This window comes from Kribbella sp. NPDC055071 (assembly GCF_053608045.1).
Window position 1 is genome coordinate 563,338 of record NZ_JBSGUS010000001.1, and the last position, 55,985, is coordinate 619,322.

The 55,985-nt window shown below is 67.8% G+C and carries 56 protein-coding genes (2 of these 56 only partly in view); 30 read left to right on the top strand and 26 right to left on the bottom strand.

Annotation, left to right across the window (positions count from 1 at the left end; genetic code table 11):
* The 6 genes from ACWF4Z_RS02685 to ACWF4Z_RS02710 all read left to right on the top strand — a co-directional run.
* Positions 1-479, top strand: partial view of a carbohydrate ABC transporter permease gene (locus ACWF4Z_RS02685; protein ID WP_452241168.1) — the 3' portion only. Its footprint begins 400 nt before the window's first position; the window shows 479 of its 879 coding nt (coding positions 401-879); its start codon lies beyond the left edge, outside the window; its stop codon occupies positions 477-479.
* Positions 476-1,366: a carbohydrate ABC transporter permease gene (locus tag ACWF4Z_RS02690; protein WP_452241169.1), complete on the top strand. Its 891-nt coding sequence runs from the start codon at positions 476-478 to the stop codon at positions 1,364-1,366. Before ACWF4Z_RS02685 ends, ACWF4Z_RS02690 begins: the two co-directional genes overlap by 4 nt.
* The gene (locus ACWF4Z_RS02695; RefSeq protein ID WP_452241170.1) at positions 1,363-2,238 is read left to right on the top strand and encodes an NAD-dependent epimerase/dehydratase family protein; all 876 of its coding nucleotides are present in this window, start codon (positions 1,363-1,365) and stop codon (positions 2,236-2,238) included. Before ACWF4Z_RS02690 ends, ACWF4Z_RS02695 begins: the two co-directional genes overlap by 4 nt.
* Positions 2,239-2,241: 3 nt before the next feature.
* Positions 2,242-3,495, top strand: coding sequence for an enolase C-terminal domain-like protein (locus ACWF4Z_RS02700; protein ID WP_452241171.1), 1,254 nt, complete (start codon positions 2,242-2,244; stop codon positions 3,493-3,495).
* Between the two features lie 66 nt (positions 3,496-3,561).
* Positions 3,562-4,827 carry an ROK family transcriptional regulator gene (locus tag ACWF4Z_RS02705; protein ID WP_452241172.1) on the top strand — a complete coding sequence of 422 codons (1,266 nt, stop codon included), beginning with the start codon at positions 3,562-3,564 and terminating at the stop codon, positions 4,825-4,827.
* The gene (locus ACWF4Z_RS02710) at positions 4,824-5,381 is read left to right on the top strand and encodes a GNAT family N-acetyltransferase (protein WP_452241173.1); all 558 of its coding nucleotides are present in this window, start codon (positions 4,824-4,826) and stop codon (positions 5,379-5,381) included. Before ACWF4Z_RS02705 ends, ACWF4Z_RS02710 begins: the two co-directional genes overlap by 4 nt.
* Positions 5,382-5,440: 59 nt before the next feature.
* Here the strand turns inward: ACWF4Z_RS02710 and ACWF4Z_RS02715 are convergent, their stop codons facing one another.
* The 3 genes from ACWF4Z_RS02715 to ACWF4Z_RS02725 all read right to left on the bottom strand — a co-directional run bounded on the left by ACWF4Z_RS02715 (position 5,441) and on the right by ACWF4Z_RS02725 (position 11,782).
* Positions 5,441-6,532, bottom strand: coding sequence for a Gfo/Idh/MocA family protein (locus ACWF4Z_RS02715; RefSeq protein ID WP_452241174.1), 1,092 nt, complete (start codon positions 6,530-6,532; stop codon positions 5,441-5,443).
* A gap of 7 nt (positions 6,533-6,539) precedes the next feature.
* Positions 6,540-10,346 carry a discoidin domain-containing protein gene (locus ACWF4Z_RS02720; RefSeq protein WP_452241175.1) on the bottom strand — a complete coding sequence of 1,269 codons (3,807 nt, stop codon included), beginning with the start codon at positions 10,344-10,346 and terminating at the stop codon, positions 6,540-6,542.
* Positions 10,347-10,411: 65 nt separating this feature from the next.
* A complete protein-coding gene (locus tag ACWF4Z_RS02725; RefSeq protein WP_452241176.1) occupies positions 10,412-11,782 on the bottom strand; it encodes an MDR family MFS transporter in 1,371 nt (456 codons plus the stop codon).
* 96 nt (positions 11,783-11,878) lie between these two features.
* Between ACWF4Z_RS02725 and ACWF4Z_RS02730 the strand changes: the two genes are divergently transcribed.
* Complete coding sequence (locus tag ACWF4Z_RS02730) at positions 11,879-12,457, top strand: TetR/AcrR family transcriptional regulator (protein WP_452241177.1); 579 nt, start codon at positions 11,879-11,881, stop codon at positions 12,455-12,457.
* Here the strand turns inward: ACWF4Z_RS02730 and ACWF4Z_RS02735 are convergent.
* The gene (locus ACWF4Z_RS02735; protein WP_452241178.1) at positions 12,429-13,244 is read right to left on the bottom strand and encodes an SDR family oxidoreductase; all 816 of its coding nucleotides are present in this window, start codon (positions 13,242-13,244) and stop codon (positions 12,429-12,431) included. The two genes, ACWF4Z_RS02730 and ACWF4Z_RS02735, sit on opposite strands and share 29 nt — an antisense overlap.
* 56 nt (positions 13,245-13,300) lie before the next feature.
* Here ACWF4Z_RS02735 and ACWF4Z_RS02740 point away from each other — a divergent pair, with 56 nt between their 5' ends.
* A complete protein-coding gene (locus tag ACWF4Z_RS02740) occupies positions 13,301-13,684 on the top strand; it encodes a winged helix-turn-helix transcriptional regulator (protein ID WP_452241179.1) in 384 nt (127 codons plus the stop codon).
* A 192-nt stretch (positions 13,685-13,876) separates the two neighbouring features.
* On the opposite strand, the gene ACWF4Z_RS02745 is transcribed toward ACWF4Z_RS02740, so the two are convergent.
* The gene (locus ACWF4Z_RS02745; RefSeq protein ID WP_452241180.1) at positions 13,877-14,284 is read right to left on the bottom strand and encodes a hypothetical protein; all 408 of its coding nucleotides are present in this window, start codon (positions 14,282-14,284) and stop codon (positions 13,877-13,879) included.
* A gap of 242 nt (positions 14,285-14,526) precedes the next feature.
* Between ACWF4Z_RS02745 and ACWF4Z_RS02750 the strand changes: the two genes are divergently transcribed.
* Positions 14,527-15,528: an adenosine deaminase gene (locus ACWF4Z_RS02750; RefSeq protein ID WP_452241181.1), complete on the top strand. Its 1,002-nt coding sequence runs from the start codon at positions 14,527-14,529 to the stop codon at positions 15,526-15,528.
* On the opposite strand, the gene ACWF4Z_RS02755 is transcribed toward ACWF4Z_RS02750, so the two are convergent.
* Positions 15,516-16,631, bottom strand: coding sequence for a tyrosine-type recombinase/integrase (locus ACWF4Z_RS02755; protein ID WP_452241182.1), 1,116 nt, complete (start codon positions 16,629-16,631; stop codon positions 15,516-15,518). The genes ACWF4Z_RS02750 and ACWF4Z_RS02755 overlap by 13 nt on opposite strands.
* A gap of 126 nt (positions 16,632-16,757) precedes the next feature.
* On the opposite strand from ACWF4Z_RS02755, the gene ACWF4Z_RS02760 reads away from it, so the two are divergent.
* On the top strand, positions 16,758-17,897 hold the full coding sequence (locus ACWF4Z_RS02760) for a hypothetical protein (RefSeq protein ID WP_452241183.1): 1,140 nt from the start codon (positions 16,758-16,760) through the stop codon (positions 17,895-17,897).
* 11 nt (positions 17,898-17,908) lie between these two features.
* Here ACWF4Z_RS02760 and sepH read toward each other — a convergent pair whose 3' ends face one another.
* Positions 17,909-19,174: a septation protein SepH gene (sepH, locus tag ACWF4Z_RS02765; protein ID WP_452241184.1), complete on the bottom strand. Its 1,266-nt coding sequence runs from the start codon at positions 19,172-19,174 to the stop codon at positions 17,909-17,911.
* A 188-nt stretch (positions 19,175-19,362) separates the two neighbouring features.
* Positions 19,363-21,813, bottom strand: a complete 2,451-nt coding sequence (pepN, locus tag ACWF4Z_RS02770) for an aminopeptidase N (RefSeq protein ID WP_452241185.1) — start codon at positions 21,811-21,813, stop codon at positions 19,363-19,365.
* Positions 21,814-21,847: 34 nt separating this feature from the next.
* Between pepN and ACWF4Z_RS02775 the strand changes: the two genes are divergently transcribed.
* The 3 genes from ACWF4Z_RS02775 (at position 21,848) to ACWF4Z_RS02785 (ending at position 24,277) form a co-directional block, all read left to right on the top strand.
* Entirely contained in the window at positions 21,848-22,792 is a 945-nt protein-coding gene (locus ACWF4Z_RS02775; protein WP_452241186.1) for an aldo/keto reductase, read from the top strand.
* A complete protein-coding gene (locus ACWF4Z_RS02780; protein WP_452241187.1) occupies positions 22,789-23,550 on the top strand; it encodes a YaaA family protein in 762 nt (253 codons plus the stop codon). The genes ACWF4Z_RS02775 and ACWF4Z_RS02780 overlap by 4 nt, the downstream gene beginning before the upstream one ends.
* A 97-nt stretch (positions 23,551-23,647) precedes the next feature.
* Positions 23,648-24,277: a GmrSD restriction endonuclease domain-containing protein gene (locus ACWF4Z_RS02785; protein ID WP_452241188.1), complete on the top strand. Its 630-nt coding sequence runs from the start codon at positions 23,648-23,650 to the stop codon at positions 24,275-24,277.
* Here ACWF4Z_RS02785 and ACWF4Z_RS02790 read toward each other — a convergent pair whose 3' ends face one another.
* A complete protein-coding gene (locus ACWF4Z_RS02790) occupies positions 24,278-25,225 on the bottom strand; it encodes a LuxR C-terminal-related transcriptional regulator (RefSeq protein ID WP_452241189.1) in 948 nt (315 codons plus the stop codon). It abuts the gene before it with no gap.
* 271 nt (positions 25,226-25,496) lie between these two features.
* Here ACWF4Z_RS02790 and ACWF4Z_RS02795 point away from each other — a divergent pair, with 271 nt between their 5' ends.
* A complete protein-coding gene (locus ACWF4Z_RS02795; protein ID WP_452241190.1) occupies positions 25,497-26,912 on the top strand; it encodes an APC family permease in 1,416 nt (471 codons plus the stop codon).
* On the opposite strand, the gene ACWF4Z_RS02800 is transcribed toward ACWF4Z_RS02795, so the two are convergent.
* Positions 26,854-28,053, bottom strand: coding sequence for a Cmx/CmrA family chloramphenicol efflux MFS transporter (locus tag ACWF4Z_RS02800; RefSeq protein ID WP_452241191.1), 1,200 nt, complete (start codon positions 28,051-28,053; stop codon positions 26,854-26,856). The genes ACWF4Z_RS02795 and ACWF4Z_RS02800 overlap by 59 nt on opposite strands.
* 108 nt (positions 28,054-28,161) lie before the next feature.
* Between ACWF4Z_RS02800 and ACWF4Z_RS02805 the strand changes: the two genes are divergently transcribed.
* The gene (locus ACWF4Z_RS02805; protein ID WP_452241192.1) at positions 28,162-28,785 is read left to right on the top strand and encodes a rhomboid family intramembrane serine protease; all 624 of its coding nucleotides are present in this window, start codon (positions 28,162-28,164) and stop codon (positions 28,783-28,785) included.
* Here ACWF4Z_RS02805 and ACWF4Z_RS02810 read toward each other — a convergent pair.
* On the bottom strand, positions 28,778-29,758 hold the full coding sequence (locus ACWF4Z_RS02810) for a threonine/serine dehydratase (protein ID WP_452241193.1): 981 nt from the start codon (positions 29,756-29,758) through the stop codon (positions 28,778-28,780). The two genes, ACWF4Z_RS02805 and ACWF4Z_RS02810, sit on opposite strands and share 8 nt — an antisense overlap.
* Positions 29,759-29,808: 50 nt before the next feature.
* On the opposite strand from ACWF4Z_RS02810, the gene ACWF4Z_RS02815 reads away from it, so the two are divergent.
* The 3 genes from ACWF4Z_RS02815 to ACWF4Z_RS02825 are packed head-to-tail and all read left to right on the top strand — an operon-like array spanning position 29,809 to position 32,865.
* Positions 29,809-31,692, top strand: coding sequence for a propionyl-CoA synthetase (locus tag ACWF4Z_RS02815; RefSeq protein WP_452241194.1), 1,884 nt, complete (start codon positions 29,809-29,811; stop codon positions 31,690-31,692).
* A gap of 52 nt (positions 31,693-31,744) precedes the next feature.
* Positions 31,745-32,395, top strand: a complete 651-nt coding sequence (locus tag ACWF4Z_RS02820) for an SDR family oxidoreductase (protein WP_452241195.1) — start codon at positions 31,745-31,747, stop codon at positions 32,393-32,395.
* A gap of 44 nt (positions 32,396-32,439) precedes the next feature.
* Complete coding sequence (locus ACWF4Z_RS02825; protein WP_452241196.1) at positions 32,440-32,865, top strand: OsmC family protein; 426 nt, start codon at positions 32,440-32,442, stop codon at positions 32,863-32,865.
* Here ACWF4Z_RS02825 and ACWF4Z_RS02830 read toward each other — a convergent pair.
* Positions 32,855-33,637, bottom strand: a complete 783-nt coding sequence (locus ACWF4Z_RS02830; protein ID WP_452241197.1) for an SDR family oxidoreductase — start codon at positions 33,635-33,637, stop codon at positions 32,855-32,857. The genes ACWF4Z_RS02825 and ACWF4Z_RS02830 overlap by 11 nt on opposite strands.
* Positions 33,634-34,476, bottom strand: coding sequence for a hypothetical protein (locus ACWF4Z_RS02835; RefSeq protein ID WP_452241198.1), 843 nt, complete (start codon positions 34,474-34,476; stop codon positions 33,634-33,636). The genes ACWF4Z_RS02830 and ACWF4Z_RS02835 overlap by 4 nt, the downstream gene beginning before the upstream one ends.
* A gap of 101 nt (positions 34,477-34,577) precedes the next feature.
* Here ACWF4Z_RS02835 and ACWF4Z_RS02840 point away from each other — a divergent pair, with 101 nt between their 5' ends.
* Positions 34,578-35,003, top strand: coding sequence for a nucleoside deaminase (locus ACWF4Z_RS02840; protein ID WP_452241199.1), 426 nt, complete (start codon positions 34,578-34,580; stop codon positions 35,001-35,003).
* A gap of 43 nt (positions 35,004-35,046) precedes the next feature.
* On the opposite strand, the gene ACWF4Z_RS02845 is transcribed toward ACWF4Z_RS02840, so the two are convergent.
* Positions 35,047-35,958: an LppU/SCO3897 family protein gene (locus ACWF4Z_RS02845; protein ID WP_452241200.1), complete on the bottom strand. Its 912-nt coding sequence runs from the start codon at positions 35,956-35,958 to the stop codon at positions 35,047-35,049.
* A gap of 53 nt (positions 35,959-36,011) precedes the next feature.
* Complete coding sequence (locus tag ACWF4Z_RS02850; protein ID WP_452241201.1) at positions 36,012-36,977, bottom strand: helix-turn-helix transcriptional regulator; 966 nt, start codon at positions 36,975-36,977, stop codon at positions 36,012-36,014.
* Positions 36,978-37,067: 90 nt separating this feature from the next.
* Between ACWF4Z_RS02850 and ACWF4Z_RS02855 the strand changes: the two genes are divergently transcribed.
* The 3 genes from ACWF4Z_RS02855 to ACWF4Z_RS02865 are packed head-to-tail and all read left to right on the top strand — an operon-like array spanning position 37,068 to position 38,924.
* A complete protein-coding gene (locus ACWF4Z_RS02855; RefSeq protein WP_452241202.1) occupies positions 37,068-38,018 on the top strand; it encodes a helix-turn-helix transcriptional regulator in 951 nt (316 codons plus the stop codon).
* Positions 38,011-38,313 (top strand): DUF1905 domain-containing protein, encoded by a 303-nt coding sequence (locus tag ACWF4Z_RS02860; RefSeq protein ID WP_452241203.1) that lies wholly within the window; start codon positions 38,011-38,013, stop codon positions 38,311-38,313. The genes ACWF4Z_RS02855 and ACWF4Z_RS02860 overlap by 8 nt, the downstream gene beginning before the upstream one ends.
* Positions 38,314-38,369: 56 nt before the next feature.
* The gene (locus ACWF4Z_RS02865; protein ID WP_452241204.1) at positions 38,370-38,924 is read left to right on the top strand and encodes an isochorismatase family protein; all 555 of its coding nucleotides are present in this window, start codon (positions 38,370-38,372) and stop codon (positions 38,922-38,924) included.
* 20 nt (positions 38,925-38,944) lie between these two features.
* Here ACWF4Z_RS02865 and ACWF4Z_RS02870 read toward each other — a convergent pair whose 3' ends face one another.
* Positions 38,945-39,874: an aldo/keto reductase gene (locus tag ACWF4Z_RS02870; protein WP_452241205.1), complete on the bottom strand. Its 930-nt coding sequence runs from the start codon at positions 39,872-39,874 to the stop codon at positions 38,945-38,947.
* Positions 39,875-39,969: 95 nt separating this feature from the next.
* On the opposite strand from ACWF4Z_RS02870, the gene ACWF4Z_RS02875 reads away from it, so the two are divergent.
* A complete protein-coding gene (locus ACWF4Z_RS02875) occupies positions 39,970-40,728 on the top strand; it encodes an SAM-dependent methyltransferase (protein ID WP_452241206.1) in 759 nt (252 codons plus the stop codon).
* On the opposite strand, the gene ACWF4Z_RS02880 is transcribed toward ACWF4Z_RS02875, so the two are convergent.
* The 5 genes from ACWF4Z_RS02880 to ACWF4Z_RS02900 form a co-directional block, all read right to left on the bottom strand.
* A complete protein-coding gene (locus tag ACWF4Z_RS02880; RefSeq protein ID WP_452241207.1) occupies positions 40,702-41,286 on the bottom strand; it encodes a phosphotransferase-like protein in 585 nt (194 codons plus the stop codon). The genes ACWF4Z_RS02875 and ACWF4Z_RS02880 overlap by 27 nt on opposite strands.
* 4 nt (positions 41,287-41,290) lie before the next feature.
* Positions 41,291-41,749 (bottom strand): NUDIX domain-containing protein, encoded by a 459-nt coding sequence (locus ACWF4Z_RS02885; protein ID WP_452241208.1) that lies wholly within the window; start codon positions 41,747-41,749, stop codon positions 41,291-41,293.
* Between the two features lie 57 nt (positions 41,750-41,806).
* Positions 41,807-43,039 carry an RNA polymerase sigma factor gene (locus ACWF4Z_RS02890; RefSeq protein WP_452241209.1) on the bottom strand — a complete coding sequence of 411 codons (1,233 nt, stop codon included), beginning with the start codon at positions 43,037-43,039 and terminating at the stop codon, positions 41,807-41,809.
* A complete protein-coding gene (locus ACWF4Z_RS02895) occupies positions 43,036-43,365 on the bottom strand; it encodes a YciI family protein (protein WP_452241210.1) in 330 nt (109 codons plus the stop codon). The genes ACWF4Z_RS02890 and ACWF4Z_RS02895 overlap by 4 nt, the downstream gene beginning before the upstream one ends.
* Positions 43,366-43,489: 124 nt before the next feature.
* Complete coding sequence (locus ACWF4Z_RS02900; RefSeq protein WP_452241211.1) at positions 43,490-44,941, bottom strand: amidase; 1,452 nt, start codon at positions 44,939-44,941, stop codon at positions 43,490-43,492.
* A gap of 94 nt (positions 44,942-45,035) precedes the next feature.
* Between ACWF4Z_RS02900 and ACWF4Z_RS02905 the strand changes: the two genes are divergently transcribed.
* Positions 45,036-45,635, top strand: coding sequence for a hypothetical protein (locus ACWF4Z_RS02905; protein ID WP_452241212.1), 600 nt, complete (start codon positions 45,036-45,038; stop codon positions 45,633-45,635).
* A gap of 31 nt (positions 45,636-45,666) precedes the next feature.
* Here the strand turns inward: ACWF4Z_RS02905 and ACWF4Z_RS02910 are convergent, their stop codons facing one another.
* From ACWF4Z_RS02910 to ACWF4Z_RS02920, 3 genes are all read right to left on the bottom strand, one after another.
* The gene (locus ACWF4Z_RS02910; protein ID WP_452241213.1) at positions 45,667-47,406 is read right to left on the bottom strand and encodes an ABC transporter ATP-binding protein; all 1,740 of its coding nucleotides are present in this window, start codon (positions 47,404-47,406) and stop codon (positions 45,667-45,669) included.
* Complete coding sequence (locus tag ACWF4Z_RS02915) at positions 47,399-49,198, bottom strand: ABC transporter ATP-binding protein (RefSeq protein WP_452241214.1); 1,800 nt, start codon at positions 49,196-49,198, stop codon at positions 47,399-47,401. Before ACWF4Z_RS02915 ends, ACWF4Z_RS02910 begins: the two co-directional genes overlap by 8 nt.
* Before the next feature lie 64 nt (positions 49,199-49,262).
* Positions 49,263-49,889 carry a phosphotransferase gene (locus ACWF4Z_RS02920; protein ID WP_452241215.1) on the bottom strand — a complete coding sequence of 209 codons (627 nt, stop codon included), beginning with the start codon at positions 49,887-49,889 and terminating at the stop codon, positions 49,263-49,265.
* 317 nt (positions 49,890-50,206) lie between these two features.
* On the opposite strand from ACWF4Z_RS02920, the gene ACWF4Z_RS02925 reads away from it, so the two are divergent.
* The 4 genes from ACWF4Z_RS02925 to ACWF4Z_RS02940 all read left to right on the top strand — a co-directional run bounded on the left by ACWF4Z_RS02925 (position 50,207) and on the right by ACWF4Z_RS02940 (position 52,807).
* A complete protein-coding gene (locus ACWF4Z_RS02925) occupies positions 50,207-50,719 on the top strand; it encodes a DinB family protein (RefSeq protein WP_452241216.1) in 513 nt (170 codons plus the stop codon).
* Between the two features lie 44 nt (positions 50,720-50,763).
* Positions 50,764-51,687, top strand: coding sequence for a phosphotransferase (locus tag ACWF4Z_RS02930; protein ID WP_452241217.1), 924 nt, complete (start codon positions 50,764-50,766; stop codon positions 51,685-51,687).
* 17 nt (positions 51,688-51,704) lie between these two features.
* Positions 51,705-52,406, top strand: coding sequence for a 4a-hydroxytetrahydrobiopterin dehydratase (locus tag ACWF4Z_RS02935; RefSeq protein ID WP_452241218.1), 702 nt, complete (start codon positions 51,705-51,707; stop codon positions 52,404-52,406).
* Positions 52,407-52,534: 128 nt separating this feature from the next.
* The gene (locus ACWF4Z_RS02940; protein ID WP_452241219.1) at positions 52,535-52,807 is read left to right on the top strand and encodes a class I SAM-dependent methyltransferase; all 273 of its coding nucleotides are present in this window, start codon (positions 52,535-52,537) and stop codon (positions 52,805-52,807) included.
* A 153-nt stretch (positions 52,808-52,960) separates the two neighbouring features.
* Here ACWF4Z_RS02940 and ACWF4Z_RS02945 read toward each other — a convergent pair whose 3' ends face one another.
* Entirely contained in the window at positions 52,961-53,506 is a 546-nt protein-coding gene (locus ACWF4Z_RS02945; RefSeq protein WP_452241220.1) for an N-acetyltransferase family protein, read from the bottom strand.
* A 69-nt stretch (positions 53,507-53,575) separates the two neighbouring features.
* Between ACWF4Z_RS02945 and ACWF4Z_RS02950 the strand changes: the two genes are divergently transcribed.
* Complete coding sequence (locus ACWF4Z_RS02950; RefSeq protein ID WP_452241221.1) at positions 53,576-54,331, top strand: DinB family protein; 756 nt, start codon at positions 53,576-53,578, stop codon at positions 54,329-54,331.
* 151 nt (positions 54,332-54,482) lie between these two features.
* Positions 54,483-55,304: an LLM class flavin-dependent oxidoreductase gene (locus tag ACWF4Z_RS02955; RefSeq protein WP_452241222.1), complete on the top strand. Its 822-nt coding sequence runs from the start codon at positions 54,483-54,485 to the stop codon at positions 55,302-55,304.
* A 14-nt stretch (positions 55,305-55,318) separates the two neighbouring features.
* On the opposite strand, the gene ACWF4Z_RS02960 is transcribed toward ACWF4Z_RS02955, so the two are convergent.
* Positions 55,319-55,985, bottom strand: the 3' portion of a protein-coding gene (locus ACWF4Z_RS02960; protein WP_452241223.1) for a DinB family protein. The gene runs 86 nt beyond the window's last position; only the last 667 of its 753 coding nucleotides appear in the window; its start codon lies beyond the right edge, outside the window; the stop codon is at positions 55,319-55,321.

The window sequence follows — 55,985 nt, forward strand, 5'->3', positions numbered from 1 at the left end:
TCTTCAACTCGATCCTCGGCTGGTTCGGGATCGGGCCGTTCGCCTGGCTGAACTCGCAGAGTCTGGCGATGCCTGCCATCGTGCTCGAGGCGACCTGGGCCGGTGCGGGCGCGACCTCGATCATCTACCTGGCGGCGCTGACCGGCGTACGCACGGAGTTGTACGAGGCGGCCGAGTTGGACGGGGCCGGCATCTGGAGCCGGGTCTGGCACGTCACGCTGCCGCAGATCCGGGGAATCATCCTGATCATGATGCTGCTGCAGCTGATCGGGACGTTCCAGGTGTTCACCGAGCCGTTCCTGTTCACCGGCGGTGGTCCGAACAACGCCACCATGACGGTCCTGCTGCTGATCTACCGGTACGCGTTCGTCAACGGAGACTTCGGTGCCGCGACCGCGCTCAGTGTGCTGCTCGCCGGAGTTCTGTGCGCACTGTCGGTCGTCTACCACTTCGTCACTCGCCGCTGGAGTACGACATGAGCACTGAGGTTCAGGAACGCGGAATCATCTCGACCGCCGACCGGCAGCGCGGTCTGGTCCGCTACGGTCTGCCGGCGATCCAGGTGGTCATCTTCATCGCCGTCCTGATCGCCGGTGTCGGCCCGCTGCTCTGGCTGCTCAAGTCCGGTGTCTCCACCAGCCAGGACATCCTCAGCGGACCAATGCAGCTGTGGCCGTCGGGCATTCAGCTGAAGAACATCCCCGACGCCTGGAACCGCGTGCAGATCGGCGCGTACCTGGGCAACACCGCGTTCATCGCGATCGGCTCGATGGTCTCGACGCTGTTCGTCTGTACGACGGGAGCCTTCGTGCTGAGCGTGTTGCGGCCGAAGTGGGGCCCGATCATCACCGGGGCGGTGCTGGCGACCCTGTTCCTCCCCGGTGTCATCTCGCTGGTCCCGCTGTACATGACGGTGCTGAAGATGCCGTTGCTGGGGATCAGCCTGCAGAACACGTTCTGGGCGGTGTGGTTGCCGTCGGCGGCGGGCGCGTTCAATGTATTGGTGATGAAGCGGTACTTCGACTCGATCCCGCGGGAGCTGATCGAGGCCGCCCGGATCGACGGCGCGAGCAACCTACGGTTGTTCACCTCGCTGATCCTGCCGCTGTCGAAGCCGATCGTCGGTGTGGTCGCCCTGCTGACCGTGATCGGTTCCTGGAAGGACTACCTCTGGCCGCTGCTGGTGCTGCCGGACCCGAAGCTCCAGCCGATCTCGGTCGCCCTGCCGCGGGTGGCCAAGACGACGGAGATCTCACTGCAAATGAGTGCCCTTTTCCTCGCCGTTCTGATACCTGTGGTCCTGTTCCTGGTATTCCAGAAGCAGTTCCTGAAGGGCGTGGGAATGGCAGGAGGAATTAAAGAGTGACGGATTTGAACGGCCGGCGGGTGCTGGTCACGGGGGCCGCCGGCCGGATCGGGTTGCAGACGGTCCAGCATCTCAACGAGCTGGGCGCCCGGGTGACGGCGTTGTCGAACGTCGAGCACCCGGACCTGAAAGCCGATCGCGTCCTGATCGGCGACACCCGCTCCGAGACCGACGTGGCGCGAGCACTCGAGGGCGCCGAGTACGTCGTACACCTGGCGGCTCTCGCCCACCCGTCGGCGGGGACGCCGTACGACGTCTACACCATCAATGTCGTGTCGACGTTCAACGTGCTCCACCAGGCAGGGGCGCTGGGCATCGACCGGGCCGTGATCGCGAGCAGCATCAATGCGACCGGGGTCCCGTTCAACCCGCACGAGATCACCCCGCCGTACTTCCCCTGGGACGAGCAGGCGGCGTCCGACGTCGCCGATCCGTACTCGCTGTCGAAGCAGAACGACGAGAACACGGCTCGGATGGCGTGGCGGCGGTGGGGGATCGACGTGGTCGCCTTCCGCTTCCCGCACGTGAATTCGCCCGACGTGCTCGACCGGCTGGCGGCCAACGCACGGAAGAATCCGGCCGGCGGATTGCGGGAGGCGTGGAGCTACCTGGACACCCGGGACTCGGCGTACGCGATCGAGCTCGGCCTGACCGCACCGCTGTCCGGGGCGCACGTATTCTTCGTTGCCGCGGGCACCACGATGGCGCCGTACGAGACCGAAGCACTGCTCGACAAGTTCGCCCCGGACGTGCCGCGGTCGCGGCGGTTCTCCGGGCGTGAGGTTCCACTCGACCTGACCGCGGCCAGGACCGTGCTGGGCTTCGAGGCTCAGCACGAGCTCGACCTACCCACCCTTGATTTGGAGCTTTGAACCATGCCGTCGACGTTCGACCAGCCATGGCCCGTCCGGGACGACGTACGGATCCGTTCGGTGCAGGCGATTGTCACCGCACCGCAGGGGATTCCGCTGGTGGTGGTGAAGATCGACACGACCGAGCCCGGGCTGTACGGGCTCGGCTGTGCGACCTTCACCCAGCGGTGGAAGGCCGTCCAGACGTTCGTCGACGAGCACCTCGCCCGGCTGCTGATCGGCCGGTACCCGGGTGACATCGGCGACCTGACCCGCCTGGCCGGGTACTCCGGTTACTGGCGTGGCGGACCGGTGACGAACAACGCGATCTCGGGTATCGACCAGGCGCTGTGGGACATCGCCGGCAAGCGCGCCGGGATGCCCGTGTACGAGCTGCTCGGCGGGAAGGTCCGCGCGGCCGCCGACACGTACATCCACGCGAGCGGCCGGACGATCGACGAGACCATCGACCACGCGCAGAAGCTGATCGCGCAGGGCTGGCGGCACATCCGCCTGCAGATGTCGACTCCGGGCGGCGGCGGGTACGGCGCACCCCGCGTGCCCACGCTCTACCCGGATGCGCCGTACCACAACGGCTGGTCCGCCCGGGACTACCTGCGGACGACGCCCGAGCTGTTCGCCGAGGCCCGGCAGGCGTTGCCGGACAACATCGAGCTCCTGCACGACGTTCACTCGCGGCTGACGCCGAAGGAGGCCGTGCTGCTGGCCCGGTCGCTCGAGGAGTACCGGCTGTTCTTCCTCGAGGATGTGCTGGCGCCGGAGCTGTGGGACCGGCTGCCCGAGGTGCGGGCCGCGTCGCCGGTGCCGCTGGCCGTCGGCGAGCTGACCACGTCGTTCGGTGACGCGGTCCGGCTGATCCGCGACGGTGGCGTCGACTTCATTCGATCGCATGTTTCGGACATCGGGGGACTGACGCCGGCGCGGAAGCTGGCCGACCTCGCCGAGATCTCCGGGGTGCGGACGGCGTGGCACGGGCCGGGCGACACGTCGCCGATCGGCGCCGCCGCGAACGTCGCGCTCGACGTGAGTTCAGTTGCCTTCGGCATCCAAGAGGGGCATCTGTACAACGAGGCGACGTACGAGGTCTTCCCCGGCACGCTGCGGATCGAGGACGGCTGGCTGCGCCCGAACGAGGCGCCCGGTTGGGGAATCGATCTCGATCTGGAGGCCGCGGCCCGCTATCCGGCGCAACTGTCCGGGCACGACGAGTGGGCGGCCGGCGTACGACGGATCGACGGCGCGCTCGAAGCACCGTGACGGCGCTGTGACGGCGAGGCTTCGGCAGTACGATCGCGGCTAATCGGGACATGACGGGGAGGTGCAATGGACGACTCAGGTGACCAGTTGGTCGAGGTGCAGCGCGCGGGCGCGAACCAGTACGACTTGGGGTCGTTCAACGAGGCCGTGATCATCGAGACGATCCGGCTGGCCGGCATCATCAGCCGGACCGAGATCTCCCGGCGGACCGGTCTGACCCAGCAGTCGGTGTCGCGGATCCTGCGCATCCTCCTGCAGCAAGGGCTGCTCGTGGAGGAGGCGCAGGAGCGCGCCGAACGGCTGGGCAAGCCGCGCACCCCGGTGCGGCTGCGCTCCAAGGCGGCGCACGCGGTCGGCATCCACATCGACCCTGAGCTGCTGACGGTCGCGGTGGTCGACCTCGACGGCACGATCGTCCGGCGGGAGACCGTCGACCTTGCCGATGATCTCGAGGCCGACAGGTTGGTCGATCTGACCGCGGCGACCGTGACCGCGGCGCTCAGCATCAGCCAGATCGATCTCGATTCGATGCTCGGTGTCGGCGTCGCCGTACCGGGTCCGATCGATGCGGACGGATCGTTGCTGGCGTTACCGCTGCAGCCGGCCTGGCGCGGGCTGAAGATCCGGCAACTGTTGCAGCAGCGGCTGAATCACCCGGTCCTGGTCGAGAAGGACGGTACGGCGGCCGCGATCGGCGAGCGCTGGATCGGCCGCTCGGCCCGGGCTCGCGACTTTGCCTACCTCTATCTCGGCACGGGCGTCGGCAGCGGCCTGATCCTGAACGGTTCGATCTACCGCGGTGGTACGGCGAACGCCGGCGAGTTCGGCCAGATCGCGGCGCTGCGGATGGGGGAGTGGGACGGCGTGAACGGGCCGCGGATGGTGCCCGAGTGCAACCCGACCGCTTCGCTCCCGGTGATCGCCGCCGAGTTCGGGTACGTCGAGACCGACCCAGGCGCGACCGATGAGGCCAAGCGGTACCGGGCCGTTTGTAAGGCCGCGGCCGATGGGAACGAGGCTGCGGTCAAGGCAGTCACACAGGTGGCGCGGGTGGTCGGACAGGGTGCCGTCGGGTTGGTCGATCTGCTCGACATCGATCTCGTGGTGCTTGGTGGACCGGCGTTCGGTAAGGAGATCTCGGAGATCTTCCTGAGCGAGATCGGGCGTGCGGTGAACTCGCACCCGGTGGCGCGGGAGACGCGGCCGGTGGCGGTCGAGGAGTCGATGCTGCAGACGGACGCGGCGGCCGTCGGTGCCGCGTCGACGATCTTCCATGACGCGTTCACACCGCGAGTCTCCGGCTCGAGTCAGGCACGTAGGCTGCCCAAGTGATTTCACCCCGCTCGCTGACCCCGGAGATCGAACTCCGGATCGCCACTCTTGATGATGCCCAAGCTCTTGCCGATGCCTATGTCCAGAACTGGGACCACTTGTCTCCGTGGGAGCCGGTCCGGCCGGACAACTGGTTCACGGCCGCCGGTCAGCGCGAGAAGTTGGCCAGGGCGCTCGAGAGGTACAAGAACGGGCAGGTCGTGCCGTGGCTGCTGGTCGAGGGTGATCGGGTCGCGGGAACGATCACGCTGAACGATCTCGTGCCCGGAGCCTTCCGGAACGCGGACGTCGGCTACTGGCTCGCCGCGGACGCCGTCGGGCGCGGACTGATGACTCGAGCAGTCGAGGCGGTCGCCGAGATCGCTGACCAGGAGCTCAAACTGCACCGCCTCGCCGCGAGCACGGTAGTCACCAATACCGCCTCCCAAGCAGTGCTTCGCCGTACCGGCTTCATCCAGTACGGCACAGCTCCCACCTACCTCCACACCGGCGGCGCCTGGAATGACTGCAATCTCTACCAACGCATCCTGAACAACCGGGCCCCGGGCGAGTAAGAGGTGAGGGCGTCCCGCCCGGGTTTGGGAGGGGGTGGACGGGACGCCCTGGTTCTGGGTTAGTTCGGGGGGAGGCCGATGCCTCGGGAGACCTCTACGTCGTCGTAGCGGCCTTCGAGGACGTCGAGGAACTTGACCGGGCGTTGGAGAGTGGACGCGATGTAGACGGCCCGGACCGTGGCGAGGGCGTCGATGGCGTCCTGGACAGTGATGCCTGGTTGCTGGCCGCCCGCGATCGCGCCGAGGATGTCGTCGTACTGGGCCTTGTGGCCGCCCGGCTCGCCCACGTCCGTCGAGGCATCTTCCTTCGCGCCGTCGACGTTCAGCCGGCTGAGCAGGTCGTCCTCGATCTCGGCGCCACCCTCGGTGCCGTGGACAGACACCCGCGTCCGTCCGCCCGGGAACGCAGCGGTCGTAGCGTGCAGCGTCCCGACCGCGCCGGACTCGAACGTGATCGTCGCGACCACGGTGTCCTCGACCTCGATCGCGTGGTGCGCGGCTCGCAACGCCTGAGCCTGAATGCTGACCGGCCGACCCATGAACCACAACATCAGGTCAACGGTATGCACGCCCTGATTCATCAGTGCGCCACCACCGTCCTGCGCCCAGGTCCCACGCCAGCCGGCAGACGCGTAGTACTCGTCGCTGCGCCACCAGGCAACCGTCGCGACGGACGAGGTGAGCTGACCGAATCGCCCTGCGTCGATCGCCTGCTTGACCGCCGCACTGCCTGCGTCGAACCGGTGCTGACTGATCACCGAGGACACCACGCCTTGGTTGGCCGCCCGGGTGGCCGCCGCACCGAGGCGGCGGGCCCGGGTCAGGTCGACATCGAGTGGCTTCTCGATGACGACGTGCTTCTTGTCGTTCAGCGCCTGCTCGGCCAGCGCGGCGTGCGTCCCGCTGGGCGTGCAGACCGCAACCAGGGTGACGGCCGATCCACTCAGCGCCGCGGCCAGGTCGTCGTACACCTGAGGCTCCGGCTCGCCCGCCTCCTTCAGCCTGGCCACCAGCGCCTCCCGGGCAGCGGCGTCGGTGTCGACGAGCGCGGTCACGGTCGCGTCCGGGCGGGCCGCGATGGTGTCCGCGTGGGTGCGGCCGATGATGCCGCAGCCCACGATCGCGACCTGGTGCTGTTGTGCGTCAGCCATCTCGCTCCTAGATGAAGTTCGCGGTCAGAACCTGGTCCGTGCTCACGGTGAAGGTGTACGACGGCTCCGTCGAAACTACCGTCCCATCGACGGTCCAGTTCTGGAAAACGCTATCCGATGATGGCGTCGCCGTCACTGTGACCTGCGCGCCGACCTCATACGTCCCCGGCTCGGACTCGTTGCCGGCGATCGTCACCGCGCCCGGACCGTTGGCGTGCACCTTGATCGCGCGCTGGACGACGTTGATCACCATCACGTTGTGCAGCGTCGCCGGCCCGGCGAGCGTGGCGCCGTTGTAGCGGGCCAGGTTCGTCGCCTCGACGTCACCGCTGGTCACGGCGATGGTGTGTCCGTCGGCTCCGAGGTTGTCCGTGCCCAAGTTGAACGCGTCGACCTGGCCCGAATTCACCACGAGACCGTCATGGAAGCCGTACGCGAACACATTGAGCAGCGTCAGCCCGCGCGCACCGTCGACGGTGACGATCTTCGCGGTCTTACGCATGTACTTGTCGATCACGAGCTCGAAGATGTTGCCCTCGTTCATCCAGTACGGCTGCTGGTAGCCGACCCGGGTGACCGCGTTCCCGTTCGACAGCACGCCTTCGACGCGGCCGTTGCGTCCGGCCCCGATCGAGATCGCGTGGTCGAAGAACGCGCCGGCGATCTTGCGGACCACGACGTCGTTGCCGCTGAGGTCGATCCCGTCCCAGGCGTTCGGGAAGCCGGCGTTGATCACGTAGTTCCCACCGGCGTGACCACGGATCGCGTACGGATACGGTACGACGCCCTCGGCCTTGCCCGGGTTGTTCTCCGGGTAGAACACCCGCAACCCGCGAACACCGGCCCGGTTCTGCAGCGTGATGAGAGCGGTCTGCGTGTCCTTCTCAAAGGCCTGCAGCACAGTCCCGTAGCTCGCCCCGCCCTGGTCCCGGTTCGGTACGGCGGACGCACCCCGCAGCTCCACCTTTGCCGGCACGCTCAGGTGTGTGCTGATGCGATACCAACCGGCCGGCAGATAGACGATCCCACCGCCCGCACGCCCGGCGCGATCGAGGACCTTCTGGACCTCACGTGTCGCATCAGCGGTCGGCAGATACCCAACACCGTGCGGAGCATCGACGACATACAGCTTCTGCACCGGCTTCGGCAGCGGCCTCTGGTCGTACGTCGGTGCCGCGCCGGACATCCGGTGGACAGTCCCGGACACAGCACCCACGACCTCGGTCCCGGTCACCTTCACGTATCCGGCCGAATTGTTGGTGATCCCGCCGTCCACATGACCGCCGGCCAGGGTCATACCCCACCGGTCGTCCATCACGTCCACGAGCAGACCAGTGTCCGTACGGCGTACATCCGGCTGGAGGAAGCTGCCCGTGAACTGCGCACGCTGGCCGGCGACCACGTGGATACCGACGTGATAGTCGGACAGCGAGATCCGGTAGAACTGATCCCACTCGAGGTCGCCGAGGACCAGTCCGGTCCCATGGGCGCGGGTCCAGGCGTCGAGCGCCGTACGGGCCGGTGGCTGGTAGGCCCGCGGCGCGGAGGACCAGTAGGAGTTGCTGAAGGCAACGTTCTCCCAGGTGCCGACATCGGCGCCGTTGTAGGCCCGAGCACCCTCGAACAGCGCCGTACCGTTGACGTTGCGGATCGTCGTGGACTCGTGCACCTGGCCGGAGCTGGGCGCGTTGCCGTGGTCGTTCGGCATCGTGCTGACGCCGATGCCGCGGTAGGAGTTCAGCATGGTGACGTCGGAGACGGTCGACATCATGTAGTTCTCGTTGCCGATCCAGGCGCCGCCGGGGATCTCGAAGGTGTAGCCGTACGGGACCGGGTTCGTGGCGTTCTGGTTCGGGTAGTACGTCGTGACGCCCAGGACACCGGCGCTGCCGCCGATGCGGAACAGGCTGGGCCCGTCGTCGCCACTCGGGAGGTCGGCGATGACGATCGTTCCGTAGTTCGGCGCCTTGCCGTGATCACCGCGCAGGGTGCAGAACGCGTGCACCTCGATCGTGTCGGTCACCTTGTACGAGCCGGCCGGCAGCCAGACCGTGCCACCGCCCGCGTCCTGGCAGGCGTAGATCGCCTGCTGGATCGCCTGGGTGGAATCGCGCCGGCCGGTGCGGTCGGCGCCGTACTGGGTGGCGTCGAAGTCCGCGATCACGCCGTCCTCGGTCGGGTTGACCGTCGTGACCAGGTGCGGCTCCGGCGTGACCACCGGGGACTGCCTGAGCTCGAGCTCCTTGACGATGAACTCGGCGGAGCCGGTCATGGCGACCCGGACATACCGTGCTTTGGTGGTGGCGAAGCGGGTCATGCTGAACTGGTTCGCTCCCGGTGAGCCGGTGCGGCCGACGGTCGTGAACTTCGTGCCGTCGTTCGAGACCTGGACGGTGTAGTCGGGGGAGTAGGACTGCGCCCACTCGACCCGCACGTCGTTGACCGGCCTCGGCTTACCGAGGTCGACCTGCAGCCACGAGTCGCCTTGACCGCTGGTCCAGGCGGTGTTGTGGTTGCGGTCGTTCACGCTGGTCGCGCCGGTCCCGCTGCTGGCGCTCGCCGTACCAGTGGGTGCGAAGTTGGTGTCGATCTCCTTGGCCGTGAACGCGTCGAGCGCGGCCTGAAGCGTCTGCAGCGCCGCCTTCACCTGTACGTCGGTCACCCCCGGCGTCGCCGCGACCGCGCGGGCGTCATCGATCGCCGTACGGAACGTCGCCCGACTGCCGACCGGGAACTGGCCGTCGCGAGTGCCTTCCCGCGCCGCCTTCTCGGTCCGGGCTGCCTGGTCGATCAGATCGAGGAGGCCCTCGGTGACGTTGAGCGTGGTCGCGACCTTGGCCACCCGGACGGCCGCGACCTTGAGGTCGACCGCGCCGTCGCCGTTGTGGATGCGGAAGTCGGAGCCGTTGGAGCGGTTCGTCATCACCGCGTCGGGCAACGCGAACGTGTAGGTCTTCCAGGTCTTCGTGTCGCCGTAGCGGACCACCTCGGAGTTCTTGAACTTCTCCGGGATCGTCTCGCCGGGCGAGTCGTAGTGCAGGCCGAACTGCCCGTTGCCCTCGTCGAAGTAGTCGATGCTGACGAGCACCAGGCTGTGGTTGTCGTAGAGGTAGGTGTCGGCGATGTTCATGTAGAAGAAGTTCGTGCCCGGCGCCGGTGCGGTGTGGTCGGTCTGCCAGTACGGGCGTCCGTCCTGAACGCCGGTGATCAGGTGCGACGCGTCGTCACCCGCGCGGGGCGTGATCCCGGACTGGATCGGCGATGCGCCGAGCTGGATCGAGGCTCCCGCCGTACTGATCCGCAGGCCGGCGAGCGTGATGTCGCCGCTGCCTCCGAAGACGCGGACATCGGCGTCGCCGAGGCGGTTGGTGAAGCCGATGTCGGTGAGCGAGAAGACGCCGGTCTTCCACTGGTTGGTGTTGGTCAGCTGGACGTCGGTCGCGTCCGCCTGCGGGTTGCTCGCGGCGTCGTACTGGAGCTTGAGCGTGCCGGAACCGGCGTCGAGATAGGTCACCGTCACCAGGACATCGTCGGTGCCGATCTCGTCGACGTAGTCACGGTCGACGTCGAACTCCAGGTAGCCGGTGTTGGCGGCCTGGTTGGTCTGCCAGAAGGTCTTGCCCTGCTCGGTCCCGGTCCGGAGTCCGGCCGGATCGTCGCCGGCGGCGGGTTTGATGCCGAGCGTGGTCGGGGTCGGCCCGAGGTCCGCGCCGACCCCGCTCGGATACATCGTGGCGGCGTGGGCGGCCGGGACGGCGATCACGCTGGAGAGTAGGAGTGCGGGAAGGACCCGCGCGAGCAGACGTCTGGTCATGGCGAACCTCCAGGTGGCGGACCGGAGCTACTGCGCGGATAAGTTAAACCAAGCGTGTTACTTATTCAAGACCCCAGCTTCCCCGGCAACAGGATGGCCGGAACTGCCGCGATCACGGTGAAGGCGATCGCCCAGAAGAAGGTGTGTGCGAAGGCGGTCGGCGAGGCGTGGCCGAGCAGTTGGCTCTGCAGGATCACCGCCAGGGTCGCAGCACCGAACGCGCCGCCGAGCTGCTGCATGATCCGGGTCGAGCTACTCGCGTGCGGGATCTGCGCCGGGGTCAGATCGCGGAAGGCGCCGACCATCACGGCCAGGTTGACCGCACTCAGTCCGGCCCCGCGGATGACAAGTGCAACCGCGAGCACGGCGTACGACGTACCCGCGAAGGCGAACGGGATGGTTCCGAGCGTCGTGAGGGCGATGCCGGCGAGAACGACCGGACGTGGGCCGAATCGATCGCTGAGGCCGCCGGCGACTCGAGCCAGGAGGCTGCCGATACCTTGCGGGATCAGGAGGAGTCCGGCCGCGGTCACGGTCGTGCCGCGGGCCTGCTGGTAGAAGAGCGGGAGGAGCAGCATCGCGCCGTACAGGCCGAAGCCCGTCAGGAACAGGAGTGCCGTCGACGCGGTGAACGACCTGGTCTTGAAGAGGGCGAGGTCGATCAGCGGTTCCGCGGTCTTCCTGAGGGCGAAGGCGACGAGCAGCAGAAGGCCGACCGCGATCGGGACCAGGACCGCGACATGACCGAAACCGCCGTACTCGCCGACCTGGGTGAGGCCGTAGATGACGCCGGCCAGGGCAGGGGAGATGAGCAGCAGGCCGGGTACGTCGAGGGCCGCAGTCGTCGGCGCGGGATCGGGCTTCAGGACGCGGATCGCCAGGACGATCGCGATGATGCAGATCGGGACGTTGACGTAGAAGATCCAGCGCCAGCTGAGGTGGCCGACCAGGACGCCGCCGATCACCGGACCGAGGATCGGGCCGATCAGGGCGGGCAGCGTGATGACGGCCATCAGGCGGCCGATGCGTTCGCGGCCGGCGGCGCGCAGGAGCAGCGTCTGCAGGATCGGCAGCATCAGGCCACCGCCGACGCCCTGGATCACGCGGAACGCGATCAGCGAGCCGATGTTCCACGCGACTCCGCAGAGCATGGATCCGAGCAGGAACAGCGCCAGCGCGATGATCCACATCCGTTTGGCCCCGAAGCGGTTGGCGGCCCAGCCTGTGATCGGGACCGCGATCGCCAGCGCCAGGAGGTACGCCGTACTCACCCATTGGACTGTGGACACGGAGGCGTGCAGCTTGGCGCCAAGGGTGTGGATCGCGACTGTGACGATCGTGCTGTCGAGCAGCGGCGCGAGGGCGCCGACCACGAGGACTGCTGCGAGTGTGAGGACCGCGCGATCCATGCGCTCCGGGGTGGTGGTGGTTGTCATCCGAGCAACTCCCTTAGAGACTCTGCGTCTCTTACTGTCTCCGTAGGGTAGGCTCGGATCGTTAAGAGACGCAAGGTCTCTTGATCGGGAGGGTCAGTGACTGAGCAGACACAGCGGCGGCGCGGAGCCGAACTTGAGGCAGTGCTGCTTGACGCCGCCTGGGACGAGTACCTGGAGTCGGGGTACGCGCGCCTGACAATGGAGGCGGTCGCCGCACGGGCCCACACCGGCAAGCAGGTGCTGTACCGGCGGTGGAAGAACCGCGCGGACCTGGTGATCGCGGCAATGCGGCATCGCACCGGCTCGATCGTCGACGACCTGCCGGACACCGGGACCCTGCGCGGAGACGTGCTGGGCGTACTACAGCGGATGGCAGACCGGTTCGCCACCCTCGGTCCTGACATCGTGCACGGGCTGCTCGCCGAGGCGCCCGATTTCGATCCCGAGGTCTACACGCGGATGAGTGGCGCGATGAAGACGATCGTCGACCGAGCGGCCGAGCGCGGCGAGATCCCCACCGCCGACGTCCCTGCTCGCGTCCTCACCGCGCCCACCAACCTGCTCCGCCACGAGATGCTCTTCACCCGCGCACCCCTGCCCCCCGAAACCCTGACCTCCCTCGTCGACGACGTCTTCCTGCCGTTGGTTATGCGAAGGCAGCGCGATTCCGGCTGACCCAGTCCTGGAAGGTGTGCGCGGGTCGCCCGAGCACGGTGGACACGTCGGCCGTCGGCCGCTGCTCTGTGACGGACGGCGTACCGAGGACGCCGAGGGTGGACTCGACGACGGGCTCGGGCATGTAGGCGAGCATCCGGGTTCGTGCTTCGTCCCGGCTGAGCTCGGCGAACTGGATCGGCTCGCCGATGACCCGTCCGATCACCTCGGCCTGCTGGCGGGATGAGATCGGCGCCGGACCGGTGAGGGTGTAGATGGTGCCGGCGTGCTTGTCGTCGCGCAGTGCGGCCGCGGCGACCTCCGCGATGTCCTGCGGGTCGATCGCTGGTAGCGCCACGTCGGCGAACGGCGCGGCCATGGTGCGCTGGGTGCGGATCGACTCCGCCCACTGGTAGGCGTTGCTCGCGAAGTTGCCTGGTCGGAGCATGGTCCAGGCCAGGCCGGACTGCGTGACCGCGTCCTCGAGGTTGCTCGGGTGCCGCTTGGTCCCGACGCCCTGCGACGACAGCAGCACGACGCGCGGTACGCCAGAGGCCCGGACGATCTCGATCACGTCGTTCATATTGCCGTTGGCAAGGAAGTCGGCGGCGGTGAGGAGGAAGACGGCCTCGGCGCCGTCGAGGGCCGGCTTCAGGGTCTCGGGTCGAGTGAGGTCTGCTTGGTAGGAGGTGGTGCCGTTGAGGGCGGCGCCCGTACGCGAAACGGCCGTCACCTCCTCGCCGGCTTCGGTGAGTGCTTGGACGAGTGGGCGGCCTACGTTTCCGGTTGCTCCGGTGACTACGATCATGGGAGCGACGTTAGTAGCCCTGGGATAGTAGGTACCTACAGGAAAGTGGGTCGTTTGTGACCGAGAGCACAGCCGCGGATCCCGTCCAGGCCTGCCCGATCGCGCCCGTCGTGGATCTGGTCTTCAGCCGCTGGACGACGCCGATCCTGTGGTCGTTGAACGAGTACGGCCGGCAGCGGTTCGTGGAGCTGCAGCGACGGATCGGTGTGATCACGCCCAAGGTGCTGACCCAGCGGCTGCGGCAGCTGGAGCGGGACGGGCTGGTGGTCCGGACGTACCACCCGGAGGTGCCGCCACGCGTCGAGTACGAGATCAGCGAGCTCGGCCAGAGCCTGGCCCCGCTGTTCCACTCACTCGCGACCTGGTCCCCGAACCTGGAGAAGGTCGAGCAAGCCCGCCAAACCTTCGACACCACCCAACCCGCCCACCGCCGCCCCTGACGCCCCGCCCCAACCCCCCTTCCGCGCCTGACGCACCGGCCTCCCCCTCAGCCATTTCATGGGATATCCCATGAGCTGGCCCCTTCTCCCCTCGGACTCTCGGCAGAGAACGGACGCTTTCATGGGATATCCCATGAGATGGTCCGCGACCGGTGGGTGCGTGGGTGGGTTGGTTGGTTGGGGGTGGCCGGGTTAGGCGACGCCGACTAGTTGGCGGGTGGGGAGTTCGGCGAGGAGGGTGAAGAAGTGGGGGGCGGCGGCTGGGAGGCGGAGTAGGCCGGCCTCGTGGTTCTGCCAGCCGTACTGGAGCTCGCCGTCGATGGTGTGCTCTTCGAGGGGTACGGCGTACCGGCTGAGCGTGACTCTGATCGGTCCGGTCTGGGGGTGGTGGTCGCCGCAGCCGCACTCGGTCGGGATGGCGATCGTGGTGAGCGCGTCGGGGGAGTAGCGGCGCAGGCGAAGCGTGGTGCCCTGGGCGGTGAAGCGCGCGATCGTTGCGTCAGGCAACTGCACGAGCAGCGCGACCGGGACGGTGGACGACCCCGGGAGCAGTCGAAGACCACGGGACGCGAGCAGATCGGCGAAGGCCGGGAGATTCATGGAAAGTTCCTGTGAGTGCTGTGTCGGCGGGCGGGCCACGGAAAGGGGCAGGGCCTCGTGCGCCGGAGACGGCGCGCGTCAGCGACGACAACAGCAACAACACAGCATTCGCATGCCGAAGATCATGGCAGAGCCGCCCCGTCCTGCCAACAATCGTCCGCCATCTGGGACAACTGTCCATGATCCGTCAACCACCGCTCGGCTAGGCTCCGGTTCGGCGTGATGACGACGGAAGGCGACCGATGCTCGACGGATTCGTTGCAGGGCTGCCCAAGGCCGAGCTGCACGTCCACCTCGAAGGGACGCTCGAGCCGGAGATGCTCTTCATGCTCGCCGCCCGCAACGACGTCGCCCTGCCGTGGTCGAGCCTCGACGAACTGCGCGCGGCCTACAGCTTCACCGGGCTCGAGCACTTCCTGCCGCTGCTGTTCCAGGGCGCGTCGACCCTGCGCCGCAGTCAGGACTTCTACGACCTCACCCACGCCTATCTGCGCCGGGCCGCTGCCGACGGCGTCCGCCGTACGGAGATGTTTCTCGGCGTTCAGACGTTCCTCGACGCGGGCGTACCGATCGGCGATCAGGTCGACGCCGCCCTGGCTGCGATTGCCGATGCCCGCACGGATCTCGGCATCGACGGCGCGCTGATGGTGACCAGCCAACGGCATCGCACCCAGGCCGCAGCGCTTGAGGTGCTGGACCTGATCGCGCCGTGGGGCGACCAGATCATCGGTATCGGACTGGGTGCGGCGGAGCGTGGCAACCCGCCGTCCAAGTTCGCCGAGTACTACGAGACCGCGCGGGCTCGCGGTTATCGCACGACGATTCACGCCGGCGAAGACGGTCCCGCCGAGTACGTCCGCGAGGCTCTCGACGTCTGCCGGCCCGATCGCATCGATCACGGCGTGGCGGCGGCGACCGATCCGGAGCTGGTCTCCCGGCTGCGCGACGAAGGTGTGCCACTCACCGTCTGTCCGTTGTCGAACCTGGCCCTGCAGGTCGTGCCGTCGCTGGCAGCTCACCCGCTGCGGAAGTTGTTCGAGGCGGGGGTCGTAGTGACCGTCAACTCTGACGATCCGCCGTACCTCGGCGGGTACATCAACGACAACTACGCCGCCGTCCAGGAACACCTCGACCTGGACCACGCCACCCTCGCCGAGCTGGCCCGCAACAGCTTCCGGGCTTCCTTCGACGATCCGGCGCACATCGCCGAACACCTCGCCGTACTGGACGTCTACGTCAGCTGATCGGGACGTCGGAGGTGGGGTGGTACGGCGGCCATCACGCGGCCGAGGTCGGCGGTGATGGCGGCGGCTTGCTGGTCGCGGTCGTCGGCGTCGACGTAGATCATCACCGTGCGGATGTCGGCGTGGGCGGTGAGGTTCTGGATGTCCTCGGCGCGGCGGCCGCGGCGCTTCTGGTCGGTGATGGCGGTGGCGCGCAGGGAGTGTGGGGTGACCTTGTCGGGGCGGGGGATACCGGCGGCTCTGGCCAGGCGGTGGAGGAGCCGGGTCACGTCGTGACGGTCGATGCGCTGACCGGCGGCGTCGGTGATGAGTGGTGCTGGTCCTGCACCGGTCCACACCGGCCGGATGGCGCGGTAGGCGTCGTGGAGCTCGGCCACGGTCGGGTCGAGCGGCACCCGGACCTGCTTGCCTCCTTTGTGGGTGACGACTAACCAGGCACGCCGACCTTCGTCCTGCCGGTCGTCGTCGTTGGCGGCGCACATCTCGGAGACGCGCAGCGCGTCGGTGTAGAGCAGGCCGACTATCAGTGCATCGCGGACGTCGTACGCCACGGCCAGCATGGCCGCGATCTCTTCGTGGTCGAGGACCCGCGCGGAGGTCGCGCGCCGGCCGCGGTGGAACTTGGGCCGGTGGTCGTCGTCGGAGATCGGGCTGACCACCGGCAGCCCCCAGCCCGCGGCGTACCGGTAGAGGCTGGACAGCGACGACAGCCGCCGGGCGATCGAGGCGCTCGCAGCCCCGGCGTCCTGCTGGTGGGTCACCCAGAGCGTGATCTCGGCACGGTGCAGGTCGAGCGCGAACCGCTCCCGCCCGAGCTCACGACGAGCCCAGTCGGCCCACAGCAGCACGTCGTCGGCGTACGTGATGCGCGTTTGTGCGCTGGCGCGGCGCGTCCCACCGAGCCAGAGCACGACCAGCCCAGCCAACTCCGGGGTGAGGGCTTCGGCCAGCAGGTCCAGTCGGTCGACCAGTTCTGCCGATCGGTCGGCGCCCAGTGGCCGGCGGGTGCCGAGCGTCCGTCGTACGGCGGCTTCCGTGGCCGCATCCGGTCGGGGACCCGTCGCCGGGTCGACCAAAGCTGACTCCACCGCAGGTTCATCCACAGCGCGACACTAGCGCATAACGGGGATTATGCGTCACTTTAGATTGGTAAAGTTTAGTATAAAATGACGAGACAAAACCGAACTTAACGAATGACTTTAGGTACGAAACTGGACTAGAGTGGGATCGTGACGACGACTGAGGCTGAAGTGATCTCGCGGGCGCGGCAGCGGCTGTGCGAGTTCCCGGGAGTGGACTGCCCGAACCCGAAGCAGGTCGACCCCGGCAAACCGGGGCGTCCGTCGAAGTACTGCGGGCAGGAAGGCCCGACGGAGGATGGCCGACGGGTCGTTCACGACAAGGCGAGCGCCTGGGCCGCCAAGAAGCGGCAGGAGACGCCGGGCGGCATCGTCGGTGGGGGAGCGACCGATTCGTCGGACGCGCCGCGCGCGGTGGTCGGACCGGTGACGGCGGCGCGGATCACGCTGGAGCAGCAGATGCTGGGGTTGCCGCGCGAGCTCGAGCAGTTGCGGGTGTTCCTGGGCGGGATCGTCGAGTCGGTCCAGGCGTACGGCGATGCGCAGGCGGTGGCGGCCGAGGTCGAGCAGGTGCAGGCCGCGTCACGGGCCCAGCTCGCCGAGGTCGAGCGGCAGCGTGGAGACGAGGAACGACGTCGCCGGCAGGCCGAGCACCAGGTCACCGAAGCGGAAGACGCCCGCGACGAGGCCGACGCAGCAGCCCAGGATGCCGTCGCGGCCCTCGAGCTGGCGCGTGCCGAGACCACTGCGGCAACCGAGACCGCGTCACTGGCCGCGGAGGAGGCCCAGCAGGCACGCGCGGCGGCTGAATCGGCCCGCGCAGAAGCTGCCGCTGAGATTGAGCGCATCCAGCATTCCGCGGAAGCGCAGGTCCTCGAGCTGCAGTCCGCAACCGAAAAGCAGCTGCGTCAAGTCCGGAACGCCGCCGAGGAGGAGGTCCAGCAGGCACGTGCCGAGGCTGAGGCCGCTCGCCTCGCCCAGGCATCTGCCGAGGCCGACCGCAACGCCGCCCAGCAAACTGCCGAGGAGCTCCGGACCGAGGTCCGACAGGACCGCGACCAGCACCGGGCCGGCCTCGAAGCCCTACGCGATCAACACCGCACCGAGCTCGAGTCCCTCCGAGCCGAACATCGAGCCGACCGAGACCAGCTCCGCGCAGACCACCAAACCCAACTAGCCGACCTGAAACAAGCCTCCGCCGACCACATCGCAGCCCTGACCACAGCCCACCAGGCCGCCGAACAAGCCCTGTCCACCCTCAAAGAACAAAGCCAAAAACCGAAGGACTAGGGCGGCTGGTGCTAGTCGGCTTTCTTGCCGAACATGATCTCGTCCCAGCTGGGGACGCTCGCACGCTTGGATCCCCGCTTGGCCGCCTTCTTCTTCGGCTCGTCGGGAGTTGCGGCCTCGGGCTCAGCAACCGCCGCAGGTTCTTCGACGGCCGTGGGCTCAGCGGTTGACGCCTTCGCGGCCGGCTCGGGAGCGGGCTCTGCCGGCGGCGTTGGCTCCGGTGCCGACTCTGTGGGTTGTGCGGCCTGAGCGGTGCGGCGCTCGGTGAAGGGGTCGGCTGCGCGCTCCTCGGGCGGGGTGAACGGCGCGGTCTCGGCGGGCGGCTGGGTGGGGCGCTCGACCGCACGCACCGACGGCCGCAGGGCTGGTGGCTGCTCGATCGGTACGTCGATCAGGGTCGGCTCTTCATCCGGATTCGGCACCGAATGCACACGGCGCGGACCGCGCTCGGCGTCCCGACCTCCGAACGGCTCGCGGTTCGCCTCGCGCACGGGCTCGCGTGGAGTCTCTCGCGCGGCCGGGTGGTTGCGTCGCGGCAAGCTGACGGTGTCTTCGAAGCCGGCTTCGTAGCTGTCCGCACCATGGTCCGGAGCCAGCGACAGATCGATGTCCGCGACCGCGGTCAACCGCCGCTCGCCGGGCTGATGCGTGGGCTGAACCGGGGGAGCCAGCACCTGAGCCTGCTCGCCGACCAGCCAGCGGGCCTCGTCGTCGTCCGGGACCGCGTAACGACCGGGAGCGTCGTACGCGAACATGGCGACCTTCTCGTCCTTCTGCTCTGCGTCGTCGTCGCTCTCGACGAAGTAGGAGACGCGGACGGCCCATCGGCCGTCGTCGCGGCGCCAGGCGTCCCACTCGGCCGATGTGGGGTCTACCTGGCGGATACGAAGCCGCTCGGTCACCCAGGCGCCGAGGTTGCGGGTCGGTGCGTCGCCACCACCGCGACGGCGGACGGAGGCACGCTGGGCGAGGTTGGCGATGTGGTCCCGCTCGGCGAGGACCGGGCCGGCGAACGCCATCACGCGTTCCATCGGCATCTGGGCGACGGCCGCGACCGCCTCGGGACTTTCGCCGGCGCGGATACGAGCCTGGATGTCTCGTGGGCGCAGGGCGCTCTCCATTTGAATCTCCAGCTGGCCGAGTCGGGCACGGTCGCCGCGGAGGGCCGCACGCAACCGGTCGTCGACCGGAACGGCGAACTCCTCACCCGTCTCTGCCAGCGCCAGGATGAGCTGCTTGCCATCCTGGCTCAGACCGACGAGCCTCGCCTCGCGCATTGCCTTTGTTCTCCTGTGCGGTTCTAGACAGTCTCTCCCGGACGCTGGGCCTGACCAAGACCGGCGCGCCGTGCCGCCCGGTCATTGTGGAGGTTACGTCACGAAATCACATCTTGCCTGGTCACCAGGGTCCTGGTGATCACATCAGTCACACTAGTCACAACACGGTGTGATCGCGACCGAGTACGTCAGTTGCCGTACGCCGATCGCACCGCAAGTGCACGCTTCAGGTCGTCCATACCGTCTCCGACCGACCGCCGGATGCCCGCCGCGACCGACTCGTCCGCGACCAGGTCGGCGGCGCGGTCGACAACCCGCTGCTCGACCGCGAACCGCGGGAACGCACTCTTCGCGCTGGTTGCGACGACCCACCCGGTCCGCAGCTTCTCGGTGCCCGCGATCTCCGCGAAATACCGGTCGACATACGGCGCGGTGACCTCGGCCTGACTGGGGTGCCAGAACCCCTCGCAGGCCGCGTACAGCTCGTAGTTCGCGATGTCGGCGTCGGTCATGATCTGCGCCCAGGCCCGCTCCTTGGCCTCGGCCGTCGGCAACGCCGCGCGGCACCGGGTCGCATGCACGAGCCCTTCCGACGACGAGTCCCGCTCGAGCTCGGCGTCGATCTCCGCGTCGCCGACGGCACCGAGCCGCGCCAGCCGCAGGAGCACGGACCAGCGCAGGTCTGCGTCCATCGCCAACCCCTCGGGTACGCCGTCACCCGCAAGCCAGCCCTTGAGCCGATCGGCGTCGTCGCTGAACCGCGCATAGCCCCGAGCCACGGCAAGCTGGACGCTGCTCCCAGCGGTCTCCAGCCGCCTCGCAAGCACGTCCGCCAGCTGACCGCGCTGCGGCTCGTACGGCAGGTAGACGCCGAGCAGATGCGTGCTCGCCCAGTTGAGCATCGTGTCGACGGCAATGTCGCTGTCCTCGGTCGCCAGCAGCTCGAGCACGACGTCGAAGCCGAGCTGCGGATCCAGCTCCGCGTCCGCGATCGCGTCCCGGAGGCTGTTCAGCGCGACGGCCCGCGTCACGCCGTTCTCGATCTTCGGCAGCACCGACGACAGCTTGACCAGGCTCTCGATGTCGAGCCGGATCTTGGCCCAGGTGTCGTCACCGGCGTCCGGGATGATCACCTCGACCGACGGGTCGAGCGGGACCTCGACGTTGTCCCCGTCCAGCAGTACGTCGACCGTCGTACCGCGGCCGTTCGCGTCGTACCCGCCGACGGTCAGCTTGTGCGGTCGTGAAGCCGGGTAGGCGTCCGGTGCGACCCGGTGCAGGATGACGCCGGTCCGGGTGCGCTCGGCGCTGATCGTGTCGACGCCCGGCGTCCGCAGCCAGTCTTGGGCCCAGTCGTCCAGGCCGACCGCGCCGGCCTCGGTCCACTTCGCGACCAGGTCGGCGAAGGTGGCGTTGCCGAACTTGTGCGCTTCGATGTGCGCGTTGACGCCGGCCAGGAACACGTCGTCACCGAGGTAGGCCGCGAGCTGCTTGAGCACCGCCGCGCCCTTCGCGTACGAGATGCCGTCGAAGTCGTCCAGCGACGCGAGCGCGTCTTTCACCGCGTCGGCCGCGACCGGGTGCGTCGAGGACCGCTGGTCGGCCTGCAGCCCCCACCACTTGCGCATGTAGGCGAAGTCGATCCAGTTGTCGGCGTACCGGGTCGCGGCCGTCGACACCCGGTGCGCCATGTACTCGGCGAACGACTCGTTCAGCCAGAGATCGTTCCACCACTTCATCGTCACGGTGTCGCCGAACCACTGGTGCGCCATCTCGTGCACGATCGTCCGGGCCCGCTGGCTGCGCTCGCCGTCGGTCACCGCGGACCGGAACACCATCGAGTCGCGGAACGTCACACAGCCCGGGTTCTCCATGGCGCCCGCGTTGAACTCGGGCACGAACGCCTGGTGGTACTCGCCGAACGGGTACCGCACCGCGAACATCCGGTGGTACTCGTCGAAGGACTGCTTGGTGACCGTGAAGATGTCCTCGGCCTCGCGCTCGAGCGCGTCCTTCAGCGACTGCCGCGACACCACGCTGAGCGGGATGCCGTCGTGGGAGTCGGTGATCTGGTGGTACGGCCCGGCCACGACAGTGACGAAGTACGTCGACAGCGGCTGCGTCTCGGCCAGCTCCCACCGACCGGGCGAGACCTGGGTGGCGGCGCCGTTGCCCAGCACCAGCCAGTCCTCAGGTGCAGTCACCTTCAGCCGGTACGGCGCTTTGAGGTCAGGCTGGTCGAAACACGCGAAGATCCGGGGCGCGGCGTCCAGGAACGACATCGCGTAGGTGTAGGCCAGTCCATCCGCAGCGTCGACCGCGCGGTGCAGACCCTCGCCGTCGTGCGAATAGAGCATGCTCGCGACCACGGTCAGCTCGTTGTCGGGCTGCAGGTCGGTCAGCTCGAGGCGTCCGTCGTTGAGGCCCGCCACGTCGACCGCCGTACCGTTCAGGGTGACCGAGATCAGCTCGTCGGGCTTCACGTCCAGCCAGGTCGTCGGAGCCGACGCCTTGAACCTGATCGTGGTGGTGGACCCGAACGTGCGATCGCCCTGGGTGAGGTCGAGATCGACGTCGTACGACTGGACGGAGAGCGCGGCGGCCCGAGTGCGGGCGCCGGCGACGGTGAGGCTCGGCATGCCCGCCACTCTATGCGGTGACTAGTCTGAGTACATGAGTGAGATGGAGTACCGGCAGTTGGGTGACTCGGGCCTCACCGTCAGCGTGGTCGGGCTCGGGTGCAACAACTTCGGTGGGCGCATCGACGCGGCCCGGACGGACGCTGTGGTGAATGCTGCGGTGGACGCGGGGATCACGCTGTTCGACACCGCCGACGTCTACGGTGGCGAGCCCGGACGGAGCGAGGAACTGCTCGGCGAGGCGCTCGGCAGCCGCCGCGACCAGGTGGTGATCGCGACCAAGTTCGGCGGCGACATGCACGGTGTCAACGGTCCGGACTGGGGTGTCCGCGGCTCCCGCCGGTATATCCGCCGAGCGGTCGAGTCCAGCCTGCAGCGGCTCGGGACGGACTGGATCGACCTGTACCAGCTGCACTTCCCCGACCCGGTGACGCCGATCGAGGAGACCCTCGCGGCGTTGTCGGAGCTCGTTGCCGAGGGCAAGGTTCGGTACATCGGCAGCTCGCAGTTCGCGGCCTGGCAGGTGGTGGACGCGGACTGGACCGCGCGGACGAACGGTCTCGAGCACTTCATCAGCGCCCAGAACCGGTACTCCCTGCTGGACCGTGAGATCGAGGACGAGCTGGTGCCTGCCTGCGAACACCTCGGTCTCGGCATCCTGCCGTTCTTCCCGCTCGCCGCAGGTCTGCTCAGCGGCAAGTACAAGCGCGGCGCGGACGCACCCGAGGGCGCCCGCCTGGCGAGCCAGCCCGAGCGGCTGGCCCGCGCTGACTTCGACCGGATCGAGGCGCTGGAGACCTTCGCGGCCGAGCGCGATCTGAGCCTGATCGACGTCGCGATCGGCGGCCTGGCCGCACAACCCGCGGTCGCATCGGTGATCGCCGGCGCGACCAGCCCCGAGCAGATCGAGCAGAACGTCGCGGCCGGGCGCTGGGATCCGACTGCGGCGGACTTGGCGGCCCTGGACGAGCTGACGTGACCCTGATTCTGTTGCCGCCGTCCGAGGGCAAGACCGGCCGGTCGCGCGGCCGTGCCGTCGACTTCGAGACGCTGTCGTTCCCCGAGCTCAACCCCGTCCGCGAGCAGGTCCTCGAGACGCTGGCCAAGGTCTCCGCCTCGTCGGACGCGTACGACGTACTCGGTGTCGGCGCATCACTGCAGGCCGAGGTGGACCGCAACACCCGCTGGCGCACCGAACCGGCCGTACCGGTCTCAGAGCTCTACTCCGGCGTCTTGTACGACGCACTCGGCTACTCAACCCTGTCCGCCGGCAGCAAGCGCCGGGCCGGCAGCCGACTGCTCGTCGTCTCCGCCGCCTGGGGCGCACTGCGTCCTGCGGACCGCGTTCCGCCGTACCGGCTCTCGATGGGTACGACGCTGCCGGGTCATGGACCGCTGGCCTCGGTCTGGCGTGACCCACTGAACGCCGTACTCGCCGAAACCGCCGGAGTGCTGGTGGATTGCCGGTCGTCGACGTACGTCGCGGCCTGGCGCCCAACCGGTGATCAAGCGGCCAAGTGGGTCGCAGTGAACGTGGTCCGCGAACGCGACGGCGTCCGCTCGGTGGTGTCCCACAACGCCAAGCACACCCGCGGCCTGGTCGCACGGCACCTGCTGGAGTCCGGCAAGGACCCGGGTACGCCGAAGGCTCTGCACAAGCTCGTGAGTGAGCGCTGGAACGCCGAGCTGGATCGAACCGCCGGTGGTTGGACACTGACCGTGGTCGAACGCGACTGAGCGTTCACACGGGCTTTACCGGTGAGTGGTTTCCGCGGGGAAGGCTGGGGAATGCACGTCAGGGGGGGACCCCGCCCAACCCTCGGAGGCCTGACCGATGCGACGTTCGCTCCTAGCTGTCCTCACCGCCCTCGCCGCGTTCGCGGCGTTGACTCTCAACGCCGGACCGGCACTTGCATCACCACCGACCCCACCGTCGGCCAGTACGGCGGCCACCGAGCTGGCCAGCCTCACTGTGAAGGCGGAGGGCTCGACCAGCGGCTACAGCCGGGACCTGTTCCCGCACTGGATCAACCAGTCCGGGACCTGCGACACCCGTGAGCAGGTGCTCAAGCGCGACGGCACCGGCGTCACCGTCAACAGCAGCTGCCAGCCGACAGCAGGCCGCTGGTACAGCGTGTACGACTCGACCTACATCAACGAGTCCTCCGGCGTCGACATCGACCACATCGTGCCGCTCGCCGAGGCCTGGAAGTCCGGTGCGAACACGTGGAGCACCGCTCGCCGGCAAGAGTTCGCCAACAACCTCACCATCTCGCAGCTGATCGCAGTGTCGGCGTCGAGCAACCGGTCCAAGGGCGACAAGGACCCGTCCGCCTGGCAGCCGACCACGGCATCCGTGCACTGCGTCTACGCGCGCGAGTGGATCTGGGTGAAGTACACCTACGCCCTGTCGTTGCAGTCGGCCGAGAAGACGGCGCTGCAGCAGATGCTGGCGACCTGCTAGTCAGTCCTCGAGCAGATGGCGGCGCTGAGCGTGAATGCCGGCCTGGAACCGGGTCCGCGCGCCCAGCGTCTCCATCAACTCGGCCACCCGCCGCCCGACCGTCCGGCTGCTCAGTCCGAGCTGTCGCGCGATCGCGTCGTCCTTGAACCCCGCGGCGAGCAATGTCATCAGCCGCGCATCCAGCAGGTCGGTCTTGGCAGCCGGCACCACCGGCACTGCCTGATCCCACAGCAGGCTGAACATCTCGATCAGCGCGTCCAACAGCGCACACGGATGAACGACGAGCGCCGTGTCGACGAGTTGATCGACCGCCAGCGGCAGCAAGGCGACCTTCCGGTCGAAGATGGCCAGCTTCATCGGGATCTGCGGATGCACCCGCGAAGTCTCACCCGCGTCGGCCGCGCTGTACGCCTCGTCGACACCGCCAGGCACGTCGAAGGAGTCGGGGGAGTAGATCCCGCGGACAACCACCCCGTCGCCGAGCAGTCCTCGAACCCGGTTGTCCGACTCATCGACCTGCGACGCGTAGGGCGGCCGGTCCAGCACCAGAAGTTCATCGCGTGTCCCGTTGAGCAGCTGGGCGAACCGGGCCGCGATCGCATCCTGGCCGACGATCACCTCGACCAGATTCTCGGGCCGATGCTGCTCCTGAGCCCTCAACTCCGACAACAACACCCGCGCCTCGGCCCGGACCCGATCAAGCTCGGCACGTCGTACGGCGACAAGCGCATCGACGGCCACATCCGGCCGGGTCGGCAGCAACCGCGCCGGGTGATCCGAGGTGATGGTGAGCAGACCGAGAGCCGCCAGCCGGTCGACGGTCGTGGCGACCTCGCGTTCGTCGCGGTCGAGGAGCTTGGCCAGCTCGGGGACGCCGCATCCGGGCGCGCTCAGCAGGGCGCGGTACGCCTGTTCATCGGGGGCCTCGACCCCGACCGACTCCAGCATCCTTCCCCTCCCCGCGAGCCCGGATTTCGGACAGGCTATCTCGTCCCCTGGACCATCCGCGCCGGCTTTCCCGCCGGGTGGCCAGTTCTGGTCATGGCCGGGATACGTCAACCCGCGTCCGGGTGCGAATGACCTCGGGGTGGGGTATGCCTGACGTGCCGGGCGCGCGCGGATCGGACAGGGGACGCCCGGTCAAGCCTCAACGCGCGCGCCCAGCCTCGCTGGATGGGAACATGTCACGTACGTGACGCACCGAACCCAGGGAGGCACGATGAGTGAGAGTTCTGCCGCGACCGCAGCACCGGCCGGCGACCGTCCTGAACTCAAGCGGGTCATGGGCCCAGGATTGCTGCTGCTGTTCGTGGTCGGCGACATCCTCGGCACCGGTGTCTATGCGCTGACCGGCAAGGTCGCCGGTGAGGTCGGCGGCGCGGTCTGGCTGCCGTTCCTGTGCGCGTTCATCGTCGCGATGCTGACCGCGACCTCCTACCTCGAGCTCGTCACGAAGTACCCGAAGGCCGGCGGAGCCGCGGTCTACACGCACAAGGCGTTCGGGATCCACTTCCTGACCTTCCTGCTCACGTTCGCGGTCATGTGCTCAGGACTCACCTCGGCCTCGAGCGCGTCGAAGGCGTTCGCGGCGAACTTCTTCTCCGCCGCCGACATCGATCCCGGCCGCGGATCGCTGCTGATGATCACGGCCCTCGCCTTCATGACCCTGATCGCGCTGGTGAATCTGCGCGGTGTCGGCGAGAGCGTGAAGGCGAACGTCGTACTGACCTGTGTCGAGCTGAGTGGTCTGCTGATCGTGATCGGGATCGGCGCCTGGGCGCTGCTCAGCGGGGACGGCGACCCGTCCCGGCTGACGGACTTCAACGTGCCCGACGGGGAGTCGCCGTTCGGTGCGGTGACCGCGGCGACCGCACTGGCGTTCTTCGCGATGGTCGGCTTCGAGGACTCGGTGAACATGGCCGAGGAGACCAAGGACCCGGTCAAGATCTTCCCGAAGATCATGCTGATCGGCCTGAGCATCACCGGCGTCATCTACGTCCTGGTCGCGATCTCGGCGGTCACGCTGGTCTCGCCCGACGACCTCAACCAGGGCGCCACGCCGCTGCTGAAGGTCGTCCAGGCAGGCGCGCCGGGCTTCCCGCTCGAGGTGTTCGCCTGGATCACGATGTTCGCGGTCGCGAACTCCGCGCTGATCAACATGCTGATGGCCAGCCGGCTGCTGTACGGGATGTCGCACGAGAAGGTCCTGCCCGGTCCGCTCGGACGGGTGTTGCGCAGGCGGCGGACGCCGTACATCGCGATCCTCTTCACCACGCTGCTCGCGTTCGTGCTGATCGGGTACGCCGATCTCGCGGCGCTCGGTGGGACCACGGCGTTCCTGCTGTTGTGCGTGTTCGCGATCGTGAACGTCGCGGTGCTCGTGCTGCGCCGGGACCGGGTCGAGCACAAGCATTTCCGTGCGCCGACCGCGTTGCCGGTGCTTGGTGTCGTGCTGTGCCTCTACCTGGCCAGTCCGCTGTCGGGACGGGCGTCAGGCGACTACGAGATCGCGGGCTGGCTGATGCTCGTCGGGGTCGCGCTCTGGGCTGTCACCTGGCTGCTGAACAAGTACGTGTTCAAGCGGCGCGCCGACTTCGACCCGTCGCATCTTGATCCGAGTGGTCCAGTGAACTGACCGGCAGGAACGCCGCGACGAGAACCGTCGCGAGGGCCGCGAGCCCGGTGGCCACCGCGATCCAGCCGAGTGCGGCGTAGCCCGCGCCGGCGTCGATCGCGAGGCCACCGAGCCACGGCCCGACCGTGATACCGACATTGAAAGCAGAGAAGTTCGTCGCCGTCGCCAGCGTCGGCGCGTCACCGGCGAGGGTGAAGACGCGGGCGTTGAGCGCCGGGTTGCTCGCGAACCCGAACCCGCCGAGCAGCATGATCGCCGCGATCGCGACCACGGGATTGGTCGCGGCGAGCGCCAGCACCGCGGACAAGACGATCAGACCGGTGATGCCGGTGAAGAGCGTGTGGAACGGCAACGCATCCGCGGTCCGGCCGCCGAGGGTGATGCCGATGAACGAGCCGAGGCCGTAGAGCGCCAGCACCCCCGGCACCGCACCTGGCGCGAGTCCGGTCGTCTCGATCAGCAGGGGAGCGAGGTAACTGAAGACCACCAGGATCGTCGCGGTCACCAGCGCGGTCGTGCCGAACGCGAGCCAGAGTCTCGCATTGACGAGCGCCCGCAGCTCGGCGGAGAGCCGCGGGGCCTTCGCCGGATCGGGCCGACCGGCCGGCACGGTCGCGAGCACGCCCGCCATCGCCAGCACGCAGAATCCGGCCACGGTCCAGAAGGCGGACTGCCAGCCGAGTCGCTGACCCAGGACAGTGCCGAGCGGGAGGCCGACGATGGTCGCGATGGTCAGCCCGCCGGTGACGATGCTCATCGCGCGGGCCCGGCTGTCCTTGGGTACAAGGGTGACGACCGTGACCGCGGAGACGGACCAGAAGCCGGCGTACACGAAGGCGCCGATGACGCGCGTGGCCAGCAGCACGGAGTAGTTGGTGGTGAGAGCGCCCGCGACATGGGTGAGCGCGAAGATGCCGAGGAAGACCAGTAACGCTGTACGGCGTGACCAGGTCAGCGTGACCACCGCGAGCACCGGCGCGCCGACCAGCATGCCGAGCGCGAACGCCGAGATCAGCAGCCCGGCCGCGGGAATCGAGACACCCAGATCGGTGGACAGCTCCGGCATCAGGCCGGCCAGCATGAGCTCCGACGTACCTTGCGCGAAGATGCTCAACCCGAGCACATAGACAGCAACTGGCATCGTCTTCCCCCTCACCCGACGGCCACGATCAGTATCGCAGAGATCACTGTGCGCTGTCGCCGCGCCTTCCACGGGCTGAGACTTGGCGCGATACGGCATCGTTGGGGTATGAGCTCTCAGACGCCTGCCAAACGGACCGGTCGGACGGTCGACACCGCCCGGATCGGTGGTGGGTTGAAGCTGCTCGCCGCGTTCGTCGGCCTGATGTGGGTCAGCGAGATCGTGGACACCGGATTGCACGGTTCGCTCGACAAGTACGGGATCATCGCGCGTGACCCGCAGGGCCTGATCGGCATCATCACCGCGCCGTTCCTGCACCTCGGCTTCGGTCACCTGATCTCGAACACGCTGCCGCTCGTGACCCTCGGCGCGCTGATCGCGCTCAGCGGCGCGGCCCGATTGTTCGCGGTCACCGCGATCGTCACAGTGATCGGCGGGTTCGGGACCTGGCTGATCTCACCGCCGAACACGATCACGATCGGCGCCAGCGGCGTGGTCTTCGGGTACGCCGCGTACCTGGTCGCGCGCGGCCTGTTCAACCGGCGCTTCGGGCAGGTGCTGGTTGGCCTGGTCGTGATCGTGGTGTGGGGGAGTGCGCTGCTCGGCGGTCTGCTGCCGCAGGACGGGATCTCCTGGCAGGGTCACCTGTTCGGCGGGATCGCGGGCATCATTGCCGCCTGGGTCCTGTCCGACGACAAGGCTGGGCGAGGACTGATCAGACCGGTCAAGTAAGGGTCGTCGGGTCGGTGTTGGCCCCGCAGATCACGACGACCACCCGCTCGTCGCTGGCCGGTCGGTAGACCCCGGAGGACAGCGCCGCGTACGCCGTCGCCGTACCGTGCTCGACCGCGAGGTGGTAGTCGTGCCACAACTCGTTGCGAGCGGTAACGATCGCGTCCTCGTCGACGAGCAGCGACCGGATGCCGTACTCCTGGGCGGCCGCGAAGGCGAGGTCGCCGAGGCTGCGCGCGCCGAGTGAATCGGCGGCGAGGCCGCCGACCGGGACGTCGACCGGTGTGCCGGCCGCGAGCGCTTGGTGCAGGGCCTGGGTCAGCTCCGGCTCGATGCCGATGACCTGGGCCCTTGGTTGGACGCCGGGTTGGACGCCGGGTTGGACGCTGGATTGGGTGCTGGATTGGGTGCTGCCGCCGAGTGCTGTCGCGATGCCGGCGATCAGACCGCCGCCGCCGACCGCGACCAGGACGGTGTCGAACGTGCCGACCTGCTCGAGCAACTCCAGCCCGATCGTGCCCTGGCCGGCGACGATCTCGGGCTGGTCGTAGGCGTGCACCAACAGCGCGCCCGAAGTGTCCTGCGCTTCCAGGGCAGCCTGGTACGCCTCGGCGTACTCGTTGCCGACCTGGATCACCTCGGCCTCGAGCGTGCGCAACTTCGCGACCTTCTGCGTGGGCGCGTTCACCGGGACGAAGATCCGCGCGGGTACCCCGAGCTCGCGGGCCGCGTAGGCCGCTGCGAGTCCCGCGTTCCCGCCGGAGGCCGCGACGACGCCCTGCCCAGTGAGCTCGCCGCTCTCCTTCGCCGACAGCAGCCGGTTGAACGCGCCGCGTGCCTTGAACGAGCCCGTGTGCTGCAAGTGCTCGAGCTTGAACGTGAGTCCCGGTGCCACCTCGATCACCGGAGTCCGTCGTACCCGACCGGCGATCCGCTCCGCCGCCGCCCGCACCTCATCGACCCTTACCGTCATGCCCCAACCCTGCCACGATGATGACAACGGCTGGTTTTGGAGGTCACGTAATGGGTGCGTACGAGGACAGCTACCGGCGGAGCCTGGATGATCCGGACGGGTTCTGGCTCGAGGCCGCGGAGGCGATCAGCTGGACCTCGCCGCCGACACGGGCGCTCGATTCGTCGCACGCACCGCTGTACCGGTGGTTCCCGGACGGCTCGCTCAACACGTCGTACAACGCACTCGATCGGCACATCGAGGCTGGTCACGGCGATCGGGTCGCGCTGATCTACGACTCGCCGGTCACCGGCACCGTGTCGAGCTACACCTATTCAGCGTTGCGGGACGAGGTCGCACAGTTCGCCGGCGCCCTCGCGTCATTGGGGGTCGGCAAGGGCGATCGGATCATCGTGTACATGCCGATGGTCCCCGAGGCCGTGGTCGCGATGCTGGCGTGCGCACGGCTCGGCGCGATCCACTCGGTCGTGTTCGGCGGGTTCGCGCCGAAGGAGCTCGCGGCCCGGATCGACGACGCGACGCCGCGGGTGATCGTGGCAGCGTCCTGCGGGATCGAGCCGACGCGCGTGGTCGAGTACAAGCCGATCATCGACGCCGCCCTGGACGTCGCCCAGCACCAGCCCGAACACACGATCGTCCTGCAGCGCGAGGCTGCTCTGGCCAAGCTCGGCGACCGCGATCTCGACTGGGCCACGCTCGCCGCGGGGGCCAAGCCCGCCGAGCCGGTGGAGGTGGCCGCGACCGATCCGCTCTACATCCTCTACACCTCGGGCACGACCGGGAAGCCGAAGGGTGTGGTCCGCGACAACGGCGGCCACGCGGTCGCGTTGGCCTGGTCGATGCGCGCCATCTACGACATCGGGCCGGGCGATGTGTGGTGGACCGCCTCCGACGTCGGCTGGGTCGTCGGCCACTCGTACATCGTGTACGCGCCACTCCTGGTCGGCGCAACTTCCGTACTTTACGAAGGAAAGCCGGTCGGTACGCCGGATGCCGGCGCCTTCTGGCGGGTGATCTCCGAGCACGGCGCGAAGGCGCTTTTCACCGCGCCGACCGCGATCCGCGCGATCAAGAAGCTCGACCCGGCCGCCGCCGAGGTGGCGAAGTATCCGCTCGACACGTTCACGACGTTGTTCCTCGCGGGGGAGCGGACCGACCCGGAGACCTACCACTGGGCCCACGAGCATCTCGGCGTACCCGTCGTGGACCACTGGTGGCAGACCGAGACCGGCTGGTCGATCGTGGCCAACCCGCGCGGACTCGAGCCGCTGCCGACCAAGCCCGGCTCGGCGACCGTCCCGATGCCGGGCTGGGACGTGCGGATCCTCGGCGGCGACGGCCGCGCGCTGGGCCCGAACGAGGAAGGCGCGATCGCGCTCAAGCTGCCGCTGCCGCCGGGCGCGCTGCCGACGCTGTGGGGCGACGATCAGCGCTACATCGACAACTACCTCAGCCAGTACGACGGCTACTACCTGTCCGGCGACTCCGGTTACGTGGACGACGACGGCTATGTCTTCGTGATGGGCCGGACGGACGACGTGATCAACGTGGCCGGGCACCGCCTGTCAACCGGCAGCATGGAAGCCGTCCTGGCCACGCATCCTGCCGTCGCGGAGTGCGCGGTCATCGGCGTACACGACCCCCTGAAAGGCCAGCTGCCCCGAGGCCTAGTAGTACTCAAAGCCGGCGTAACCATCTCAGAAGCGACGTTACGCGAGGAGCTAGTAGCCGCTGTCCGCCGAGACATCGGCCCGGTAGCCGCCTTCCGAGACGTCTCCGTCGTGGACGGCCTCCCGAAAACCCGCTCCGGAAAGATTCTCCGCAAAACAATGCGCAACATCGCCGACGGCCGCAACGAGCCCATCCCCTCGACCATCGAGGACCCCGCCGTACTGGAAGCCCTCAGGCCCGTCCTTCGGAACGACCAGCGGTAGGTGCGGTCGGCAACGGCCTTGAGGGCCGGTGGACGTCGGTTAGGCTCGGGGTATGCGAGTGGTGATTGCGGGCGGACATGGGCAGATCGCGTTGCGGCTGACGAAGCTGTTGAGCGGTGACGGTCACGAAGTGGTCGGGCTGGTGCGGAACCCCGATCAGCTGGGTGACATCGCGGACGCCGGTGGGCAGGCCGCGGTGATCGACCTCGAGCACGACGATGCCGCGGCCGTGGCGGAGGTCCTGACCGGGGCGGACGTGGCGATCTTCTCGGCCGGCGCCGGGCCGGGCAGCGGGAACGCGCGCAAGGACACGGTCGATCGCGGAGCCGCGGCCCTGTTCGCGGACGCCGCCGAGCAAGCCGGTGTGCGCCGGCACATCCAGGTCGGCTCGATGGGCGCGGACCAGGCCGACTCGCTGACCGACGACTCGTCCTTCACGATCTACCTGAAGGCGAAGTGGGCGGCCGAGGAAGACCTGCGTGCCCGTGACCTGGACTGGACGATCCTCCGCCCCGGCAGCTTGACGAACGACCCGGGCACCGGACAGGTCAAGCTGGCCGACAAGACCGGCCGCGGCAGCATCAGCCGCGACGACGTGGCCCTGGTCCTGGCCGGCCTCTGCGACACCCCCGCCGCCATCGGCCGGACCCTGGAGCTGATCGCCGGCGACACCCCCGTCACCGACGCCCTGAAGAACCTCTGAGACTCTCCTCTTGATGTTGCTTTTGGCAACAGAATATGGCGGTTATGAGCGACACACATCGGCAGGTGGAATTCGAGCGCCTCGCCAACAGCAGCTACGAGGTCCGCAACGTCCGGGGCGGCACCCTCCGCGTCGGCTCGGGCGGCGCGGACACCGACTTCACCCCGGTCGAATTGCTGCTGGCCGCCATCGGCACCTGCTCGGCGATCGACGTCGACATCGTGGTCAGCCGCCGTTCCGAGCCGTCCGAGTTCCGCGCTGTGGTGAGTGGTGACAAGCTCCGCGACGACGACGGCAACCGCCTGGAGAACCTCGCGCTCGAGTTCACCGTCCGCTTTCCCGAGGGCGAGGCCGGCGACCAGGCCCGCGAGGCCCTCCCACGCGCGGTGAAGATGTCCCACGACCGCCTCTGCACAGTCAGCCGGACGGTCGAGGTCGGCACGCCCATCACCAGCACCGTCAACGACTGATCCGCAGAAACTCCTCCGGCGCCCGCAGCCGCGTGTTCAGGAGTTGTTGCGTGCGGCGGCTGTCCAGCCGCACGTCCGACGACTCACCAACGGTGAAGTGCAGCCGCGCTGGATCGAGTCCGTCCCGGATCGCGATCATTCGCCCGAGGTCGAGGCGGGTCATCGGTTGTGGACCGCCGACGTGGGCGATGCCGGAGTGGTCCGACGTGAGCAGTTCGAGGACTGCGGCGGCCAGGTCGCTCACATGGACCGGGCAGCGGATGTTGCCGCTGTACAGCGACCCAGGCTGACCCGCGGCCAACTCGTGGACCAATCGCTCGGTCGCCGAGCGACAGTCGTCGCCGACGATGATCGACGTACGCGCGATGACGGCTGACGGAGCGATCGCCCGGACGGCTGTCTCGGCCGCTGCCTTGGCCGCGCCGTACGGTGTGTTGGGGCCTGGCGGCGCGTCCTCGTCGTACGGCGTGTCCCGCCCGCCGAACACCGCATCACTCGAGATGAAGACCAGCCGTAGATCCTGTCCGGCGATCGCGAGGTTGGCGGGTCCGTCGGCCGTCGTCGCCCAGTCGGACTGCTTGAACGCGGCGTGGATGATCCCGTCCGGCCGGACTCTGCGGATCACGTCCGCCACGTCGGCTCGTCGTCGTACGTCGAGCTGCACCCCGCCCGGCACTGACTGAGAGTGGTACGTCGGCACCACGTCGTGCTCGGCCAATCGCAGCAGCTCGCTCCCCAGCAACCCAGCGGCCCCAGTGACGAGCAGCCTCACACCTGCACCCTACGTCGCTGCAACCGCCAGCCGGCAGTCCGAGTGCTCCGCTTGACCTCGCCAACGCTGCGGACCTTCCGCGGCGTCATCCACGACTGCGACGGCTTGTGCACCATCCAGCCGTCGCCGATCGTGATCGCCGCGTGCTGCACTGCCAGACCGGCGTCGCGCCACACGAACACAGTGCCTGGTACGTCGTCCCGCCCGCCCGCGACCGTGTGATCCGCCAGCCACCGCTCGAACGGCTCCCGCTGCATCCAAACGTCCTCGGCGCCGTCGATTCCGCAGACCGCCATGACTGTCCCGAAGCAGTTCGGTCCGCTGCCCCTCGGGAACGTCCCGGCCAGTTCACGAGCGCGCGGGAACTCACTCGGCCAGTTGCGAACCTCAGCGTGCCGGCTCGGCCCGAGGTCCTCACTCACGATTCGCGGCAACACCACATCGGCCTCCTGCAGCAAGGACTTCCACCACACGAAACGATGCCCATCTGCCTGCTGCCGAACCCCCGGCCCGACCACGTCCGCCCAGCGGCGCACCGTCGGAACCGCGGCCCGGTCGTGGCGCACCTGAGCCCGTACCAACCCCGCCCGCGTCGCCTTCGGCAGACCCGCGTACGCCGCCTCGTCCAGCCAACTCACCCGGACAGCCGTCCCGTCGACGCCGTACACCCGGTAGGTGTCCCGCTGCTCCGCAGTCGCCTCCCGCGCATCGTCCACGGGCAACTCCCACTCAGCCGCCTGCTTCACGGTAAGAAAGAAAGGCTGCTCATCAGGCGCCAGCCAGTCGACCCACCTCTCCAGCAGCTCGGACGAGACCTCGATCCCCAGCACACTCAACACCCGCCTACGCTCCCATTCCCAGCACGCCCGAGCCACCGACTTTCCTTCGTCCCGTCAGTGAGTAGGGCTACGATCGGCGCGCAGCGACGATGGGAGACAACGTGACACCGGAAGACGAGGGATACCTTCGCCAAGCGATCGGCCTGGCCGCGTCCGCGCGGGAGGACGGGAATCCGCCGTTCGGATCGCTGTTGGTCGGGCCGGACGGGACTGTGTTCGTCGAGGCGCAGAACACGACCATCACCGACCGGGACATCAGCCTCCACCCGGAGCTGAAGATCGCGGTGTGGGCGGCCCGCGAGTTGCCGGCCGAGGATGCCGCTCGTACGACGATGTACACGAGTTGTCAGCCGTGCCCGATGTGCACCGGTGCACTGGCTCGCTCCGGGATCGGACGGGTCGTGTACGCGCTGTCGGGGGAGCAGCTCGGCGGACTCAAGTCGACCGGCGACTTCCCCGCCGTACCGCAAGAAGGTCCGGCTCTGTACGACGAAGCGCGCGTGCCGGTCGAGGGGTACTACCCCTAGCACCCGCAGCCCGGCGGATCGAGCCGCCGGGCTACGCGCACTGTCAGACCTTGGCGAGGCAGAGCGTGTACTTGGTGGAACCGCTCTCGTACACGTACGACGCCTCGGACCCGGCGAACTCCTGACACCGGCTGTCGTCGGTGGTGTCGTCCAGCTTGCCGACGATCCGGTACTCGGCGTCGGTCGAGCCGCAGTCGACGACCTTGACGTTCGGGTCGCTGGTGGTGCCCTTGTTGAGCACGCACTGGCCGACGTCGGCGTTCGAAGGGGTCGGCTGCAGGCTGGCGAAGATGATCAGGCCGATCACCGCGACCGGGATCAGCAGACCGAGGATCGCGGGGCGCTGGAAGAGCGGCTTGCCCGGGTTCATCGGCTGGCCGGGACCACGGGCCGGCTCGGGCAGGCTCTTGAACTTCTGCATCGGGCCGATGTTCATCAGCATCGTGATCGGGTTGATGATCGCCGACCCGATACCCCACCAGCCCTGCCACAGGCTCTTCGACGTCATGTCACGCACCGACGCGATGCCACAGGTCCGGCAGAACGGGCCCCGCAGCTTCAGGAACCGCATCAAGATGATCATGCCCTGGTGCCCGCGCACGGTCGCGTCGACCGCGGGGTAGCCACCACAGAACCGGCACTGCTGCTGACCCTGCGGCGCGAACGCCTGCTGGCCGTGCGGGTACTGCTGCTGACCCTGCTGCGGGTAGGGCTGACCTTGCTGGGGGAACGACTGGCCCTGCTGGTACGGCGCCTGCTGCTGGAACGGCTGCTGTGGGTAGGGCTGCTGTGGCTGACCGTACGGCTGGGCCGGCGGTTGCTGCGGCTGCTGCGGTTGACCGTAGGGCTGCTGGGTCGGCTGCGCGTACTGCGGGAACTGCTCCGCGGGCGGCCCGTAACCGCCCGGCTGACCTGGGTAGGGGTTCTGCGGCGGCTGGGGAGGGGATGTGGTCACGGACGCTTCCTGTAACTCGACGTGGGAACCAGAGACGAACTACCGCACCTTACTCACGTGACTGGTCCACCTCGACCCTCGCTGCCGTAACGATCGGACAGTTCGCGGCCGAGGCGGGCGAGCTCGGCCTGAACCTCAGGCGGACCCGTCACCTCGACGGAGCCACCCCAGCCGGCCAGGTGCTGCGCGATCATCAACGGAGTGGGCGCCGTGATCTTCAGCCGGACCCGGTCGCCCTCCATCCCGTCGACCTCGCACTGCCGGCCGATCCGGTCCTGCATGACCCAGACGAACCGCTCGTCCATCAGCACTGTCGCGGTCAGCCCGGAGCGACGCTCTTCCATCCGGTCCACGATCTCGCCCCACTCTGCCGTCAGGTCGAAGTCAGCCGACCGCTCGAACGACTCCGCGGTCAGCTCGGCCGACACCACGCGCTCGACCCGGAACGTCCGCCGACCGGTGTCGGTCTGTGCGATCAGGTACCAGATGTCGTCCTTGTCCACGAGCCCGAGCGGATCGACCAGCCGAGCGGACTGCTCCCGGCCGCGCCCCTGGTAGACCAATTTCACCCGTTGACGCCGTACGACGGCATCTTGAAGCCGGCGGACCAGCTCCGGGCGTTCCTTCACGTGCTCACCCCAGCGGGCCGGATCGATCACGACAGCTTCCGCGGCGGCTTCGGCGTCCGCGCGGAAGGTGTCCGGCAACGCTCGTACGAGCTTGCGGAGCGCGGCCTTCGCATCGGGCGCAATGGCCGCCGCCGGACCGACCAGTAGGAACAGCGCCTGCGCCTCGGTCGAGGTGAGGCCGCTGAGATCGGTCCGCGCGCCACCAACGAGCTGCCAGCCACCGTTGCGGCCTGGCTGGGGATAGACGGGGATGCCGGCGGTCGAGAGCGCCTCGAGGTCACGGCGGGCAGTCGCGACAGAGATCTCGAGCTCGGTTGCGACCTCGGCCGCGGTCACCCGGCCGCGCGCCTGCATGAGCAGCAGCACCGCTACCAACCGGTCCGCTCGCATGGTCCGATCCTCGCAGAGTAAGCGCTCGTCCCGTGAGCACTTTGGCTGCTGGGTTGTTCCGGACGGTCCCCTTCCGGAAAAATGCCACCTGTGGCGCACGACGTGAGTCCGACGGCTCGGACGTTGATGGTGCTGGAGCTGATCCAGAACAGTCCTGGCATCACGGCCGACCAACTGGGGGAGAAGCTCGGGGTGTCCGAACGGGCCGCCCGGCGGTACGTCGCGATCCTGCGCGAGGCCGACATCCCGATCGAGTCCACGCGTGGACCGTACGGCGGGTACCGCGTCGGCCGCGGGTTGCGGCTGGCACCGCTGATGTTCACCGCGACCGAGGCGCTCGGCCTGGTGATGGCCGTGCTCGAAGGGCCACGCGGGGCCGACGACCCGGTGGACATCGCGCTCGGGAAGATCATCCGGGTCTTGCCGGAGTCGGTCGCGCGCGCGACGGACGCCGTACGCCGAGTGAGCGCGCGCGGGCCGGATCCCGGTGCGCGGACGCCGGATCCCGAGATCACGGCCGCATTGGTTTCACACAGCACGGAATCTCGCCGGGTGCTGATTCATTACCGCCGGCATGGCGACGAGGAATGGCCCATGGACGTGGATCCGTGGGCGGTCGTCGTACGGCGAGGTCGTTGGTATTTGCTGTGCTGGTCACACGGGAAGAATTCGCAGCGGGTTTTGCGGGTGGACAAGGTGACTCGCGTCGAACCGGAAGGATCGTCCTTCACGACACCGCCGGAGCTCGATCCGCTGGCCGCGGTGGAGGAGCACCTTGCGATGGGCTGGAAGTACAAGGTCGAGGTCGTCATCGACGCGCCACGCGAGGAGTCCGGCTGGTGGTTCCCTCGCAGTATGGGGCGGCTCGAGGCCATCGACGACGGGCACACCCGCCTGGTCGCGAGCACCGACGAGCCCGACTGGTATGCGGGTCAGCTCACCACGATCAGAGCGCCGTACCACATTCGCGGCGGGCCGGAAGTGATCGACGCTTCACGAGCTCTTGCGCAACGGATGCTGGAGGCAACCAACGGTGAATGAGATCGAATTCGCGGGCGAGATCTGGTACTGGCGTGGTCCGGCGCCGTGGTATTTCATCACGGTACCCGACGAGGAGAGCGCCTATTTCGAGGCGGAGTCGAACTTCGTGACGTACGGGTGGGGGATGATTCCGGTGCAGGCCGAGATCGGGGACAGCGTGTGGGACACGTCGATGTTTCCGAAGGACAGGCGGTACATCCTGCCGGTGAAGGCGGCCGTGCGGCGGGCCGAGGAGCTCGATGACGGCGACGTGCCGACGGTGCGGTTGCGGCTGCGGAGCTGGCAGGTCTCCTGAAACTGTCGGCGGGGCTGGCTAGCGTTCGCCGTACACCTAGTTTGGGAGGGATCGGCATGTCCACGCTGGCAGATCGACCGGGTACGGCGCTGATGGTGATCGACGTCCAGAACGGCGTCGTCGACGGCTCATATGAGCGTGACCGAGTGGTGGCGAACGTCAGTGCTCTGGTGAGCAAGGCCCGCGCCGGTGGCGTGCCGGTCATCTGGGTCCAGCACTCCAGCGAGAGCCTGGTCAAGGGCAGCGACGAGTGGCAGTTCGTCCCCGAGCTCAAGCGGGACGAGTCAGAGGCGTTGGTCCACAAAATCTATGCGGACTCGTTCGAGGACACCGACCTGGAGGACGTCCTCGCCAACGCCGGCATCGGCCACGTCGTCGTCAGCGGCGCTCAGACCGACGAGTGCATCCGCTCAACCATCCACGGCGCAATGGTCCGCGGCTACGACGTGACCCTTGTCGGCGACGCCCACACCACCGAAGACCTGAGCGAATACGGCGCCCCCACTCCCGACCAGGTCATCGCCCACACCAACCTCTACTGGCAATACCACCGAGCCCCCGGCCGCACCGCCGCAGTCCAACCCACCGAAGAAGTAACCTTCACGAACTAACCGCCGCTCCAGCGTCAGCTCTAATCGGTGATGTTGTTGAGGGTGGTGATGTCGTCGGGGGAGAGGTGGATCGAGCCTGCCTGGAGATTGTCTTGCAAGTGATGCGGGCTCGACGTGCCCGGGATGACCAGGACGTGATCACCCCGCTGCAGCGCCCAGGCGAGACGGACCTGCGCGGGAGTAGCGCCGCACCGAGTGGCGATGTCCTCAATCGCCTCGTGACTGGTCAACCCGCCCGTCTCCCGAGCCTGCGCGGTCAACGCGAAGTACGGCACGAAGGCGATCGCTTGCTCCCCACAAAGGCGTAGGAGTTCATCGTTCACTCGCCCGTACCCAACGCCGTACCGATTCTGCACCGCCACCACCGGCGCGATCTCCTGAGCCTGCGCAAGGTGTTCGGCCCGGATGCTCGTCAGACCCAGGTGCCGGATCATCCCCTTGGCCTGCAGTTCCGCCAGGGCCCCGAAATGCTCGGCCACCGAATCCATCCCGGCCTGCCGTAAATACACGAGATCGAGCGTCTCGACCCCCAGCGCGCGCAGATCGGCCTCGACCAACGCCCGCAACTGATCAGGCCGCGCGGGCCCGTCCGCCGTCGGCCCGACCTTGGTCGCGATGACGAGCTCATCCGGGTACGGCGCCAGCGCACGGCGAATGACGCCGTTCGCCCAGCCGAGCGACTCGAAGGCACCTGCCGGCCCGTCGGGTGGGGCGTAGCTCGGATAGAAATCGGCGGTGTCGAGGTGATTGATGCCGAGCTCCACAGCCCGTCGCAGCAATGCGATCGCCTGCTCCCGCGAGCCCGACCCGTCCCTGGCGAGCCGCTTGGTGCCCAGCCCGATCCGCCGGACCCGCAGGTCCCCGACCTGGAAGAATTCCGCGGACTTGCCAGCGCGAATTCCAGCTGATAAGTTCATTGGCAGGGTGACATTCTTCTGCGAATTCTGCATTCGGCCAGAATAAGCCTTTCAGGCAATGAAATCCACTATTCCTGGCCACAAAATTCGGTTGTGATCCCTCGGATCCCGCTGGCACTGTCGACCACATGACCAGCGACCTCCTGCGCGAAGCGCTCACCCTCGACCGCTATCCACGGTCCAACACCTACGACCCGCAATGGGTCGTCGACAACCTGATGGGCCCACACCCCCTGTGGTCCGCCGAAGCCCTGATGCAGGTGATGACACTGAGGCCGGGGATGCGTGTCCTCGACCTCGGCTGCGGTACGGCGCTGACCTCGATCTTCCTGGCCCGCGAGTACGACGTCGACGTCTGGGCGACCGACCTCTGGGTCGACCCGACCGAGAACTGGGAACGCATCACAGCGGCCGGCCTCGCCGGCCGCGTTCATCCGATCCAGGCCGATGCCCACAAACTGCCGTACTCACACGGCTTCTTCGACGCGATCGTTAGTATCGGCGCGTACAACTACTTCGGCACCGGCGCGGACTACCTCGCGTCCTGCGTCGAGTTCCTCACTCCGACCGGCTCGATCGGCGTCGTCGTACCAGGTATCCGCACTGCGCCTGACCTGACACCACCGCCGTACCTCGCGGAACGCTGGGGTCCCGACCTATGCACGTGGCTCCCGCCGGACTGGTGGCGCGGCCACTGGTCGCGATCCGGCCTGGTCACGGTCGAGACCGCCGACATGATCCCGCACGGCTGGGAAGACTGGCTGCTCTGGCTGGAAACCTGCGCCCGAGTCGACCGAGGCTACGCCCCCGACGAAGACATGCTCCGAGCCGACCAAAACACTCTCCTCGGCCAAACCAGACTAGTAGCCCACCGAACGGGCTCTTAGAGCCTCAGCAATCGCGGTCGCGCGTTGGTCGGGGGACAGGACAGCCGAATCGACGACGAGATCGAAGTGCCCGTCCAAGCCGAATCCGTAATGCCCACGCGCGTTCCCCAGGTGCCGACCATGATCCCGTAGCTTCTCCCGAGCCTCGATCACCTCGAGCGGCGCCCGAAACTCAACCCAGAACACGTCGTAACCAGCCAACTCACGCCGCCAGGCCGGCATGACAGTCTCGTCGACCGGCATCTCGTCCAGAATCACATTGTTGCCCGCAGCAAGCAGTGCGACCACCGCCGCGCGCATCCCGGCCAGCAACCGCCGCCCAGCCTCCCCGTAGTGCGTCACAATCCGAGGCTTCTCGTCCGGGTCGGTCACCACGTCCTGCCAGAACCCAGGACCAGGCCCGCGCCGATGCCCACCCCAGTCCTGCGGAAACATGTCGAAGAAGTGATCCAGCCCCACCACCAGATAAGGCTCCGGCAGCACCAACTGCAACTGCCGAGCCGTCGAAGATTTCCCTACCCCCGAAGTCCCCACCAACCCGACCAGCCGAGCGCTCATCGGATCAACCTACCGTCGCACTGAGCCGCGCCTCGACCTCATCGGGAAACATGCCCAACCCCGCGAGTTCGCCCAGCTCCGCCCAATACAACTCGAAACTGTTCTCAGGAGAGTGCGCAACCGCCTCGTCGCCGGACAGCCGGACCACCCCTTCGACGTCCTTCACCAGGAAGTAGGACGCCGGACGCCGGTGATGTTTCCCCGTCCACAGCAACCGGTCGATCCTCGCCGTCAGCGTCGTCTCTTCCTCGAGCTCGCGTAAAGCAGCCTCCTCCGGCGTCTCACCCGCTTCCACGTGTCCACCGGGAAGTACGGCGTACCGATGTCCTCCGCAGGTCGGCCCCACCACCTGAGCCGCCTCGCACATCCCGCACTCCGCGGCCGTCCCGAGGCGCAAGTACCGCCTGATCACCAGAACCTTGCCCGCCCGAATCACAACCGCAGCTGCCCGAGGAATCTCCATGCGCCCCACGGTCTCACCCGTCGCAGACAATTCACCCAGCCTGGGCGAGTCGTCGGTTCAGTGGAGTTGGTTTCGGCGGCGGGTCAGGTGGGCGGTTTCGGCGGTGTTGCCGGCCAGGGCTATGGCTTTGTCGTAGGCGTCGCGGGATTGTTGGCTGCGGCCGAGGCGACGGAGGAGGTCGGCTCGGGTGGCGTGGTAGGCGTGGTAGCCGGAGAGCTTGTCCTCGAGGGCGTCGACGGAAGCCAGCGCGACCTCGGGGCCGTCGAATTCGGCGACGGCGATGGCACGGTTCAGGGCAACGATCGGGGACGGATCCACGCGGATGAGTTGGTTGTAGAGAGCGACCACCTGCGACCAGTCGGTGTCGCGGATGTCGCGGGCGGAGGTGTGGACGGCGTTGATCGCCGCGAGGATCTGGTACCGACCAGGCGGCACCCCGGCCGCCAGCCGCTCCCGCACCAACTGATGGCCCTCGGCAACCAACTCCTTGTCCCACGCGCCCCGGTCCTGCTGGTCGAGCGGAACCAGTTCGCCGTCCGCCGAGACCCGCGCCGTACGGCGTGCCTCGGTCAGCAGCATCAACGCCAGCAGGCCGGCCACCTCACCATCGGTCGGCATCAGCGCGCGGATCAGTCGCGTCAGCCGGATCGCCTCGGCGGTCAGCTCGTGTCGCACGGGATCGGTGTCCGGCCCGGTCGCCAGATACCCCTCGTTGAAGACCAGGAAGAGGACAGCGAGTACGCCGGAGATCCGGGCCGGGAGATCCTCCGCAGACGGGACGCGGTACGGGATACCGGCAGCCTTGATCTTGCCCTTCGCCCGGGTGATCCGCTGGCCCATCGCGGTCTCCTGCACCAGGAACGCACGGGCGATCTCGGCCACGGTCAGTCCGCCGACCATCCGCAGCGTCAACGCGACCCGGGTCTCGATCGCGAGCGCCGGGTGACAACAGGTGAAGATCAGCCGCAACCGGTCGTCGTCGATCACCCCGAGAGGCTCAGGCGGGTCGTCGTCGTACACCATCTGAGCCTCCTTGTGTTTGTCGTCGCGCTTGCTCTCGCGCCGGAGCCGGTCGATGGCCTTGTGGTTGGCGGTGGTGGTCAACCAGGCGCCCGGATTCGGAGGTACGCCGTCGGCCGACCACCGCTCGACCGCGACGGCGAACGCCTCGGCCGCCGCCTCTTCAGCGATGTCGAGGTCACCGAAACGCCTGGTCAGGGCGGCGACCACCCGCGCCCACTCCGCGTGGTGCGCCTGGGTGATCGCCTCCGCTGCATGGACCGAGCTCACTGGAACGGCCGCACCTCGACCTTGCGGTTGCACACCCTCGACCCCTCGGTGGCGAGCCGGACCGCGACGTCGAGGTCCGGCGCCTGGAGGATCCAGAACCCGGCCAGGAACTCCTTCGACTCCAGGAACGGCCCGTCGGTCAGCAAGGCCGACTCACCGCGGTTGTCGATGACGGTCGCCGCGCTCGGGTCCGCGAGACCGCCGGCGAACACCCAGTACCCCTCGTCCTCCAGCCGCTGGTTGAACGCATCAACCGCAGCCGCCTCCTCCGGAAGGTCCGGGTAGGTCCTGTCCTTGTCGTCGATCACCGAAACCAGATACTGCATCGCAGTTCATCTCCTGTACTCAGCGGCACCCGTCACAGGCGCTCGTTCACCTCTTCAACGAACTCTGCCACCCCGATCCGACACCACCGCCCAAACTTTTTCGGCGAGCCGCAGGAAGTCGTAGCTACCTCGGTGCCTGGAAGCCGCCGATCTCCTGCTCGAGCAGTTCGGCCAACCGCAGCGGAGTGCGGTCCTCGAACATCGGTCCGATCAGCTGCACCCCCACCGGCAGGCCCTCGGGAGACCGTCCGGCCGGTATAGCGGTAGCGGGCAGGCCGGGCATGGTGGCCAGGCCGGCCCAGACGAGCTGGTCCATGTACGGGTACTCGACGCCATCGATGTCGATGCGCCGTTCGAGCAGATTGGGTGTGTGGTCGTGCCGGAACGCCGGTGTCGGGGTGATCGGGCACAGTACGACGTCGAACTCGGCGAACAACTGCCGCCAGCCCTCGCGGTGGACTTCGCGACGGTGGTTCGCCTCCATCCAATCGGCATGGCTGAACAAGATGGCCCGCAAGCGTGCGGCGTCCAGGCTCTGGTCGTCCGCGCGCAGGCCATCGATGGTCGCCCGCAGCTGTTCCTGTGTGTCGATGGGAAAGCGCGCCGGGGAACTGGAGATCAGCAATTGGGTGTAGAGCGTCGCGGCCTCGATCAGGTCGGGCAGCAGCGGACTGTGCCGTTCGACCCGAGCACCGCCGCCGACCAGCGCGGCAGCCACCCGGTCCACGGCTGCACGAACGGCTGATCCAGTCGGGATGAGCGGATGCTCGTCGAGGACCAGGACTCGGAAGTCGCTGAGCCGCTCGTGCCGGGCGGGAGGAAGGGTCACGTCGTACGCGATGCCGTGCGTCAGCGGGTCCGGTCCGGCCATGACGTCGAGCAGAAGCGTGAGGTCGCGGGCGGTGCGCGCCATCGGGCCGACGACGGCGAGGTCGAGGTCGGACGGCAAGGCCGGCGCGGGCGGCGCGACCATGCCGCGACTGGCCGCCAGCCCAAGGGTCGGCTTGTGTGCGTAGACGCCGCAGAAATGCGCGGGGGTACGCAGCGAGCCGGCGATGTCCGAGCCGATGGACAGCGCGCAGTACCCGGACGCCAGGGCCGCGGCTGATCCACCGGAGGATCCGCCCGGCGTGCGATCGTGATCCCACGGGTTGTTGGTGGTGCCGTAGACCTCGTTGAAGCTCTGGATGTCCTGCAGCCCCAACGGCACATTGGTCTTACCGAGCACTACCGCTCCGGCAGCTTTGAGCCGCGACACCTGTACGGCGTCCTCGGGCGGCACGTAATCCCGGTGCTCTGGCATGCCCCAGGTCGTGGGCAGCCCAGCCATGTTGTAGGACTCCTTGACTGTCACCGGAATCCCGAGCAGCGGCCGGTCCTCGCCGCGGGCGCGCGCCTGGTCGGCATCGCGCGCGGCGGCCCGCGCTTTGTCGAAGTCCGGAACACAGATTGCGTTGATCGCTTTGTCATCCCGCTCGATTCGATCGATCGCCTCCTCGGTCAGTTCCACCGAGGTCACGTCGCCGGTACGCAACGCGGCCACCAACTCTTCTGCCGACACCACATTCCAATCCATGCGCCGGACGCTAACGGGTGTGCTCGGGAGCCATAAAATGTTCTTTCGTACAACGGGACCAAGGAATGTCGGTGCTCGCTGGCAGCATCGCGGCATGAGCTGGTCAGAGGCATTGCAGGAGCTCGCCGTGCGTCTCGAGCCCACTGACGTGGAGTGGATGCTGGTCGGCAGCGCAGCAACCGCGCTGCGCGGCGCGGCGATTCAGCCCGGGGACATCGATGTTGCGGTGGCGACGTCGGCCGGCGTCCGCGCCGCCGCGGAAGTCCTGCCGGAACGGTCTATTGCGGCCGACCCACTGTGGTTCAGCAGTCTGACCGAGCCAGTGATGACGTTCGTTGGTGACGCCGATTCTCGCTGGACCTTCGGCCGCTGGATGCTTGCAGGGGTCAAGGTCGAGCTGGCCCACATCGAGGGAGGAGCCCCGGCCGACCTGCTCCGGGAAACGTCCGGCACAGCCGTGTGGCAGGAACGCGCGCTCGTCGACTGGAACGGTGTGGCGGTTCCCGTCGTACCGCTTGAGACTCAGCTTGCGACCATGATCTTCCGGGGTCAGGCAGATCGATTGCGGGCGACGCTCTCAGCGGTTGACCCGGCTTCGATCGACGTCGCCATGCTGCGACGTGCGTTGGCAGACCGAGAGGCGGGAGGGCCGGCTCTGCAGATCCCAGCGATGGTGCAACGCTTGCTCGGCTGAGGATTTGCGCCGACAAGGCGTCGCACTTGGACTATGAGGTGTGCCAGGTGCGCCAGAGTTTGCCGTAGCTGCCGTTGGTGTTGACGAGTTCTTTATGGGTGCCGAGCTCGACCAGTTCGCCGGCTTCCATGACGGCGATTCGGTCGGCGTCATGTGCGGTTTGGAGCCGGTGGGCGATCGCGATCACCGTGCGGCCGCGGAGGACGGCGGCGAGCGATTGTTCTGTCCGCCGCGCCGTTCTGGGATCGAGTTGGGCGGTGGCTTCGTCCAGGATCAAGGTGTGCGGATCGGCGAGGACGACCCGCGCGAGTGAGAGTTGCTGGGCGCCGGCGTCGCCGAGCTTCGTGTCGCTGCCGAGGTGTGTGTCCAACCCGTCTGGCAGCTCGTCCAACCACACGGCCCCGACGGCTCCGAGTGCGTCGTACAACTCCTGGTCGGTTGCCTGAGGTTTTGCGATGAGCAGGTTGTCGCGCACGGTGTCGTGGAAGACATGATGGTCTTGAGTGATCAGTACGACGTGCTCGCGCAACTGCTCCGGTGGCAGGTCGGCAACCGGCGTACCGCCAATCGTCACCGACCCGGTGTGAGGGCGGTCGAGGCCGGCCAGTAGACGTGCGAGTGTCGATTTCCCAGCACCGGACGTGCCGACGATGGCCAACCGCTCGCCCGGCTGGATGGACAGGTCGATTCCGCGCAGTACGTCCCGATCACCGGTGTAGCTGTAGTGCGCGTTGCTGACCTGAATGCGGTCGCCGTGCGCGGCACCGCCGTACGGGAGTTCCTCGGCGGGGATGTCCGCCAGGCCTTCGACGCGGGCGTACGACGCTCCCGCGCCCTGGAGCTGTTCGATCCACAGCATCAGCGTGTCCAGGGGGCCGGCGAGTTGACGCAGATACACCGTCGCGGTCACGACCACTCCGATGCTGACCAGGCCGTTCGTGTGCAATACGCCGCCGACCAGCAGCACTCCGACGACTGGCAGCGCTAGCGAGATCTCTGCCCACGGAAACAGGACCGTCCGCAGCCATAGTGCGGCCAGACGGGCGGACCGCGCGTCGGCGATGGCGGTCTCGGTGACGTCCGCTCGACGGTGTTCCAAGCCGAGCAGTTCGATCGTGCGCGCGCCTTTGGCCGTGCCGGCGACGACGTCCGCCATTTCTGCACCGGTCGCAGCGACCGCGAGGTAGGCGGGTCTGGCCCGTCGTAAATACCAGCGCACCGCCGCTGCGACCCCGATCAGGCACGCGAGTCCGCACACACCGAGCAAAGGATCCAGCACGACAACAGCGACAACCAGGAACAGAGCGTGGACAAAAGCAACAAGCACTTCGGGTACGGCGGACCGCAACGTCGCCGCCACCACGGACGCATCGGTGCTTCCGCGAGCGATCAGATCCCCGGTCGGCAGATGGTCCGCGACGCGTGGCGCAAGCACCAGCGTGCGTTGCAAGAAGCGCTCCCGAACACGTGCAGCGGTGCGCTCGCCGAACCGGTAGCCGATCTTGAGCGCCCACCAAGTCAGCGTTGTCTGCACGACGGTGAACACCACCGCGCCGAAGGCGAGACGGTCCACCTTGCTGAGCACGTCGCCGCCGCCGGCCTGGATCGCGTCGATGATTCGGCCGAGCAGCCACGGACCGACGAGCCCGGCTGCGGCGGCGAGCCCGTTGACCAGGACGATCGCGACCACGGCGTGCTTGTCCGCACGCAGGTCGCGGAGCGCTGCGGTCCGGACTTCAGCTGCGTCCGCGATCGGCAGTTGCCTACTCATGCTCGCCCTGCGCTCTGGAGACCAGGTCCCGGTAGAAGCGATCGGTCCGCAACAGCTCATCGTGTGTCCCGACCGACGACGCGTGGCCGTCGACCAGGACGATGACTTCGTCGGCACGGTCCAGTACGAGCGGGGACGAGGTCGTGATCACCGTCGTCGAGCCGCACCTGGCCTCGCGGAGCCGGTCGATCATGGCCGCTTCCGTGTTGGCGTCGACCGCGGAGGTCGGGTCGACGGCGAGCAGTACCTCGGGTGCGGCGTAGATGGCGCGAGCGAGCCGGATTCGTTGCCGTTGGCCACCAGACAGGTCGTTGGCACCGGCCGCGATCGACGCGTCCAGACCGCCGGGCAATGCCTGTACGACGTCCTCGGCCACGGCAGCGTAGAGAGCTGCGTGGATCCGGTCGTCGTCGGGTTCACGGCATCCGGCGACGATGTCGCGGACCGTCCCCGCGAACACCTCCGCGTCGTTGTCGGCGACAACCAACCGGCGCCTCAGCTCGTCCCGCGCCACCTCCTCGATCCGCACCCCGGCCCACGTCGTACCAGGACCACCATCGGCCCACGTCGTACCGGGATCGTTGCTCGCCCGCGTCGTGCTGTTGGGCTGCCCGGTGCCTACGTGCCCGAGCCGCTCGATCACCGCGATCGCCTCCGCCGGACGGGCGGCGACCAGCGCGGTCAGCCGACCGGGACGAATCAGGACACTCGACAGCGGATCGACCAATGGACCGCCACCGGGCGGAACGATCGCTGGAGCATCGGCGTCGGCAGCCACCGGCAGGTTGAGCAGGTCGATGATTCGCCGACCGGCCACCCGAGCACGAGCGATGTCACCGGCGCCCTCGATGAAGAACGACACCGGTACGACGAGGACCGCAACATAGCCGTAGACGGCCACCACGTCCCCGATGGTGATGGCGCCGGTCGCCGCCATCCGCGCCGACAACCACACGACCGCGGCCAGGAACAGCGCAGGCAGCCCGCCGGCCAATGCGCCAACCCAGCTGGACGGGCCGGCGACCCGGTAGCCCTGATGCACCAGTCCCTGTGACTGCCTGCCGTACCGCTCCGCGACAACACCCTTCCCGCCAAGGCCGTTGAGCATTCGCAGCCCGGCCAGGATGTCGACCAGGCGAGTGGTCAGCTGCCCCTGATGGACGCGATACTCGCCGCCGGTGCGCTCGATTCGCCGCAGAAATGGGCCTACCGCGATCGCGAGCAACGGAACTCCTGCCAGGACCACGGCGGCTAGTAGTGGCGAAATTGTCAGCAGTACGACCGCGACTACGCCGTACGCGATCACTGCGCCAACGCCAGGGCCTGTGACGGTCAGGGCCATCGCGACCGTGTACACATCGGCGATGCCGACCGTCACTACCTCACCGGCGCTCACATGACGTGCGAGCGAGGCGCCGAGGCGGGACGTGTGCCAGACCGTCGCCCGAACCGAGCGGAACGAGGCGTCCATCCGGACCTTGGTCATCGTGCGATGCCGGGCGATTCCCAACAGGGCGTTGAGGACGGTGATCGCGAGCAGTACCAGCGCCCAGCCGACGAGTGCGGGCGTGTCGCCCGCGGCCAGTCCGTCGTCCACCGCGCGGGACAGGACCCACGGTGGAATCGTCAGACCGACCGTCCAGCAGGTGCCAAGGATCGCACCAGCCGCGATTCGGCGGGACTGGGCCCGAGTCAGCCAGAACAGAAGGCGGTAGGGGGAGGTCAGATCGCTGGGCGCGGGCGGGGACCACGTATCGGCCGGCCCGTCCAGCCACCTCCGCAGAGCACCCACGCGTCTCGTCCTCTCATCGCGTTTGTGAATGGAATCACAAATGCTGCGAGATTGCATCTGCCGGTCAGGTCAGCAGGTCGCGGTGCTCGAGGATCCAGGCGATCTCTTTGTTGTCGCGGTCGAGGGATCCGTCCAGTACCCAGGTGCGTTGTGGCTCCTGCCCGCCCTCCGCGAGTTGCTTGACCAAGTCCCGGGTCGCAGCCATCCGAGCGGTGACTGCGTCGACCACATCGAACGTCGGGAGGTCGCCGTACGCGTCGAGGAAGACCGCGATCCGGTGGCGCCGGTCGGGAATCTCGTGGAAGTGGTGCCACTCGAGGGCGAACTCGTCCGACCGGAGTGGGACGAACCACTGCAGCGCATAGGCGATGTCGCCGAGGCGCGGGCCGGGGTGGAGATAGTCCCAATCGATGAGGCCGACTGCGGTGTTGTCGTTCCAGACGAAGTTCCAGGGGCCGGATCGCCGTGGCAGTAGACGATATCGTCGGCGGGGACCTCGGGCGCTAGCCAGGTCGCGTCGGCCGGCGGAGTCCACGACTGGCTGGTGTCGTGGATCTTCCGTAACAGGCGCGCGGCGGAGCTCAGCCCTTGGTCGGTGTGCTGGTGGTACCAGGCGTCGCCGCCACTCGCACCCGGGATGTAGCGCAGGGACTCGGTGCCGTTGGCAACATTCACGGGCCCAGGAACGCAATCCAGACCGCGTCGGCGAAGGAATCGCAGGAAGTCGTGCACTGTCGCGGTAGACGCCGGCCGCGTCACGAGACCGTCAGCGATGTGGACCGGTCGTGCCTGGGCGTTGGCGGCCTCGGCCCGCTCAGCTGCATCGCTCATGCCAGCACCCTCGCCGCCCCAACCGACGACCGCAACCGAGAAACCACCTGCGCCGCACCGCCTGGCAAGAACACGGCCGGGACGACATCCAGCTCCACAACGCCGGAGCCTACCGAGCGCTTCTGCCGCTGTCCTGATCGGGACAAATCTGTCGTACGTCGGTCGTATCGTCGGCGCATGGTGTTTACGTCGCCCGTGGAGCGGGCCGTGCCGAATCGGTTGGCTGACGAGCGTGATGCGTTGGTTCAGCAGCTCGACTTCCACCGCGCCACTCTGCTCGGCAAGCTGGACGGGCTCGACGATGAGCAGTTGCTCCGGCCGATGACGGCGTCGGGGCTCAGTCTGCTGGGGCTGGTGAAGCATCTCGCCGAGACCGAGCATGGCTGGATCCTCAGGATTTATGGGGGAGTGGCCGAGCCCGATCTGTTCCCGAGCGACGGCGATCCTGACACGGACTTCCACATCGGTCCTGCTGAGACAGCCGACATAGTGGTCGGGCAGTACCTGCGGACCAACGAGCGAGCCCGGGCGGTCGTTGCGGCCGGCGAGCTCGACGATGTGGTCGCGACGCCGTCAGGGGCTGAGGCTAATTTGCGGGCGATCTTGCTGCACCTGATTCAGGAGACCGCGCGTCACAACGGGCACGCCGACATCATCCGGGAGGCGATCGACGGCACGACCGGCGACTGAAAATTCCGGTGCGTGGAGCGGCCGTGGGTCCTAGATTGCGTAGCGTGGACCTTTCGCAGTTCGGCGCACCGATCGGCCCGATGGTCCGCGTTCACGGTGGGTACGCCAACCGGATGTACCGGCTCGACACCGAGCAGGGATCGTTCGCGGTGAAGGAGTTGAACGTCGACGACCGCCGTTCGACATACTTCGTCGAGGACGTATTCCGGTTCGAGCAGGCGGCTTTCGCTGCCGGGATTCCGATGCCGGAGCCGATCGCCGCGGATGGGCAGACGCTCGTTCATCGGTGGATCGAGGGGGAGAAGGTACCCGAGGCGCCGGTGTCGGCGGCGTACGCGTTCGAGATCGGTGAGATTCTCGCGCGCATCCACAGGCTTGACGTTTCGTGGAATCACGTCTCGACCGAGGAGTCGGTGCCGCAGGATTGGTCCGACCTTGCCGAGCGGGCGGTGGCGACGGGCCAGCCGTGGGCCGACGAGCTTTCCTCGCAGGTGGAGACGTTCGTCGCGATCGCGCGGTTCGTCGAGACGTGCGAACGGCCGGGTCCCGTCGTACTCACTCACCGAGACATTCAGCCGTGGAACCTGCTCGCTCGAGCCGGCCGGCCGGTGGTGCTCGATTGGGAACTGTCGGGGATGCTCGATGTGTCGGGTGAGCTTGGCTCGACTGCATTGAGCATTTCGAAGGGACCAGGCTTTGATGACGTCGCGCCTGCCATTTTCCGTGCGGTTCTTGATGGGTACGTGGCGGGCGGGGGAGTGCTGCCGCCGGCAGGTCCCAGCTGGTTCGTTTATCTGATTGGCGGCTGGTTGGGGCACACGCGGTGGAACATCCTCCGCTGCCTTGCCGGTGTTGAGGTGAACAGCGGACCCGAACTCGCGTTGTCGAACGAGTCGGCGGGCGACGGCGTACGCGGTCTGCCTGATGTGTTCAATCGGCTTCCAGACCTCGTGACATTGCTCGTGTGACAGGTAGGGTCCCGGCCATGGACATGCTGAAAGGCGCACAGATCGCCGAGGCGAACCTGACCGACTGGCGCAAGCTCGCCCAAGGACTGCATGCCCGTTTCCTGGTCGACGACTTCGGTGCCGGCGTACGGTTCGTCGCTGCTGTGGGGGAGGCGGGCGACGCGGTCGGCCATCATCCGCGGGTGTCGATCGGCAATGGGTACGTGGACTTCAAACTGGTCAGCGACGACGCTGTTTACCGCGACGAGGACGGCACCGAATACGTCGTCGAATGGGTGACTCAGCAGGACGTCGACCTGGCGCGACGGATCACCGAGATCGCGGTCGACCACAAGGCCGGCGCCGACCCGGCTTCGGTCAGCGACATCGAGCTCGGCCTGGACACGGCTGACTCCGCGACGATCGCGCCAGTGTGGGCCGCATTACTGACCGGAACGGCGGAGTCCCAAGGCCGTGGAACGCCAGGCGACGAGATCCGGGACGCCACGGGCCGCGTACCGAACCTGTGGTTCGGCGACGAGCCCGAGAACCCCGGTCAGCGCATCCACATCGAGGTCTACGTAGCGCCCGAAGCAGCCGCCGAACGAATCGCAGCCGCCGTAGCCGCAGGCGGAACCGTCGTAGACGACACCAACGCACCCGGCCTCACCGTCATCGCCGACCAAGACGGCAACAGGGGAGTCCTCTGCGTCGACACCAACGCCACCAACCAGAACTGAACCGCTCAGTCATCTGAGCACCGCCACCCGCGGAGGGGTTGGCCTTGCGAAACCTATTGGTGTTCGGCTTGGTCCGCTGATGGACTGACGTTTCACCGTGAGGCTGCCGCGTGACGGAGGTAGTGGTTGTGACGGATTATGACGTGCTTGCCGAGGTGTACGAATGGCTGATCTCGGATGCGAAGTTGCCTCCAGCCGAGTTTGCTGCGTCGTTCGATGACGTCCTCGGTCCGCTGCCGTCGAACGCTCACGTCCTCGACTGTTCGTGCGGAACCGGACAGTTGGCGGTTGGCCTCGCCGGTCGTGGCATGCAGGTTGTCGCAGCTGACGCCAGCGAAGGGATGGTTCGTCGGACCGCAGAGTTGGCTGAGAACTACACGGTGGTCGCCACCAAGCCGTAAACACCAGGCTCCCAGCTAATACTTGACATAATGTCGCTTATCGGCGCTTAATTCGCGGGTGTAGAAGTGGATGCTAACCGTTGCTGCGATCAGGCTTTGCGCCAGACCGATACGTGACTGTCGCTGGTGGCGAGGAACGGGCTGCCCTTCCAGTCAGCTGACCGAGACTTGAGTTCGAGACCCCGCCGGCAGGTGCACAAAACCGAGATAGTCCGCACCGGCTGGGCCTGGACGTGAAGTTCCGTCGCGGGTCCAGCCGTGTTGCTCGTAGAAGCGGATGGCGCGAGAGTTCCGTTCCCAGACACCGACCTCGCCCACGGCATCAGCCTGGCGTGTGATCGAGACGAAGCGTTCCATCAGGGCGCTGCCAACGCCGTTCGACCATCGGTGCGGCTCGACGAAGATTCCGACGAGCCGCACGCGCGTCTCGTCCGGCGCGTTGGTCGGGAACGCTCCGTGGGCATCCAGCGTGAGCACACCGACGATGTCGTCGCCCAAGACCGCTACCAGTACGGCGAGTCGCGTATCGACCACCATCTTGCGCCACGTCTCCCGGTACTTCTGGTCGGGAACCGCTGCCACGTGATGGCCCCCGGCTCCGTAGTACACGGCCCTCGACCGGGCATGCAGCTCGGCGAGCGCATCGCTGTCGACGGGCGTTGCGGCTCGGATGCGGGCTGCCTGGGTTGGCTGCGTCATGAGGAACGAGGCTACGACTCCCCCGGGCTTCGGGGTGTAAATGTCGGTGGGGGGCGAGAGACTTCGTCGGTGGCTACTGAATTTGTGCAGAGTGACCAGTTCCGTGGTGGACGCATCCACCTGTGCGACCTTGGCGGTCTCGAGATCCGCGATTGCGAGGTCAGCGGGCTGAAGATCGTCGACTGCTATGGCAGCGACGTGTACGTCGGTGGCGGCTTCGAGCGTGTCGTGGTGAACGACGTCGACGTGACCGCGTACGTCGAGGCCGAGCTCGACCGTCAGAACCCCACGCGGGTCCTGGCGCGCGACGCCGAGACGCCCGACGACTACCGCGCTGCCTGGGATGCCATCGAGGCCATGTGGCAGGCGACGCTCGACCGTGCGAGGCTGCTGCCCGAGGCCAAGCTGCACGAGCAGGTCGACGGTGAGTGGTCGTTCGTCGAGACTCAACGCCACCTGCTCCGCGCCAGCGATCTGTGGCTCGGCAATGCCGTGCTCGAGGAGGCGGCGCCGCACCACCCGTTGGGGCTCCCCCACAGCGGGATGCCGCCCGAAGAGTCAGCGAAACTCGGCCTCACCCTCGAAGCCACCCCGACGCTGGATGAGGTCCTCGTGCCAAGGCTCGCCCGCATGGCCACGATGCGACGCGAAGTCGACAGCCTCACCGAAGCCGAACTCGACCGCGTCTGCGCCCGCAAGCCCGCGGACCCGTACCCCGACCAGGAGTACGTCGTACGCCGCTGCCTCAAAGTGGTCCTGAAGGAAGAAGCCGAACACCACCGCTATGCGGCCCGAGACCTCGCCGTACTCGAGGCCGCCACCTGAAACCCGCGTCTCCCCCAGCAGAAACACCTCCAGCTAGGTCGCCTCTTCCCGGCAGTGGATAGGACCGTTCGTCGGGTAGGTTTCCGGGACGGACGGTGCCCGACGTACGGACCGATCGCCGACCACGGCGGTGCTTCAAGGAGACCCCACGATGAGCGACCTGACCACGCGAGTCCCCAGGCCATTCCGATTCGGGGTGGTTGCGCCGATCACTTCTGACCTGCCGACATGGCGAGACCGCGTGCGCCGCATCGCCGACAACGGTTACTCGACGTTGCTGATGCCTGACGTTCCTACCTGGCAACCCGCAATCGGCCCGACGCTGGCGACCGCCGCCGCGCTGGCTGATGAGCTGCGGGTCGGCTCCTGGGTCTATGCCGCCGCGCTGCGCGAGCCCTGGAATACAGCGTGGGAGGCCCACTCACTCTCGATGCTCACAGGAGGCCGCTTCGAAATGGGCCTTGGCGCCGGCCGCCCCGGGATCGAGGTCGAGTTGGGGCTGCCTGCCGTCTCCCCCGCTGAGCGGCGTGCCCGGATGCGCGACACCGTGGCCGCCCTGCGGACGTTTGACGGCCCTGATCTGCACACGCCGGTGATCATGGCGGTGAGCGGACCCAAGTCGCAGGCGCTGGCGCTCGAAGTCGCGGACGGCGTCACGTTCGTACTCCCATCCGACGATGACCGGGTCGAAACCACGAAACGGGTACGCGACGTTCCTGGGGACCGCGACATCGAGCTCGGCCAGCACATCGCCGCTGTCGGCGACGGTGTCGGTGCGTTCATGGCGGGGCCCAACCTCGACACCGCGGCGCTTCGCGCGGCAGACTCGCTCGTCATCCTGCCGAGTGACCCCGCGGCGGCCGCCGAAGAAATCCAACGACGTCGCGAAGAGATCGGCTTCTCCTATTTCGTGATCGGCGCCGACTTCGCCGACACCCTCGCTCCCGTCGTCGCCGAACTGGCCGGTCGGTAGGCCGGCTAGCGGGATCAGACGCGGCCGGCTTCGACTGCGTCCAGGTCGCGTACGGCGTAGCGGTGGTGCTCCCATTCTTCTTCGAGGATGGTGTGCAGGCAGGACAGAACGCTCTCCGAATGGACCGGTGCCCACGGGTTGCCGCGTTGTTCGGCGAGCACCTCGGGAGTGACGGTGGCGAGGTAGTCGCGCACCATCGCCACCCGGTCGGCGCGCGCCGCGAGGACGTCGTCGTACGGCGGTGTGTCGTTGCTGAAGACGGATGGGTCGAAGCCGTCGGTGTAGTACTCGACGTTGGGCTGGCCGAGCGGGTGATAGGGGTGCTCGATCTGCAGCACCGCTCCGCGCAGCCACGTGTCGGTGGCCATCACGAGGTGCCGCAGGGTCTGGGAGAACGACCACTCGCCATCGACCTGTACGTCGACCGCGCCGGCCGGCATCGCGGCTGCACGGTCAAGGGTGGCTGCCCAGACTGTCTCGAGCGCGGCCCAGGCGGCCCGTAGTCCTTCGGGAGTGTCGGCTCGCCGTTGCCCGCGCCCGGGGAAGCGGCGGTCGAGCTCGGCGTCGACGTACGCGGTGACGTCGACGCCGTTGACCTTGAGGACACCGCCTTCGAGCAGCCAGGGAGCATCGAGGTCGGCCCCGTCGAGGTCGACGCCGCGCATGACCACGCCCGAGAGG

Bases quoted from the DNA above. Each gene is read 5' to 3' on its own strand.
- ACWF4Z_RS02690 (WP_452241169.1), top strand. From the start codon at position 476: ATGAGCACTGAGGTTCAGGAACGCGGAATCATCTCGACCGCCGACCGG.
- ACWF4Z_RS02700 (WP_452241171.1), top strand. From the start codon at position 2,242: ATGCCGTCGACGTTCGACCAGCCATGGCCCGTCCGGGACGACGTACGG.
- ACWF4Z_RS02705 (WP_452241172.1), top strand. From the start codon at position 3,562: ATGGACGACTCAGGTGACCAGTTGGTCGAGGTGCAGCGCGCGGGCGCG.
- ACWF4Z_RS02715 (WP_452241174.1), bottom strand. From the start codon at position 6,532: ATGGCTGACGCACAACAGCACCAGGTCGCGATCGTGGGCTGCGGCATC.
- ACWF4Z_RS02720 (WP_452241175.1), bottom strand. From the start codon at position 10,346: ATGACCAGACGTCTGCTCGCGCGGGTCCTTCCCGCACTCCTACTCTCC.
- ACWF4Z_RS02725 (WP_452241176.1), bottom strand. From the start codon at position 11,782: ATGACAACCACCACCACCCCGGAGCGCATGGATCGCGCGGTCCTCACA.
- ACWF4Z_RS02735 (WP_452241178.1), bottom strand. From the start codon at position 13,244: ATGATCGTAGTCACCGGAGCAACCGGAAACGTAGGCCGCCCACTCGTC.
- ACWF4Z_RS02745 (WP_452241180.1), bottom strand. From the start codon at position 14,284: ATGAATCTCCCGGCCTTCGCCGATCTGCTCGCGTCCCGTGGTCTTCGA.
- ACWF4Z_RS02750 (WP_452241181.1), top strand. From the start codon at position 14,527: ATGCTCGACGGATTCGTTGCAGGGCTGCCCAAGGCCGAGCTGCACGTC.
- sepH (WP_452241184.1), bottom strand. From the start codon at position 19,174: ATGCGCGAGGCGAGGCTCGTCGGTCTGAGCCAGGATGGCAAGCAGCTC.
- pepN (WP_452241185.1), bottom strand. From the start codon at position 21,813: ATGCCGAGCCTCACCGTCGCCGGCGCCCGCACTCGGGCCGCCGCGCTC.
- ACWF4Z_RS02775 (WP_452241186.1), top strand. From the start codon at position 21,848: ATGAGTGAGATGGAGTACCGGCAGTTGGGTGACTCGGGCCTCACCGTC.
- ACWF4Z_RS02785 (WP_452241188.1), top strand. From the start codon at position 23,648: ATGCGACGTTCGCTCCTAGCTGTCCTCACCGCCCTCGCCGCGTTCGCG.
- ACWF4Z_RS02790 (WP_452241189.1), bottom strand. From the start codon at position 25,225: ATGCTGGAGTCGGTCGGGGTCGAGGCCCCCGATGAACAGGCGTACCGC.
- ACWF4Z_RS02795 (WP_452241190.1), top strand. From the start codon at position 25,497: ATGAGTGAGAGTTCTGCCGCGACCGCAGCACCGGCCGGCGACCGTCCT.
- ACWF4Z_RS02800 (WP_452241191.1), bottom strand. From the start codon at position 28,053: ATGCCAGTTGCTGTCTATGTGCTCGGGTTGAGCATCTTCGCGCAAGGT.
- ACWF4Z_RS02805 (WP_452241192.1), top strand. From the start codon at position 28,162: ATGAGCTCTCAGACGCCTGCCAAACGGACCGGTCGGACGGTCGACACC.
- ACWF4Z_RS02810 (WP_452241193.1), bottom strand. From the start codon at position 29,758: ATGACGGTAAGGGTCGATGAGGTGCGGGCGGCGGCGGAGCGGATCGCC.
- ACWF4Z_RS02815 (WP_452241194.1), top strand. From the start codon at position 29,809: ATGGGTGCGTACGAGGACAGCTACCGGCGGAGCCTGGATGATCCGGAC.
- ACWF4Z_RS02820 (WP_452241195.1), top strand. From the start codon at position 31,745: ATGCGAGTGGTGATTGCGGGCGGACATGGGCAGATCGCGTTGCGGCTG.
- ACWF4Z_RS02825 (WP_452241196.1), top strand. From the start codon at position 32,440: ATGAGCGACACACATCGGCAGGTGGAATTCGAGCGCCTCGCCAACAGC.
- ACWF4Z_RS02850 (WP_452241201.1), bottom strand. From the start codon at position 36,977: ATGCGAGCGGACCGGTTGGTAGCGGTGCTGCTGCTCATGCAGGCGCGC.
- ACWF4Z_RS02865 (WP_452241204.1), top strand. From the start codon at position 38,370: ATGTCCACGCTGGCAGATCGACCGGGTACGGCGCTGATGGTGATCGAC.
- ACWF4Z_RS02870 (WP_452241205.1), bottom strand. From the start codon at position 39,874: ATGCAGAATTCGCAGAAGAATGTCACCCTGCCAATGAACTTATCAGCT.
- ACWF4Z_RS02875 (WP_452241206.1), top strand. From the start codon at position 39,970: ATGACCAGCGACCTCCTGCGCGAAGCGCTCACCCTCGACCGCTATCCA.
- ACWF4Z_RS02880 (WP_452241207.1), bottom strand. From the start codon at position 41,286: ATGAGCGCTCGGCTGGTCGGGTTGGTGGGGACTTCGGGGGTAGGGAAA.
- ACWF4Z_RS02885 (WP_452241208.1), bottom strand. From the start codon at position 41,749: ATGGAGATTCCTCGGGCAGCTGCGGTTGTGATTCGGGCGGGCAAGGTT.
- ACWF4Z_RS02895 (WP_452241210.1), bottom strand. From the start codon at position 43,365: ATGCAGTATCTGGTTTCGGTGATCGACGACAAGGACAGGACCTACCCG.
- ACWF4Z_RS02900 (WP_452241211.1), bottom strand. From the start codon at position 44,941: ATGGATTGGAATGTGGTGTCGGCAGAAGAGTTGGTGGCCGCGTTGCGT.
- ACWF4Z_RS02905 (WP_452241212.1), top strand. From the start codon at position 45,036: ATGAGCTGGTCAGAGGCATTGCAGGAGCTCGCCGTGCGTCTCGAGCCC.
- ACWF4Z_RS02910 (WP_452241213.1), bottom strand. From the start codon at position 47,406: ATGAGTAGGCAACTGCCGATCGCGGACGCAGCTGAAGTCCGGACCGCA.
- ACWF4Z_RS02925 (WP_452241216.1), top strand. From the start codon at position 50,207: ATGGTGTTTACGTCGCCCGTGGAGCGGGCCGTGCCGAATCGGTTGGCT.
- ACWF4Z_RS02935 (WP_452241218.1), top strand. From the start codon at position 51,705: ATGGACATGCTGAAAGGCGCACAGATCGCCGAGGCGAACCTGACCGAC.
- ACWF4Z_RS02945 (WP_452241220.1), bottom strand. From the start codon at position 53,506: ATGACGCAGCCAACCCAGGCAGCCCGCATCCGAGCCGCAACGCCCGTC.
- ACWF4Z_RS02955 (WP_452241222.1), top strand. From the start codon at position 54,483: ATGAGCGACCTGACCACGCGAGTCCCCAGGCCATTCCGATTCGGGGTG.